Source organism: Gemmatimonadota bacterium, assembly GCA_026706845.1.
Taxonomy (GTDB): Bacteria; Latescibacterota; UBA2968; order UBA2968; family UBA2968; genus VXRD01.
The window spans coordinates 1-46707 of record JAPOXY010000241.1; the positions used below are offsets into that span (position 1 = coordinate 1).

The 46707-nt window shown below is 51.2% G+C and carries 38 protein-coding genes; 34 read left to right on the forward strand and 4 right to left on the reverse strand.

Features of this window, described 5'->3' with window-relative positions; all coding sequences use genetic code 11:
* The 6 genes from OXG87_21285 to OXG87_21310 all read left to right on the forward strand — a co-directional run.
* Positions 1–262, forward strand: a 262-nt coding sequence (locus tag OXG87_21285) for a dockerin type I domain-containing protein (GenBank protein ID MCY3872089.1), incomplete at its 5' end; no start/stop codon positions are given.
* Positions 263–274: 12 nt separating this feature from the next.
* The gene (map, locus tag OXG87_21290; protein MCY3872090.1) at positions 275–1039 is read left to right on the forward strand and encodes a type I methionyl aminopeptidase; all 765 of its coding nucleotides are present in this window, start codon (positions 275–277) and stop codon (positions 1037–1039) included.
* Positions 1032–1517 (forward strand): hypothetical protein, encoded by a 486-nt coding sequence (locus tag OXG87_21295; GenBank protein ID MCY3872091.1) that lies wholly within the window; start codon positions 1032–1034, stop codon positions 1515–1517. The genes map and OXG87_21295 overlap by 8 nt, the downstream gene beginning before the upstream one ends.
* A 3-nt stretch (positions 1518–1520) precedes the next feature.
* Complete coding sequence (locus OXG87_21300; protein ID MCY3872092.1) at positions 1521–3263, forward strand: hypothetical protein; 1743 nt, start codon at positions 1521–1523, stop codon at positions 3261–3263.
* 60 nt (positions 3264–3323) lie between these two features.
* On the forward strand, positions 3324–4496 hold the full coding sequence (locus OXG87_21305) for a hypothetical protein (GenBank protein MCY3872093.1): 1173 nt from the start codon (positions 3324–3326) through the stop codon (positions 4494–4496).
* A gap of 2 nt (positions 4497–4498) precedes the next feature.
* Positions 4499–5662: a hypothetical protein gene (locus OXG87_21310; GenBank protein MCY3872094.1), complete on the forward strand. Its 1164-nt coding sequence runs from the start codon at positions 4499–4501 to the stop codon at positions 5660–5662.
* Positions 5663–5678: 16 nt separating this feature from the next.
* Here OXG87_21310 and OXG87_21315 read toward each other — a convergent pair whose 3' ends face one another.
* Both OXG87_21315 and OXG87_21320 read right to left on the reverse strand, forming a co-directional pair.
* Positions 5679–6860 (reverse strand): hypothetical protein, encoded by a 1182-nt coding sequence (locus tag OXG87_21315; protein MCY3872095.1) that lies wholly within the window; start codon positions 6858–6860, stop codon positions 5679–5681.
* A gap of 10 nt (positions 6861–6870) precedes the next feature.
* Complete coding sequence (locus OXG87_21320) at positions 6871–8088, reverse strand: hypothetical protein (GenBank protein MCY3872096.1); 1218 nt, start codon at positions 8086–8088, stop codon at positions 6871–6873.
* Between the two features lie 245 nt (positions 8089–8333).
* Between OXG87_21320 and OXG87_21325 the strand changes: the two genes are divergently transcribed.
* The 9 genes from OXG87_21325 to OXG87_21365 all read left to right on the forward strand — a co-directional run bounded on the left by OXG87_21325 (position 8334) and on the right by OXG87_21365 (position 21536).
* Positions 8334–8780, forward strand: coding sequence for an ATP-binding protein (locus tag OXG87_21325; protein MCY3872097.1), 447 nt, complete (start codon positions 8334–8336; stop codon positions 8778–8780).
* A gap of 11 nt (positions 8781–8791) precedes the next feature.
* Positions 8792–9106 carry a ribosome-associated translation inhibitor RaiA gene (gene raiA / locus OXG87_21330; protein MCY3872098.1) on the forward strand — a complete coding sequence of 105 codons (315 nt, stop codon included), beginning with the start codon at positions 8792–8794 and terminating at the stop codon, positions 9104–9106.
* A gap of 3 nt (positions 9107–9109) precedes the next feature.
* Complete coding sequence (hprK, locus tag OXG87_21335) at positions 9110–10078, forward strand: HPr(Ser) kinase/phosphatase (GenBank protein MCY3872099.1); 969 nt, start codon at positions 9110–9112, stop codon at positions 10076–10078.
* A gap of 14 nt (positions 10079–10092) precedes the next feature.
* Positions 10093–11019: a hypothetical protein gene (locus OXG87_21340; protein MCY3872100.1), complete on the forward strand. Its 927-nt coding sequence runs from the start codon at positions 10093–10095 to the stop codon at positions 11017–11019.
* Positions 11020–11023: 4 nt separating this feature from the next.
* Positions 11024–12331, forward strand: coding sequence for an aspartate kinase (locus tag OXG87_21345; GenBank protein MCY3872101.1), 1308 nt, complete (start codon positions 11024–11026; stop codon positions 12329–12331).
* A gap of 24 nt (positions 12332–12355) precedes the next feature.
* On the forward strand, positions 12356–13405 hold the full coding sequence (locus OXG87_21350) for an NAD(P)-dependent oxidoreductase (GenBank protein ID MCY3872102.1): 1050 nt from the start codon (positions 12356–12358) through the stop codon (positions 13403–13405).
* A 24-nt stretch (positions 13406–13429) separates the two neighbouring features.
* Positions 13430–16645: a TonB-dependent receptor gene (locus OXG87_21355; protein MCY3872103.1), complete on the forward strand. Its 3216-nt coding sequence runs from the start codon at positions 13430–13432 to the stop codon at positions 16643–16645.
* A 13-nt stretch (positions 16646–16658) separates the two neighbouring features.
* The gene (locus OXG87_21360; GenBank protein ID MCY3872104.1) at positions 16659–18209 is read left to right on the forward strand and encodes a BCCT family transporter; all 1551 of its coding nucleotides are present in this window, start codon (positions 16659–16661) and stop codon (positions 18207–18209) included.
* A gap of 162 nt (positions 18210–18371) precedes the next feature.
* Positions 18372–21536 (forward strand): TonB-dependent receptor, encoded by a 3165-nt coding sequence (locus OXG87_21365; GenBank protein MCY3872105.1) that lies wholly within the window; start codon positions 18372–18374, stop codon positions 21534–21536.
* Between the two features lie 137 nt (positions 21537–21673).
* On the opposite strand, the gene OXG87_21370 is transcribed toward OXG87_21365, so the two are convergent.
* The gene (locus tag OXG87_21370; GenBank protein MCY3872106.1) at positions 21674–22927 is read right to left on the reverse strand and encodes an enolase; all 1254 of its coding nucleotides are present in this window, start codon (positions 22925–22927) and stop codon (positions 21674–21676) included.
* A gap of 153 nt (positions 22928–23080) precedes the next feature.
* Between OXG87_21370 and OXG87_21375 the strand changes: the two genes are divergently transcribed.
* From OXG87_21375 to OXG87_21450, 16 genes are all read left to right on the forward strand, one after another.
* Positions 23081–24070, forward strand: coding sequence for a Gfo/Idh/MocA family oxidoreductase (locus tag OXG87_21375; GenBank protein MCY3872107.1), 990 nt, complete (start codon positions 23081–23083; stop codon positions 24068–24070).
* Between the two features lie 33 nt (positions 24071–24103).
* Positions 24104–25174, forward strand: coding sequence for a DNA adenine methylase (locus tag OXG87_21380; protein MCY3872108.1), 1071 nt, complete (start codon positions 24104–24106; stop codon positions 25172–25174).
* Between the two features lie 15 nt (positions 25175–25189).
* On the forward strand, positions 25190–26323 hold the full coding sequence (locus OXG87_21385) for a right-handed parallel beta-helix repeat-containing protein (protein MCY3872109.1): 1134 nt from the start codon (positions 25190–25192) through the stop codon (positions 26321–26323).
* Positions 26324–26325: 2 nt separating this feature from the next.
* The gene (locus OXG87_21390) at positions 26326–26760 is read left to right on the forward strand and encodes a VOC family protein (protein ID MCY3872110.1); all 435 of its coding nucleotides are present in this window, start codon (positions 26326–26328) and stop codon (positions 26758–26760) included.
* A gap of 124 nt (positions 26761–26884) precedes the next feature.
* The gene (locus tag OXG87_21395; GenBank protein ID MCY3872111.1) at positions 26885–27781 is read left to right on the forward strand and encodes a phytanoyl-CoA dioxygenase family protein; all 897 of its coding nucleotides are present in this window, start codon (positions 26885–26887) and stop codon (positions 27779–27781) included.
* Positions 27782–27795: 14 nt separating this feature from the next.
* Positions 27796–28740 carry a D-2-hydroxyacid dehydrogenase gene (locus tag OXG87_21400; GenBank protein ID MCY3872112.1) on the forward strand — a complete coding sequence of 315 codons (945 nt, stop codon included), beginning with the start codon at positions 27796–27798 and terminating at the stop codon, positions 28738–28740.
* 251 nt (positions 28741–28991) lie between these two features.
* The gene (locus OXG87_21405) at positions 28992–30938 is read left to right on the forward strand and encodes a hypothetical protein (GenBank protein MCY3872113.1); all 1947 of its coding nucleotides are present in this window, start codon (positions 28992–28994) and stop codon (positions 30936–30938) included.
* A 28-nt stretch (positions 30939–30966) separates the two neighbouring features.
* On the forward strand, positions 30967–32058 hold the full coding sequence (locus tag OXG87_21410) for a mandelate racemase/muconate lactonizing enzyme family protein (GenBank protein MCY3872114.1): 1092 nt from the start codon (positions 30967–30969) through the stop codon (positions 32056–32058).
* Between the two features lie 37 nt (positions 32059–32095).
* Entirely contained in the window at positions 32096–32953 is an 858-nt protein-coding gene (locus OXG87_21415; protein MCY3872115.1) for a sugar phosphate isomerase/epimerase, read from the forward strand.
* 11 nt (positions 32954–32964) lie between these two features.
* Positions 32965–33519 carry an SIS domain-containing protein gene (locus tag OXG87_21420; protein MCY3872116.1) on the forward strand — a complete coding sequence of 185 codons (555 nt, stop codon included), beginning with the start codon at positions 32965–32967 and terminating at the stop codon, positions 33517–33519.
* Positions 33520–33528: 9 nt separating this feature from the next.
* Entirely contained in the window at positions 33529–34569 is a 1041-nt protein-coding gene (locus tag OXG87_21425; GenBank protein MCY3872117.1) for an aminopeptidase, read from the forward strand.
* Positions 34566–35720 carry a Gfo/Idh/MocA family oxidoreductase gene (locus tag OXG87_21430; GenBank protein ID MCY3872118.1) on the forward strand — a complete coding sequence of 385 codons (1155 nt, stop codon included), beginning with the start codon at positions 34566–34568 and terminating at the stop codon, positions 35718–35720. The genes OXG87_21425 and OXG87_21430 overlap by 4 nt, the downstream gene beginning before the upstream one ends.
* 5 nt (positions 35721–35725) lie before the next feature.
* On the forward strand, positions 35726–38128 hold the full coding sequence (locus OXG87_21435) for a fused MFS/spermidine synthase (GenBank protein MCY3872119.1): 2403 nt from the start codon (positions 35726–35728) through the stop codon (positions 38126–38128).
* Between the two features lie 31 nt (positions 38129–38159).
* Complete coding sequence (locus OXG87_21440; protein ID MCY3872120.1) at positions 38160–39278, forward strand: Gfo/Idh/MocA family oxidoreductase; 1119 nt, start codon at positions 38160–38162, stop codon at positions 39276–39278.
* 1 nt (position 39279) lies between these two features.
* Positions 39280–40431 (forward strand): mandelate racemase/muconate lactonizing enzyme family protein, encoded by a 1152-nt coding sequence (locus OXG87_21445; GenBank protein MCY3872121.1) that lies wholly within the window; start codon positions 39280–39282, stop codon positions 40429–40431.
* A 13-nt stretch (positions 40432–40444) separates the two neighbouring features.
* Positions 40445–41785 (forward strand): MFS transporter, encoded by a 1341-nt coding sequence (locus OXG87_21450; protein MCY3872122.1) that lies wholly within the window; start codon positions 40445–40447, stop codon positions 41783–41785.
* Here OXG87_21450 and OXG87_21455 read toward each other — a convergent pair.
* Complete coding sequence (locus OXG87_21455) at positions 41770–43149, reverse strand: dihydrolipoyl dehydrogenase (protein ID MCY3872123.1); 1380 nt, start codon at positions 43147–43149, stop codon at positions 41770–41772. The two genes, OXG87_21450 and OXG87_21455, sit on opposite strands and share 16 nt — an antisense overlap.
* Before the next feature lie 153 nt (positions 43150–43302).
* Here OXG87_21455 and OXG87_21460 point away from each other — a divergent pair, with 153 nt between their 5' ends.
* From OXG87_21460 to OXG87_21470, 3 genes are read left to right on the forward strand one after another with little or no spacing between them, the layout of a single operon-like run.
* On the forward strand, positions 43303–44379 hold the full coding sequence (locus OXG87_21460; protein ID MCY3872124.1) for an Ldh family oxidoreductase: 1077 nt from the start codon (positions 43303–43305) through the stop codon (positions 44377–44379).
* A complete protein-coding gene (locus tag OXG87_21465; GenBank protein MCY3872125.1) occupies positions 44379–45461 on the forward strand; it encodes a glycosyltransferase family 2 protein in 1083 nt (360 codons plus the stop codon). The genes OXG87_21460 and OXG87_21465 overlap by 1 nt, the downstream gene beginning before the upstream one ends.
* 1 nt (position 45462) lies before the next feature.
* Positions 45463–46641 carry an anhydro-N-acetylmuramic acid kinase gene (locus OXG87_21470; protein ID MCY3872126.1) on the forward strand — a complete coding sequence of 393 codons (1179 nt, stop codon included), beginning with the start codon at positions 45463–45465 and terminating at the stop codon, positions 46639–46641.
* Positions 46642–46707: the final 66 nt, after the last annotated feature.

A 46707-nucleotide genomic window follows, 5' to 3' on the forward strand; every position in this document is an offset into this window, starting at 1 on the left:
TGTGATGGAAACATCGCTTTCGGGTGAAAGGCGGCGCGTGAATTACACGTTTTCAACTGGCGGAAGTATGGCGACGGATCTCGTGTGCGATGTCGATGGCGATGGGCGCGTTGCATTTTCTGATTTCCTGCGCTTTGCAGATGGTTTTAAGCTCTTACACACGGATAATAGATATGATCCAAAATTGGATTTCAACGGGGATGGGCCTGTTGATTTTCTGGATTTTCTCATTTTTGTTTCTCATTTTGGTGAATCGCGTTAAGGGAGTGGAGCTGTGATTGTATTGCGAACAGATCGAGAACTGGATTTGATGGTTGAAGCAAACCGCATTGTGGGGCTGGTGCATCGCACACTCAAGCCGCTTATTAAAGTGGGGACGACGACAAGAGAGCTGGATAGCGTGGCTGAAGATGTGATTCGGTCGCACGGAGCAGAACCCGCATTTAAGGGCTATAAGGGGTATCCCGCAGCGAGTTGTATTTCAATTAACGAACAGGTCGTACACGGGATTCCCGGATCGCGGAAGCTGGTGGATGGCGATATTGTCAGCATTGATATCGGTGTGAAATTGCGTGGTTACTACGGCGATCAGGCGATTACACGCGTTGTAGGTAATATTTCGGAGAGAGAGAAAGAGTTACTCAAGGTGACGCGAGAATCCCTGTTTAAGGGAATTGAGCAAGCGGTTGCCGGGAAACGCCTGAGTGATATTTGTGGGGCGGTACAAAACTGGGTTGAGCAATTTGGTTTTTCAGTCGTGCGGCAATTTGTGGGGCATGGCATTGGGCGCAGATTGCACGAAGAACCCGCCGTGCCCAATTATGTGCCCCCAGAGCGCAATCCTCGTTTGCGAAAGGGGATGGTGCTCGCCATTGAGCCGATGGTCAATTTGGGAACGCACGAAGTTGTGGTGGCCGATGACGGATGGACAGCGTCGGCTGCCGATGGGTTGCCTTCGGCGCATTTTGAACATGTGGTGGCGATTACGCGTGGAGAACCCAGGATTTTGACGATGTTTGAGGAAGATATCGATGCGTAAATCTATTCTCTTATGCATTCTTATGTGGTTGATGTCTTGTAGTCAGCACTATGAAGAGGGAGCGCATCCACCGCCAAAGCCTCCATCTGATCAGGCTCCAGCAGGAGATAAAGAGGTCTCACAGACATCAGGCGCCGTGGTTTCGGGGACGATTCGACTGGCCGATGGGCTGGGCGAGCGCATTGGGAGCAATGCCGTGCTATTTGTTATTGCGCGACCTGCCCCTGTTGGCGGGCCACCACTGGCCGTGAAGCGACTCGACGTTTCCGATTTTCCCCTTTCGTACACACTGACGCGAGGGGATGCGATGATTGAGATCGACTGGTCTGAGATTGATGCGTTATACGTTTCTGCTAAAATTGATGCAGACGGACGCGTGGGTGGCTCAAAGATAGGGGATATGGAGGGGATTTATCCGCAAAATCCCGTTGCGCCCGGGGCCGTGGAAGTGAATATTTTGATCGATACGGTGCATTGAGTTATGAGCTATACGGTGATTCACGCGACACACGAAGCGGTGCGCAAGGCTGGCGGTATTGGGACTGTACTCGAAGGCTTGATGACCTCTTCTGTGTATCAGAAAGCCGTGCGGCGTTCTTTTCTCGTCGGTCCGCTTTCGCGCCCAGAGGATGAGGATCTTCTTGCGGAAAGTGGCGAGGTGCTTTTTTCGACCATTTCCGGCGTGCAAAATGCGGATTGTGCTGACGCGCTCAATCGCGTAGCAGAGCGGTACAATGTCAATATTGTTTACGGGATACGCCGATTCACTCGTGGATATGAAGCCGATGTGTTGCTCGTTGATGCCGAAGATATCAATCCGCGGCATTCTCGCAATTTTAAGTACAATCTCTACCGGTATTTTGGCCTTACGTCTGACCGATACGATACGATTGCGGATTACGCGCTTTATATCGATAGTGCGGAAGCCGTTTACGACGCTGTTGTCGCGCTGATTGGTGAGGCACCGGGACCGCATATTGTGCTGGCCCATGAATATATGGGCATGCCCGTTGCGCTCAAAACTATTGTGGATAATGATCCGCGCTTTTGGGCGGTTTTTTACGCCCATGAGGTTTCAGTGATGCGCGGGATCACAGAGGACAACCCGGGGCACGATGTGATGTTTTACAACGCGATGGCGCGATCACTTGCACAGGGCGAAGTGGTTGAGGATGTATTTGGAGATCAGTCCGATTATTATCGGCACGCGCTGGTTCAATTGGCGTCGCACTGCGATGGTATTTTTGCCGTAGGCGACCCAACGCTTGATGAGCTTCGGTTTATGGGGCTTGAAGCGCAAGCGATAGACCTGGTGTACAATGGTATTCCCGCAATGCGGATTTCCTATGCAGAGAAATTACAGTCTCGCTCGCGTTTACAGGAGTATGCGCAAAATTTACTCGGATATGAGCCGGATGTGGTGATGACACATGTCACGCGTCCGGTGATTAGCAAAGGGCTGTGGCGCGATTTGCTCGTGTTGTCGCATCTCGATAGATTGTTGGGAGACACTGGACAAACGGGCGTGTTTTTTGTGCTTACAACAGCTGCAGAACAGCGCAATGCGAGAGATATCGAGACTATGGAGTCCGAATATGGATGGCCGGTTGTACACCATACAGGACCACCCGATCTGGTTTCAAATGAGCTGGATATCTGGCGGGATATGGAAGCGTTTAACCGCGAGTCTGTTGCGATTCAAACAATTTTGGTCAACCAGTTTGGATGGGACAGGGCGAGTTGTGGGCAGCGCATGCCGCAAGATATGGCGTTTGCGGATTTGCGTCAGGGCACGGATGTCGAATTTGGACAATCAATTTACGAACCTTTTGGTATTGCCGTGCTCGAACCGCTGACTTTTGGGGGGCTTTGCGTGCCGAGTAGTGTGTGCGGATGCTGTGGTTTTTTGGCTCGCGTAACAAAAGAACAGGCCGATCCTCTCGTCGTGGTAGCCGATTATACGGCAGATGTCGCATTGGATAGTGTCGCGTCTGCTCGTGCGATAGGAGAGTATGAACGCCGTATTCAGGAGGATAGAGTGTCGAAGAAAGTCGCGTGGGATATCGCAGATGCGTTGCCATCATCGGATAGAGAACGCGAGGCGCGATTGCATTCGGGGTATAAGTTGGCCGCACAAATGAGCTGGGACCGCGTGTGCGAAGCATTTTTTTTACCGGGTATAGCGCGCGCGATTTCCCGCGGTCGAGCACAACGAAACGTTTGACGCTTTGAAGCGTGTAAAGGGTTATTGTAGGTAACTATTTTTATCTTTTGAGTGATGATTATGATGAGAAAACGATTTTTACTGATTTTTTTACTTGCAGGTCTCGCTGGTTGCAATACCGAAAAGCGCAACCCATTGGGCGAGGGCTTTGTTGGACGCGATCCCGGCGATATAGTAGCGTTGCCCGCTGTTCCGTTAAAATCGGCGCGGTCCTTTCAATCTCTGATTTTTCCCACTGTGATGGGAGAACAAGAGGAATTGCTGATTGGACAGATGAATGGGTTTTTGTTGCGCAGTCTGTTGCGTTTCAACGTGCCAGATGAGCTGTCTGGCGGTGTGCCATCGGGTTTGACGATAGATTCCCTGCGCGTCAATCTGGGCATTCGGTCGGCGCGGTTGGTCGAAAATGCATCGCTGGTCGCATTGCGGCCCGATTCGCCATGGGAAGAACTTCAGACTTATGTCGATTCAATCTCGCTGGTCGAGACCGAAGTGCTTGCGACACCAATCCCCGATGCTATGGCGCAGGTGTTTGAAGATCGCGTTCGGATCGATTTGCCTGTGTCGCTCTTGAAGGATGCGGTAGAAGCGGGGACGTCGTCTTTGGAAATCCTGTTACAACCCGATGGGGAGGCATCTTTTTTGTTGGATATTTTTGCACGCGAAGCTACCGATATTCGCGCAGATGCACCGATTCCCGAATTGGAGGCCGTATATCGGGTGGGTGATGTGACAGAGCGTGCAGCTGTTCAAGCCGATGCAGATACCTATTGGAGTGCGCGGGTCAGTGGTGGTCCTTCAGAAGATCTGGCGATTCTTTCAGAGGGCTTGTTTTACGGCAGTGTTCTGGATTTTGATCTGCCCGATATTCCGCAAGGCGCGACGATCAATTCGGCCAAATTGCAATTGGATATCGATCTGGATCGTTCCTATTTTTCATCTTTTCCCTTTGAAATATATGGCCTGAAGATTGCAGAGGGCGATACTGCGTTTACGCGGTTCAATGAGAGATTACTCCTTGAACCAGCGACAGCCACTTATACGATTAACCAGACTTTGATTCAGGCATGGATATCTGGTGTGCGAGTAAATCATGGATTGGCTCTTTCACCTGTCTCTTTTGTTTCTTTAAGAGGCTTGCCCGTGCCCTTAAATTCGCCCCCGCTCATCCGATGGATTGTGTTAAAAGATGTGCGTTTGAACCTCATTTACTCTCTTCCTCCGGAATTGTAATTATGATGCGAATAATTCTCGCTTTGGGTTTTATTTTGTCACTGGTGCTGCCAGCTTGTGCCAATACAATTTTTTCTTTTTATGGTGTTGGAGATCCAGTCAGGCGCGTTGATGCGCGATCTCGAAGTATGGGCGGTGCCGGGCGGTCACTTGCAGATGGACTAAATTTTTCATCCCAAAATCCCGCTTTGTTGGGCGCTTTCCGCAGAGCATCTGTGAGTATGCAATTTATGGCTCAGCACCGATTTTTGAATGGCGAAAGCATTGTAAATGACGGGGATATCGGGGCTTTTCAGATCGCACTGCCTATGAGACGTGGTCCTGTCATAGGTGTCGGACTTGAACCGCTTACAGATATGGATTTCGGGGCGATAGAAGATCGAGGCACAGGTGATTTGAAGTATCAACTGGAAGTGGAAGCGACTGGGGGTATCCAGGCTATTTCTCTGGGGGTGGGGCATCGAATCGGGCACAGACTTTTTGTGGGAGGGCGTATAAATTGGGTGGCTATGGGGACATTTAATGAGTCTTGGATCAAGGATTTTGACAATGAGACGGTCTTCTTTTCTCACGATGAAATCACGCGCACCCACCGCGGATGGTTGCCTTCATTCGGGATTATCTATACGCCCACTTCGCGGTGGAGTTTGGGGGCAAATGTCGATATCGGAGGCAGTATCAAGCAGCGTCAGGTTCAAAGAAATCGCTTTGTGGGACAGCGTGAAGCCGTTGAAGTCGAGACGGAAAGCGATGTGGAATTTCCCCGGGAATTTGGAGCGGGGATAACGTATCTGGCGGGTTATCGCTGGCTGGCATCGATCGATGTATCTCGAGGACTGTGGCGCGCGACAGGAGATGGACGTTTTGATACGTGGGATGTAAGTGCAGGGATGTTGTGGCGCACGGGAGACCCCGATGTGCTGGTGCGGAGCCGGCGCTTTGAGCTTGGCGCGGGTTTTCATTATCGGTCGCTTTATTTTCCGACGACCTCTAATAGCCAGATTGGCGAATTAGGCGTCAGCTTCGGCATGGCGGTGCCATTTGTGAATAATAGTGGTCGGTTTCGCTATGTGCTCGAGGTGGGAAGGCGAGGCGATCGCTCAAAACACGGCGCATCAGAGCGATTTATTCAACACTCTTTTTCCGTAGTCGGTTTTGTAAGATAGTTTGCCGTGAGACAGTTCAAACGGTCTGTGTTCGGCGCGCGAGCGCGCGGATGCGGCCGTTTTTGATTTTCTGAACGATTTGATCGGATAGAAGGTGCAGAAGGGGAAGAGCAATTCCCGTGCAAACAAAGTACAGAGGGGCGGTTTCGGGTGCAATAGATTCAAAGCTGACGATTGCAAGGAGGCCCTGCGGCAAGAGCGGCAGCCAGGCTTGAACGGGTTGTGAGGTGAAATGCCTGCATAGCAGGCCTCCCGCAATTTTGCCCAAAACCAGGGCTGTGATCAGGGCATAAAAATAAGGCGGTACAGTAGATATTTGCCAGTCTAAAACAAGGCCAGTAGCATAGTGTGCGAGGGCAAAAGCAATCAGTGCTTCCGCATTTGGTGGACGCATATTGGGTCTCAGTCCGCGTTTGGTGCGCAAGGACAATACAAGGCCCACTGTCCAGGCCAGGATAAGGGGCTGAATCCAAACGTGCCACGAAGCAAGTGCGAGCAGAAATGATAGGGCAAACCAACTCGTAAATTGGCCTGTGAGGGTGTGGATATGCTGCAGCCAGCGATATACGAGTTCAATGCCAATAATTCCGATCAAAACGGCCAGTGCGATATCGGCGGCAAGATGAAGGAAGGAATCGAACCCGTCATTCAGGATGAATTCGACGCCAAAAATAAGCCCTGTTAAAAAGAGCAAGACGAGGCCGATTGCCGTAACGCATAAAGAAAAAGGCCATGTATCTCTCAGATTGTGTTCTGTGCGGTCTAAAAACATGGGGGCTGAGATACCTGATAGGATGGCAAGTTGCAAGGTGGTGACTAAGTGGAGGTCGAAAAATATGAGTACTGAAAAGGTTGCAAGAACGGGGGCTGCATACAGGTAAATACTACCCCTGAGCAAGCGATGATTTGCGAGGATAGGATGGGAGAGCGATGTGCCCAAATAAAGGCCGACCCAGGCCATTGCGATATCTGCAAAGGGTTTTATGCTCTGATGACTATCAGCGGTTGTAATAGGTGCGAAGCCGATGGCGAGACCCGCGGCAATCATGCCCAGGACATCGGGCAATTTGGCGCGATGGGCCAGTCGCGCACCCACGATAGAGGCCGTCAGCAGAAAGCCGACCCAGACCATTTCGGGGGGGGATTGGAGTAGCCAGATCAGGATACCGATACCAAGTGTAATGCAAAGAAGGCGCATGGAAATCGTCTCAGGTGTGAGATTGTGGTGAGTTTGCGGGTGGAATGAGTATCATTTGACTCAGAAAAACAGCAATTACGAGTCCCGTAATAAGCGTGTAATGCTGAAAGTCGAGGAGGTAAATGGCTTGTATACTAACAGCGATACTCAGCGTGCCTTGAGGACGCCAGCTCATGGCGAGCAATTCGCGCCAGGTCTGCGGTATTTGCCAGAGGGTTTGGGATACTGTGAAACCGATTGTGCGACCCATTCCGCGCACGAGTATCACGGTGAGAGCAAGTGGAAAAAGAGGCGACCAGAAAAAAAATATATCACCACCAAATTCCCCTATTATTGAGCCGATCAGTGCGAAAAAGATCGGCTCGATCACGTCATTTGCGCGTGTTGTAAATTCGACGATCTCGCGTTTTGCCACGGTTGTATTAATCAGCCAGATACCCGATAGAAATCCCACAGCAAGAGATGGCAAGTCCGGTGCTTGGCACAATCCAGAAAGGGCGATTACAATGCCCAGGACGAGGCTTAGTGCGCGAGCACCTGTGCGATGGCTGCGGAATGAAAAATCGAGCGCGATGCCTCCGACCACGCCTGCGCCGAGCATGAGCAGTGCAATACCAGTTACGCCTATAAATGGCAAGTTGCCCAAATAAAAAATGGGGTTTTCTGAAAGTGGGGGAAAAGCGATGCACAATACGGCCATGGCCGCGATATTTCCAAGTGGCAAGTTTTGACCTGGAACAGGAGTTGGGATCGGGCGATTGGGCCACTGAAAAAAAGGTGTGGGAAAGCGCACTGTAAGTGCGAAACAGGTGAGCAGGACTATCGCGAGGGGTAAATTTTGGAGCAACCCGAGGTAGCGATAAAGTATCAAACCACTGGCGAAAGCCGCAAGGACAGTGAATCCGCCGGTTGCGAGTACAACGGTTGTTTGAGAGTAAATCACTGAGGTACCGTGGTCTCGCAGATTTTGGAGGTCTGTTGACAGGCCTGTTTGCAGACCAATCCACAGCAAAATAGCGCTGATGCAATTGTACCGCAGCACTTCAAACAGGTGAAACACCTCATCGGTTTCAGAAAAAAACATCCCTACGAGAACCCCGAGGAGCAGATAATGTGCTCTGCCTATTCGAAGACTGTCTATCAGCGGATATGGCGGCATCCACCGGAAAATTTTTTGGCCGAGAAAAAAAGCACCAAAACCGGCAATTAAGCTCAAAATAAAGGCCATAAAATGCCTGCACTTTAGGGATAACGGGTGTCGTCTTTACCGCGGTGGATTATACTTTTTTCCAAAGTTTGGGTCAAGGGCGAAGTTGACGACCCGCGCTTGACAGCCGATAAAATATAGTGTATAGTCAAGATTGATTGTAACAGAAGGGGTGTGAGAGAGCCCCTTCCCAGAGTTCTACGTAATGTTGTGCTGTGCACAGGGGCCGATGGCCGGGTACTGACAGCACAAGTTCTGGAGACCTCATGCCCGATTCATTACCTCAGGTGCTGATGCACAGTGCCCCAAGTTTGTACGAGCATCTCGACGCATTTGCCCAGATTGTTGAGTCGGCTGTTCGGATAGCTGGTGCTTCAGAAGATGAGCAAGTCGATCTGATGGTTGCAGTCATGGAAGCACTCAATAATGCGATTGATCATGGCAATGGTGAAGATGCTTCAAAGAAAGTACATCTCAAGATCGATATCCACCCCACTTCCATCACAGTTTGGGTACAAGACGAGGGGGGAGGTTTTGATCCCAATACCGCCCCTGACCCGCTTGCGCCAGAAAATCTAATGAATGATTCCGGGCGTGGGCTTTTGATGATGCGTGCGTTTATGGATGAAGTGGATTTTATGCCTTCTCGGAAGGGCACGCTGGTTAAGATGATCAAATATTTTTCCTCTAAGTCGTCACCATCTCACTGTTGAGGAGGACGCCCATGCAAATGGTCATTTCTGGACATCATTACCATGTCTCGGACAGCACGCGTACCCATATAAAAGCTGCTATCTCTCGGTTTGAGCGATTTTACACACCCGTGCTGGGTTGTCAGGTCACCATTACAAAAGAGGAGCCTGCATTTCGCGTTGATATTATTGTCAATGTGCATGGACAAACCCTCAAAGCTTCCAATGCTGGTAGTAAGCTCTTTCCCGTTATCGATGGTTCGGCAAAGAAGATGATCCGACAATTGAAAAAACTGCGCGACCGGCGTAGAAAACCTCGCGTTATTTCCAGTCTAAGTGAGGTATAAGCCGTGCCACAGATTTCTATTGGCAAGATGTTAGAAGATTACGGTGACCAACTCGCGCTCTCGTCCGTTGCAGGAAAAGGGGGAATTGGCAACACGCTATCTACCAGCGATGTCCATCGTCCCGGTCTCGCGCTTGCGGGGTTCCTCGGTCTTTTTACTTTTGACCGCGTTCAGGTTATGGGCAATACGGAGATGCTCTATCTGTCGAGTCTTGATCCCGATATTTGCCGTCAAACCCTTGAAACCATTTTTCAATTTGACATTCCCTGTATGGTTATCACAGATGGGAATGAAGTATTACCCGTGATGGTCGAATTGTCCAATGCGAGGCATATCCCCTTGTTGGCCACACCGTTTGCGACTACTAAGTTCGCCCACCTTTTTTCTTATTATCTCGACGATGTGTTTGCACCGCGCACAGCCATTCACGGTTCGCTGGTCGATGTGTATGGCATTGGACTGTTATTTGTTGGTGCGAGCGGGATTGGAAAAAGTGAGATTGCCGTTGACCTCGTTGAACGCGGGCATCGATTGGTCGCGGATGACGTCGTGCTCGTGTCGCGCAAGGTACAGGGAATGATTATGGGCAGTAGTGGGGAAACACTGCGAGATCATATAGAAATACGCGGTCTGGGCATTTTGAATGTTCGCAATATGTTTGGCGTGCGTGCCGTTCGCATGCAAAAGCGCGTCGAGGTTGTTGTCAAGCTCATTAAATGGGATGAGACCGCAGCGTACGATCGCATTGGACTCGATGAGGATTGGGTCTCGATTCTCGACCTCGAGGTGCCGCAGGTTACAGTGCCGATCTATCCGGGGAAAAATATTACGGTGATTGCAGAGACGATAGCCTTGAATTATCAACTCAAAATACAGGGCTATCACACGGCACAAGAATTTAATCGCCGCCTTGTTGAGCGCATGAAAAACAAAGTTCGAGACGATATGTCTATTCGCGCAGATATCGAGTAACTACGGAGGCATAAATGAAGTTAAAGTGTGTTGTCTTATTGTTGTTTGGACTCATGGGGTGTGGAGGACAGAATGCTTTGGAAAGCGATGCCCAGCGCATGCTGGCTTCTGTGCGAGATCTGGAAGAAGAATTGACCGATTTGCCACAGGCGATTGCGCGGTATGGAGAAATCTCAGCGCAATTCCCACGCACTGAGGCGGAAAAAACAGCGCGCGCGCGTCGGGCGATGCTCGAGCGGTTGCAGACGCGTCTGGCTGATCGAGAAGCTATTCAAGAAGATAGTATAGAGGCATTTTACGAGGGTGTGGTCGAGATCGCGCCCGATTATTTTGCTACGTTGAAGATGCTCGGTACAAATTACAGCAATCAGATACACTTTACCACGCGTTTTGCCGCCAATACAGGGGCGGTTCAAATAAAAGAACAGGCCATAAGAATATGGGAAAAGCAGGATCGCATGTGGTCGCGCTACACCTTTCGCCCAATCCCATCAAATCGTTTCTGGCAGGATCAGTTGTGCAAGGACGCGCTGAATATTACAGAGATGTTAATTGCTAAATCCTTTCGCGAGTACAACCGCGCACTGGATATCATCAATAAAGGATTGGATTATGCTTCGGGCGAGGATGTGATTTCACGGGCTAAAGTCTATGCCGCCTATTGCACGTTTTGGCAGGGAAAATCAGAAGAATTTCTGAAGGGTGTCGCACTGGCAAAAGAGGCTTTGAACTATGAATTTTTGTCGGCTAATAATCGCGCGCGCGCCTATCATGTTATTGGCCTGTGTTATGCGTATATCTATCAGGATACAGAAGACATGACGCATCTCGATGAGGCGATAAAAGCACTCAATGAAGCGGTGAATATCGATGGAAATATGGGCGAAGCCAAGCAATTGCTCAAAGCATTGCGACTACAGCGCGGAAGGGTAGCGTCTTAAGATTATGAAAAAAATTGTTTGTAAATTTGGTGGTTCATCGATCGCCGATGCCGCGCAGGTCGAGAAGGTAGTGTCTATTGTGCGAAGCGATGAACGCCGCTGTTTGGTCGTGCCATCCGCGCCGGGTAAGCGGTCTGAAGATGATACAAAAATTACTGATTTGCTCTATTTGTGCCACGAACTCGCGCGACAAAATGTCGATTTTTCAGAGCCGTTTAACAAAATTAGTACGCGATTTTTGGATCTCTCAAAGGCTCTTAGTGTGTCGATTGATATGGAGAGACTCCTCGCTGAGGTCGAGAGCCGGATAGCGGATGGTGCGGGGCGAGATTACGTGGCGTCGCGCGGCGAGTATTTGTGCGGACGCATCTTAGCCGATGTTTTGGGTGCAGCGTTTGTCGATCCAGCCGAGGCGATTCTATTTCGGGCTGACGGACGCCTTGACAGCGATTCATATCGGCGACTGAGGGTGCATCTTTCAGATGAACGCCTCTATGTTATTCCGGGATTTTACGGTGCGGATGCAGAGGGCGAGATAGTGACATTTTCGCGCGGTGGATCGGATATTACCGGTGCGATTGTCGCCCGCGCAGTTGGGGCAGAAGTGTACGAAAACTGGACGGATGTATCCGGATTGCTCATGGCCGATCCCCGCCTGGTGCCCAATCCATTGCCCGTAGAGGAAATTACATATCGCGAGATGCGCGAGTTGGCCTATATGGGGGCCGACGTCTTGCACGACGAGGCGATGTTTCCGGTGCGCACAGCTGAAATTCCCATTCATATTCGCAATACCAATCGACCAGAGGATGCCGGCACGCTGATTTTGCCGAGCCGAGAGCTTACAGAGCGCCTGATCGCCGGGGTTGCAGGGCGTCCCAATTTTAGTATGCTGTTTATTGAAAAAGATCTGATGAATCAGATGACGGGATTTGGGCAGCAGGTCCTGGAGGTAGTCGCACGACACGGGATCAGTTATGATCACACGCCGTCGGGCATCGATACAATGTCGGTGATCATACAGGATGAGCAATTGGATGGCAAGGGCGAACTTCTCGTCGAAGACATTCAGCGCATTATCGAGCCTGATCGCGTCGAACTGATCCACGGACTTGCGCTGATTGCGACGGTTGGCGAGGGGATGTCGCACAGGGTTGGCATTGCCGCGCGTCTGTTTACTGCGCTGGCAAATGCAGGTGTGAATGTGCGGGTAATTGATCAGGGGGCTTCAGAGATCAATATTATTGTGGGGGTCGAAGAAGCCGATCTCGAGACAGCACTGGTCGCTATTTATCGCGCTTTTGTTAATTAGAGAAGAGAAAGTGGGGAGGGATTTATGAAAGTTCTCGTGACGGGATCACACGGTAGGGTAGGGGGCAATCTGGTCAGACGTTTGCTCGATAAAGGCCACGATATACGCGGCTTTGTCTATCCCGGGGACGCCAGCCGGGCGGGCAAATGGGATGGCATTGATGCAGTCGAGGTCGTAGAAGGCGACTTGCGCGATTACGAGGCTGTATCTCGTGCGGTTGAGGGTGTGGATGCCGTATATCACCTGGCTGCGGCTTTTGCAAGTCCGCATAGCCATATTGAATATTTGCAGATCAATGGGCTGGGCACACTGCATTTACTCGAAGCGGTGCGCGAGAAAATCCCCAATTTACAGCGTTTTGTCTATGCATGTACAGAAGCGATATACTGGAAGGTTGAAGAAGCTGGACGTTTGTTTGAGAAGCCAGTTTCCGAAGATATGGTCAGTGCGACTCATGCAATGCCGTATTTTTTGACCAAGTGGATCGGCGAAGAATTGGTGATGAATTACCATGTTCAATACGGCGTTCCGAGCGTTGTGTGTCGGTTTGCAACTATTTTTGAGCCGAGTGAATTTTTGACCGAAGATGGTGTCCCCAAATTTTGTACCCTCAGACCTCCGCTCGAAAGATTGCGACGTGTGAAAAACCCCACAGATGAACAGAGGGCGCAACTCGCATTGATGGAAGAAGCCTGGGCAGATGGTGCGCGGGTTCTGGTTAGCAGGTGCCCCGATGGCAGGAGTTTTAAGCAGGAGTGGGCAGATGTGCGGGATATTGCCCTCGGCCTTTCTCTGAGTTTGGAGCGCGATGAAGCCGTGGGCGAGGCATTTACACTTGGCGGAATGCTCATCGTGTGGGAAGACGATGTTCCAAAAGTTGCCGATTATCTCGGCGTAGGCTACACAGAAGCGACCATGCCTGCGCCGAATTTTTTTGAATTTGATCGGACAAAAACGCAAAATTTGCTCGGGTATCACGCTGAGCACGACCTGTGGAGCACGCTGAATACAGCTCTTGCGATGCAAGAGGGTAAAGAGACAGATGTTGTTCCCACGGGGGTGCGATACGGATAAAATTCCACGTAATGGGGAGGTCCTATGGTTTTTTGGCAGAGATCTATTCCTATTCTGGTATGCGCGGCATTGCTTTTTGGCGTGAGTGAGGCGCAATCTGTTGGAACTATTACCGGCACAGTGACCGATGCTGAAAGTGGAGAGAAGTTGGAAGCGGTACAGGTCTATATTCCGGCGCTGACACTGGGCGCAGTGTCGGATGAGCAAGGTCGCTTTATTATCGACAATGTGCCGGGTGGCACGTATGAACTGAAGGCCGATTTGATCGGCTATGCGAGCGCGACAGTAGCGATTACTGTGAGGGCTGGACAGACAACGACGGTTGCTTTGCAGATGGCGTTGTCCGCACTTTATCTGGACGAAGTGGTGGTAACGGGCACGGCATTTAAGGAGTCACCCATCAACTTGCCCTATGCGGTCACTGTCGTTGGGCGAGAAAAGATGGCAGAACAGGGGTCTCCACAGGCGGTTGATTTCTTCAAGAATCTGGGTGCGAGTCACGGCGTGATCGGCGAGGCGAATAGCTGGTACAACGACCAATCTGTTTCGGTTCCAGAGACCGTTGCGAATGTGAACCTGCGCGGACTCGGGGCTTCGAGGACGCTGGTGCTGATCAACAGCCGCAGGCAGGTGTACATCCCCGCGCGTTTATTCGGCGGTCGCTTTGTGGATGTAAATGCGATGCCTTCGATAGCCATTGACCGGATTGAGGTGCTCAAAGAGGGAGCCTCGGCCATCTACGGATCGGATGCGGTAGCCGGAGTCGCCAATTTCTTGACGCGCAACGACTTCACGGGTTTTGAAGTTTCGGCGGCTCACGACTATTTTTCCGGTGCGGGCGATACGAATTTCGGTGCAATATGGGGAAGGAGCCTCGGTAAAGCCCATGCGGTTATTTCTGCGGAATGGATGGGACGACAGGAATTGAACGCACGCGAGCGGAGCTGGACATTGCGTGGGTTCCCATTTTGGGGATGGTCGGGTACTGGCAATCCCGGTGCATTTCTCAGGCCGTCGCTATCGGGCGCGGAGAACAAGGATGAATTTGTTCAGGCACTTGTCAATGCGCCCCGCTTTATTGACCCCAATTGTGAGGCCCTCGGAGGCCATGCCGAAAGCTGGACGTGTCGTTTCCGATACCAGCCCTGGGATATTCTGATCGAGAAACAGCGCCATCTTCGAACTTTTGCCGAGATCAATGGACCTTTGGGCGATGACGCGAAGTATCATATAGAGGCCATGTGGGCCGACACCTATATGCCTCATTACACGACGACACCTTCTTTTCCGCCGATCACGCTGTTCAACGGGAATCAACTCGTTGAGAGCAATCATCCGGGTCGGCAGGCGTATTGCCGTTCGCTGATAGGTTCTAAACTTCAAGAAAACTGTCTCGAAGGCGACTGGTACTTTTTCGGTCGGCTCGTTGGCAACGAGGGACCTGGACGCTCACTGAGCCGTCAATCGCAGACTGAGCGCATCTCGGGGTCTATTACGCGCGATTTTCAGATTGCTGATCGAGACGCCCGGTTTGATTTTGGCATCAGTTATTCCCGTAGCAGTGGGAATATGAACCAGCCAGCGGAATACGCCTACCGCAAGTTCCTCGCCTTTCGCGGCTTTGGGGGACCAGATTGTGGCGTTGAGGTTATCGCAGATCCAACTGCTCCCGAAGGGATGCGCTTGGGTCCTCTCAATGGCAAAGTGGCTGGGCAGGGGGATTGCATGTACTACAACCCGCTCAGCAACGCGATTCAATTTTCCACGCAAGCTCCTGACGGATTGGACCCCTTTGCGTTTGTATTTGCGGATAAGCAAAACCCCGATTATGTCCCCGGTCTTGAGAATAGCGCGTCGTTGATTGATTGGATTAACGAGGAAGTCGATTTGGAAAACGACGCTGCGCTACTGGTCGCAGACGCGACGCTGACGGGAACATGGACGGAAAATGTCTGGCTCAACGCGAGTTATGCCGCCGGATATCAGTTCCGCCGCCTCGATGTGTCTGCGCAGCCAAATGATCCGGGCAATCTGACTACCAATCCCTGTCTGGTTCCCGGCGATAGATCGTGTATCGACGCGACCGGGCGTCAGATTGGTTTCGGCTCTGGTCTTTTTACGCTTACCAACGGACATTATCCCTACGAAGACAATCAGATCGTGCATCGGATTTTTGGCGAACTTCCCCTTAGTATGGGCGAGAATCTTGACGCGCAATTTGTTGCTAACTACGAGTTCCACAAGGAAGCAAGCAGTTTTAATCCCAAGGTGGCGGCAAGCTGGCGTTTCTCGGATTCTGATGCACACTCATTGGATTTGCGCGGATCGGTGCAGACGACTTTTCGCACGCCTTCGGTAGATGATCTGAACACAGATGTTCGCACGACTCTCGAATATCTCGATCCCGTAGGGGTTTACAAAGCTATAGACGCTTATGGGAGTACTGATCTCAAACCCGAAGAGGCATTTACCTATAATGTAGGGGTTGTTCTGCTTGCAAATCCAGATATAGAAATGACCTTTGATTACTGGCGTTATGACTTCAAAAACGTGATCGCTACCCTGCCGCAAAACGATGTAGTGCGGCTCTACGGCGAAGGTTATAATGGCGACGAAAGAAAATTAAACGCCGTAAAGGATCGCATTTCATGCCCTGGCAATGTCACGGACGGTTCTTGTGTCCCTGGAGATATTGAGCGCGTGCGGATTGATTTGATCAATTGGCCCGGTGTCCAGACTTCGGGATTCGACTGGCATATAGGAATGCGTTTCAATGCCGGGACGGGTCAGCTTTCTGGCGGTCTGGATGGCACGTACACGCGCGAGTATTACATGAAGGAACTTCGCATAGATGGCGTGGAATACCGCGCTGCGCTGGATGGCGCGGGATATTACAATAGAACCCATCCGCTGGCATCACCGATTCCACAGTGGAAATGGCGAGGCTCTGCTGGCTACCACTGGGGCAACTACAGTCTGGTCAATTACGTCAACTACATATCCGCGTATGAGGATAGGGACGTGTGGACGCTGGATGGTCGCATTGATTCATTTCTCACCTATGATGTCAATTTTGTGTGGTACTTGCCCAAGCGCGGTATGAATATCACGTTCTCCGCGTTGAATCTGGCCGGGCAAGTGCCGCCTCTCGTCGATTTTGAACTGGGGTTCGACGGCTTGACGCATAATCCCAAAGGCCGACGGTTCAAATTGGCGGCTACATATCAACTCGGGCGTTGACGGAAGGAATATTTTGAAAACGCATTTAGAAGGAATACATGATCGAGAGTATCGCAAGCTATTCGGTTTAGATATTTATCTGACGCCAGTGTTTGTGATTTCCGGTATTACCATTGTCGCATTTGTGACTGGCGCTCTTGTCTTTCAGGAAGCCGCGACTGAAGGGTTTAAAAATATCCGCGAGTGGCTCACTGCGAATCTCGATTGGTTTTTTATTATTGCGGCCAATCTCGTCGTGCTCTTTTGTTTTTATGTGGCGCTATCGCCTCTTGGAAAGGTGCGCCTGGGCGGCGCAGATGCAAAACCCGAATACACCTATTTAACCTATCTTGCCATGCTTTTTGCTGCTGGCGTGGGCATAGGTTTGCTGTTTTTTGGGGTGGCGGAACCGGTGTACTACTTTAAAGCACCACCACTCGGCATTACGCCAGGAACTGAGGATGCCGTATCCGTAGGGATAGCGGCGACGGTTTTTCATTGGGGGCTACACGGCTGGGCAATCTATGGCGTCGTTGGACTCGCTCTGGGTTACTTCTCGTACAACCGGGGGTTGCCCCTCACCATTCGCTCGGCGTTCTATCCCTTATTTGGCGACCGCGTCTGGGGCTGGCCCGGACATATTATTGATACTTTCGCCATATTCGCGGGATTGTTTGGGCTTGCAACCTCTCTCGGTCTGGGGGTTCAGCAGGTTACTTCCGGATTAAATTATCTGTTTGATATTCCCGCGAACAACACCACTATGGTGGTGCTGATTGTGGCGATTACTTCCATCGCGCTCATATCGGTGCTGACGGGTATTAATGTTGGTATTAAGCGTTTGAGCCAGTTCAATATCATTATCGCGTTTTTGTTGTTATTGACTGTTATCTCGCTGGGTCCGACGCTCTACATTTTTCGCAGTATCTTCGCTGGTCTCGGCAGTTATTTCGCGCAGGTTGTACCGCTCAGCAATTGGATTGGGCGGGAGGATGTCGCCTTTGTGCGAGACTGGACGACTTTCTACTGGGCGTGGTGGTTTGCCTGGGCGCCGTTTGTCGGTACGTTCATCGCTCGCATTTCAAAGGGGCGCACAGTGCGCGAATTTGTCGTCTCTGTGCTTCTGCTGCCAACGCTTTTATGCCTGCTGTGGTTCGGCACTTTTAGCGGTACGGCGTTTTATCAACACCTCGTTGAGGGCTATACCGGTGTAACTGAGAATGTCGAGGCGTGGAAGCTCGAAATCGCATTGTTCAAAATGTTTGACAAATTGCCTATGGCGACACTGCTTTCATCTGTGGCGATGCTTCTGACCGTCGTGTTTTTCGTTACTTCGTCAGATTCTGGATCGTTGATTCTCGACACCATTGCAGCCGGGGGCAAGGTTGATGCGCCAGTCGCACAACGCGTTTTCTGGTGTACTATTGAGGGGTTAGTCGCCATAGCGCTTCTGCTGGGCGGAGGTTTGAGTGCGTTGCAGGCTGCCTCGCTCACTACTGGTTTTCCGTTCGCCATTGTGCTATTGGGAATGGCCGTCTGCGTGTGGATGGGGCTTCGCAGCGAAGTGCGGGAATCGCGTGGATGAGAGTGTTGAGTCTCTCAAAATTTCCAGACGGAAATTTGACATTGAGAAAATTACAACGTATTTTTTATGAATGTAAACCTTAGAATTAAAGGTACGGTTGAAACAACAAATAGGGGAAATCCAACTGTTGAAACAATAAAAAAGGGAGGACCAATGGTGTTCTTGAGCAGATTTATTCCGATTCTGGTATGTGTGGGATTGCTTTCTGGCGTGGTCCAGGCGCAATCTGTTGGAACAGTCACAGGTACTGTGGTCGATGCGTCAAGCGGAGAGAAATTGGAAGCGGTACAGGTCCATATTCCGACTCTGAAACTGGGAGTAGTGTCGGATGAACAAGGTCGCTTTACCATTCCAAATGTGCCTTCTGGGGCACACGAACTGAGAGCTGATCTGATCGGCTATGCGACCGCGACAGCAGTGATTACCGTGATTGCAGGAGAAACCGTGACGGTTGCGTTGCAGATGAATCCCTCCGCGCTTTATTTGGACGAAGTGGTGGTGACGGGTACGGCGTTTAAGGAAGCGCCCATCAGTATGACGTATGCGGTCGCGGTGGTTGGGCGAGAGAAGATGGCAGAACAAGGTTCTCCACAGGCGGTTGATTTCTTCAAGAATCTGGGTGCGAGCCACGGCGTGATCGGCGAGCGGAGCAGTTGGTACAATGCGAGCCAGGCTGGCACTCTGACGGAGAGCATTGCCAATGTGAACTTGCGCGGGCTGGGGGCTTCAAGGACGCTGGTGTTGATCAATAGCCGCCGACAGACTTATGTTCCCGCGCGCTTGATCGGTGGACGCTTTGTCGATGTCAATGTTATTCCCTCTATCGCCCTTGACCGGATTGAGGTGCTCAAGGAAGGGGCCTCGGCTATCTATGGATCGGATGCAGTGGCCGGCGTTGCCAATTTTTTGACCCGATCCGATTTTGAGGGTTTTGAAGTCTCGGGAGCGCACGAGTATTTCGAAGGCGCTGGTGATACAAATATAGGCGCGATATGGGGTAAAAAACTCGCTGAAGGAACCCATGCGGTTATTTCTGTGGAATGGATGGGGCGCCAGGAGCTACCTTCTACAGAGAGAGACTACCTGTTGCAGCCGTGGCACGGTGGCGGGCAACGCCTCGGATGGTCGAGTTTGGGGAATCCCGGCACCTTTGCCATTGGTGCTCCCGCTCCGTGGACCGCTGCCATCCACGCTCCTCGATGTGAGGAATTTGGCGGTTTCCGGGAATCCTGGACATGCCGCTTCCGCTATCAGCAGTATGAGAATCTGGTCGAAAAAATGAGCCATATCCGTGCTTTTGCCGAGATCAATGGTACTCTGGACAATGGTACAGATTATCATGTGGAGTACCTGTGGGCCGAGGCAGAGATTCCCAATTGGTACACGACGCCTTCGTATCCGCCGTTCCCACTGACAGACACGAGTATTATGGAAGTAGCGCCCAATCACCCGGGGCGGCAGGCATTTTGCGAGGATTACGGTGCAAATCCCGGCGATCTGTATTACGACGCCTGCCATGGCGGCGAGAACTGGTATTTCAATGGGCGGCCATTCGGGAACTCGGGGCCAGGGCGCACGTTGAGTCGTCAATCGAATACTTTGCGCATGGCGGCTTCCGCAAATGGCGATTTTAAGGCGTTCGGCGGTCGAGATGCCCATTTTGATGTGGGGCTTGCTTATTCGCGCACTGCGGGAAATTACAATTTGCCGGGGGTGTATATTGAGCGTTTATTCCTCGGTTTCCGCGGTTTTGGAGGACCAAATTGCGGTGTTGGTGTGGAGGCAGATCCAACGTCTCTGGCAGGGATGCGACTCGGACGGATCTACGACCAGGTGGCAGGTCAGGGCAACTGCGAGTACTACAACCCCTTCGGCAATGCCATCGAGTTCACGGATCAACATGGCTCGAATTTTGAGAACTCGCCGAATCCTGGTTACCGCCCCGATCTTGCGAATAGCCCCGAATTGCGGGAGTGGCTCGCCAATCAGGAGGTCAATCTACAGAGCACCTCGGATATGCTGGTTGCCGATGCGACGCTGACGGGAACATGGACAGAGAACGTCTGGCTCAACGCGAGTTATGCCGCTGGATATCAGTTCCGAAAGCTCAGTGCTACTGGCGATCCGAACGACCCGGGTGATGTGACCATCAACCCATGTCCGGTTCCGGGCGATAAGGGGTGCTCAGAGGAAGATAAGTTCGGTCCCTATGCGTTCACGAATGTGAATCGACCGTACTCCGAAGACCAGACGGTACACCGCTTTTTTGGCGAAATTCCCCTGAGTCTGGGAGAGCGCGTTGATGTGCAACTCGCCGCGAATTACGAGTTCCACGATGTGGCGAGCAGTTTTGATCCCAAGTTCGGCTGGCGCGTGCAACTCTCAGAGTCTCCAACCCATTCAGCGTTTTTGCGCGGCTCGGTGCAGACGACATTTCGCACGCCATCGCTGGACGATGTAAATGAAAGCCCGTTATCGACGCTTGAGTGGATCAACCAGACAGGTGCGTACCAAACAGTGGATCGAATCGGGAGCAAGGACCTCAAACCGGAACAGGCATTTACCTATAATGCGGGTCTCGCGCTGGTCACAGAGGCAGGCTCTGAAGCGACTTTTGACTATTGGAGCTACGATTTCAGCGATGTCATCGGGAGAATTACCGACTTATATGCCGAAGAAGCCAATAAGAATGCCCTGAAGCAATTCATTGTCTGTCCAGATGGGGTAGGCACTGGTACCTGCGCGGCCTCAGAACTCGAGCGGGTGCGGGTTGATATTGTCAACTGGCCGGGGGTCAAGACTTCGGGAATCGATGTACATCTGGGCACGCGGATACCAGCGGGTACAGGGCAATTCGCGGCCAGTCTGGATGGCACTTACACGCTGTCGTATGAGACAAAGGCACTAATGCATGGCAATTTGGTACTCCAGGACGCGGCGGACGCGGCGGGTTATTTGAATTTTGGCAATCCCATTGCGACTTCGCTTCCCAAGTTGAAGGGGCGGGCATCGGCGGGCTATCACTGGAAGACCTATAGCCTCGTGAGTTATCTGAACTATATTTCGTCTTATGAGGACCGGGGATCAATGAGTTCCGATAATGATAATATTAGAAATCTATTCGGTACTATTGATTCGTTTGTCACATGGGATGTGAGTTTCCTCTGGAATGTGTCCAGGGGTGTGAATATCGCGTTCTCCGGAATAAATCTGCTCGGCACCAGGCCACCTCTGGTGAATATCGAGCAAGCCTACGATGGCTTCACGCACGATCCCAAAGAGCGGCGGTTGAAGCTGGGGTTAACGTATCAATTCGGGAGTCCATAATATTTGAGTGTGTCGATTGGGAATCCGTAGAAGCGTATTACGAGGGTCTCGGTATCTAAGCGTACCCTCAGGTACAATACAAAAGCCCGTCAAGTCGTGATGACGGGCTTTTTTGTTTAAATATGTACAGCAATTCATTATACCTCACATTTTTTTCGCACGGCCGACTTTTGCGATTCGCTGTACAATTTGTCAAATGCTTGTGTGCCGTCGTCTTCGATGACATCGAGCGATGAGTCGGGTTCTGATATGGGCTGGGAATCTTCGGGATAGACATGGTGCATGTCCTGTTTGGTGCAGGCATAATAGGTGACTTCACCGCTTTTGCGACGGTACGCGTAAAGGTGGCGAGGGGGATCGACCCAGGTGTAGTCTGCGGCGTATTGTTCTATTGCTGCAGGGTCAATTTCTACGCCGAGGCCAGGCGTTTCAGTGACGCGGTAAAAGCCGCCCCGAACTTCAATCGCGGGTTTTACGAGCTGATGCTCCCAGATGTTCATACACGTAATGGCTGGCCATTTGGCCTGGGGGAGGATCGCACCCAGATGCGCTGCCCAGGCTGTTGTGATGCCAGAGCCGACGAGTTGCAGCCAGAAGGGTTTGTTCCATTGCTCGCATACGGATGCTTGTTTGAGGAGGCGCAAGGCACCTGCACAGATGACAAAACCATCGGTGACATCTTCTTTCATGGTCGTTTCAATGGGCGGGTTGTTGTAGTGCATGGCAATGGGCCGCGCGATCAAATTTCTGATTTGCTTGTTGCCCGCTACGTCGTTTTGTGGAATCGGCGTTTCGATCATCGCCACTTCGGGATAGGCTTCCAATTCTCGAAGATGCGGGATTGCATTGGCGGAATTGGCGAGGGTGCCGTTATAGTCGAGGTCGAGGTGAAAGCCGGGTGGAACTACTTTTTGAACGGCCTGAATGGCTGCGTGCAGGTCGAACCAGGGGCGGGCTTTGAGTTTTGAACTGGTATATCCCGCCTGGGCGGCTTGCCGGCATTCTTCTGCCCATCCTTCGGGTGGCATGTCCATATTCCACCAGGATATGGGGCACCAGTCGCGCACTTTTGCGCCCAGCAGGCGGTATATCGGAACATCTTGCGCTTTTGCTATGGCATCAAACAGAGCCATCTGTACGCCAGCGCCAAGGCTGTCATCCCACATCAATTCAGCGGCGGGTCTGCCGACGATTCTGTCTTCGATATCGCCGGGTACTTTGGCCCAGGTGTAGTTGGGTATGGTTTCGCCCCATCCTTCAATGCCATTTTCGAGTGTGATATGACAAATCTGGTGTATCCGCCAGTGGGGAAGCCAGTAGCCGAGGTGTTTCTGGCTGTGTGGCGTGAAGGGGACGTCGAGATTGATGAGTTCAATGGCTTTGATTTTCATATTTGCCTCCGCGAAAAGTTGATGTGTATAGCGCACGATATGACACGGATTACACGATGTCAAGTACAACGGGAGAAAGAAAACGTGCATGGGCTAAAAAGTTGATTTATATTGGTCGCGATCTTATCTATCAACAATTCAAGGAGGTGATGTATGGCAGTGCAGTGTATTCATCTGGGTGTTGGCGGCAGGGGAAAGTGGCCGGTTGCTATGTTTGCCGATCGAGATGATGTGGAAAGTGTGGCTTTTGTCGATGTTGACGAAGGCAATATGAATGCGGCTATGGAAGTGTCGGGTTTGCCCGAGTCGCGGTGTTTTAGGACGCTTGAGCAAGCCCTGAACAATGTGGAATCGGATTGCGTGATTGTTATCACCCCTCCAGATTCCCATGTGGAGATGATTTTAGAAGCGGTTCGAGCGGGTAAGCACGTTCTGGTCGAAAAGCCATTTACGAAAACTCTGGCGTCGGCAAAGCATGTTGTGGAGGAGGCCGACCGCATGGGGGTCAAAGTGGGGGTGAGTCAAAATGCCAAATACAATCCGGCGACGATGACCCTATCGCGCCACTTGCGAGAAGAGACATATGGCAAGGCGAGTTTTGGGCTTTTTACCAAGATAGGTTGGCGCAGCAAGGGAGTCCACCATTCGGGTCACGACGATCATTCCTATTTGTGGGAGCGAGGCATTCACGATTTGGATACCATGCGATATATTTTGGGCGCGTTGCCCGTGCGGATGTGGGCACATAGCTTTAATCCGCCCTGGAGTCCGTATAAGGACGGGGCAGGAGTTTCGGGCTGGGTGGAATTTGATGGTGGGGCGACTGCGACCTATTTTGCGACTTTTGAGCCGCATAAATCGGGCGGCGAAACCCGGGTGGATGTGGATGAAGGCACGCTTTCCCTTGAGGGTGGCAATCTCGTTTTGACGCGCCGCAAGGCCGATCCAGAAATATTGCCTCTGGACGAGGGACCCACTTCGACAGACCTGATTGTCAATCAATTTGTCGCGTGGATAAATGGCGGTGAAGAACCCGAGTTTTCAGGGCGCAATAATCTGGTGACTGTGGCAATGGTCGAGGGGATGGGCATTTCCTCAGAGTCCGGACGGATTGTGTCGCTCAAGGAGTTTGTGAATGTGTGAGCAGGGCGTTGCCATCATCCGAATGAGAGATACATGAACTATATCGGAAGCAAGTATTCTCTGCGTGACTTTCTCGAAGCGGGTGTCCTGAAAAATGTAGATGCAGATTGTAAGGTGTTCTGTGATGTTTTTGCTGGCACTGGTGTTGTGGGGACGCATTTTAAGCAGAAGGGCTTTAAGATTATCGCTAATGATATCCAATACTACTCCTTTTGTCTCAATCGCGCACTTGTAGGCATTAGTCAAGTACCCGCATTTGATGGCGTTCTGGATGATGGAAAAATAGTTCCGACAACACTAATTTGCGACGCAACCGACATTGTATTGGAATATCTCAATACTTTGGATGGAAGGTCCGGATTTATCTATCGAAATTATTGCCCAGGAGGGACAGAGGGGACAGAGTTTAAGAGACAGTATTTCTCTGATGAGAATGGCAGGCGGTGTGATGCGATTCGGATGCAGATTGAAGACTGGTGGCAAGCGGGCAAATTGACGGAGGATGAGTACTTTTATCTTTTGGCGAGTTTGATCGATGGGGCAGATCGGGTTGCAAATACGGCGTCGATCTATGGTGCGTTTTTGAAGCATATCAAGAAGAGTGCACTGAAACCCCTGCAATTAAAGCGGCTCGGTATTGTCGAGAGCGATGAGGACCATGAAGTACACAATGTAAATGGGCAGGCGTTGGTTGAGCATCTGTCTTGCGATGTGTTGTATATGGATCCGCCCTATAATCATCGCCAGTATTGTGCGAATTACCATGTGCTTGAGACGATTGCGCGTTACGATGATCCGGTCTTGAAAGGTGTGACGGGTCTGCGTCCTCATGACGAGCAAAAATCTGATTTTTGTATGAAGAGACGGGCTTTACCCGCATTTGAGGAGATGGTTAGAAAGACATCGGCGCAGTATGTATTCCTCAGCTATAATAGCGAGGGAATTATGGGTAAGAATGAGATTTTGCAGACAATGGGACAATATGGGCAAGTGGATTTGATGACGCGAGATTACCAGCGTTTTCGGGCGGATGTAGATCGGGAGAACCGGGTTTATAAAGCAGATCAGGTGGAAGAGTATCTGTTCTGTTTGAGCAAGCAGTGAGGTGCGGGACGTTTTATGGAGCGGGTTACATATATTGCGTTGTTTTTGGTGCTGGTTTTTGCAGTTCATCAACCATCTCAAATACAGGGTAGAACGATGATTGTTGCAACGCAGAGTTCATCGGAAAAGTCAAAAGCTGCAGCCGATTTTGTGGGCGATGGAGTGGGCGATCAGGAGGAGATTTACGCGGCGATTCACGCGTTGCCAGCATCCGGTGGGACGGTGACGCTGATGGAAGGGACGTATGATATTCGCAAGGTGAAAGATAAGCTCGGGGGATTGATTATTGACCGCAGCAATGTGACGCTAATAGGGCGGGGTGCAGCCACGCGGTTGATTCTGGCGCCGGATCAGAATACCAATGTGATCCGAATTATCGGGAATGGCGTGGGAAATATTGTGATTCGAGATCTTTGGGTGGATCAGAACCGGGATCAGAACCCGTATAATGGAGCGGAGTTTGTGAATATTTCGCACGGGCGGTTCGAGTATAATGGCATTAAAGCGTTTTGTGCAGAGCCGGGTGGGTCCTGTCCGGAGCCGACACACAATATTACGATTGAGAATTGTACGGTGCTGAACGCGCAGAGGCTGGGTATTATGCTGGATGGTCCCAATATGCGGGTGGTGAATAACCGCCTGGGCAATGCCCATTCCGATGCGGTGGAGCTTCTGGAGGGTCCGGGCTTTGTGATGGGAAATTTTGTAGAGATTACCGGGCGCACGCATGTGGCGGTGGGTTCTGATCGTGGAAATTCGATCATTATGGCAAATAATGTCGTGCATGTGCGAGAGGGAGGAGATCTGGATATCGCTTTTCGATCCTGGGCAGATTCCGAGCGGCATGTGATTTCCAATAATATTGTTATGGTGGATAAAGGCGGAAAGCTGGGGCTGGCGATGGATGTGCGTGGGTTTGATACGTCTATTACGGGAAATGTGATTCGAGGCCGGGGCGAGGCGGAGCGCCTGCCGCTGTGGCTTACTGGTGCAGGTATGGCGGTTACTGGCAATCATTTTCAGAATGTAGAACTGATTGTAAATGACCAGACCGGTACGAATCGTCCGATTTTGATTCAGGGTAATGTGATGGAAAATTCCAGAGTTTCGCATGAGGTGGGAAATTTGATTCGCTCGGAGGGAGATTGAGTATGGGAGAAAACAAGCTGTTGTTTGACCACATCCATATTATCAGCGAGGATCCGCGAGCTTCGGCAGCGTGGTACGTCGATAAATTAGGCGCGACGATTAATAGTGAGTACGAACTTCGCAGCGCGCCGCAGATCAACGTGAGTCTGGGAGAATTGACGCTTCTGATCCGAGGAAGACGCTCCGGTGAAGATCCGTCCAGGCCCGCGCCTATGCGCGATTTTGAGGATTATTCGAGCCATAACGAATACGGTACCGATCATTTTGGTTTTACATATCGAGGCGACTTGCAGGCGTATTGCGAGGTGTTGCGCGATAAAGGGGTAGAGTTCGTAGTCGAGCCGTGGGAATTTATCCCCGGTAGCGGCGGTGTGATATGTTATATCGCTGCACCCGATGGTGTCAGTATTGAGCTTGTTCAGGCGAGGCAGCATTGATTGGTAGGGCGATATCGATGTAGATAAGAATAGCTTCTTGCCTCTTGAAGCCATCTGCATTATGTTAGATAGATAATGAAACTCTATATTGATTATTTGTGTCGGATAATAGAGGAGATTTGGCATGTCAGAACAGAAATATCGCGTGGCACCGCCGGGGTTTACGCGGGATCAGTGGGACGAATTTCAAGAGGATGGCATGCTCGTTGTGGAAGACGCACTGACAGACGAGGAATGCGATCGCTATATCGAGATGATGGATGCTGCAGCTACCCGCAGTGAAAAATACGATTCAGCGAAATTTTTTGGTCCAAACAATATCGTAGAACGGTATCCCGAATTTGCCGAGTTGATTGATCATCCCCGGCATATCGGTTTTATGCACGATGTGTATGGCGAATTGTTAAAGCTCCATATTTCTCAATTTTTTTTGCGTCCCCGCGATACGAGCCGCAACAAGTGGCATCCCGATGGCGCACGCGCAGTGCCCTATGGCGTTTTTTCACCGGTTTTGCCCATACAAATCAAAGTGGCGTATTGGCTGACTGATCTTCCCGATCCGGATATGGGAAATTTTGTCTATATGCCCGGCAGCCACAAGGGGCAGTATTTTGATTTTTACGATACCCATGATGAAGTTCCCGGCGAAAAAGTAATTTGTCCAAAGCGCGGCACGATGACGTTTATGCACTGCAATACCTGGCATCGCGTGGCGCCCAATAATACGGATACCGTGAGAAAGAACATCTTTTTGGCTTATTGTCCGTCGTGGATTTGCGAAGCGGACAGGCACCAATGCGATCCCGATTGGCTCGCCACGCTCAACCGCGAGCAGCGCATTATTATGCGAAGCTATAATGGCGGATATGCGAGGACCAAGCCCGCAGCCAGTGAATTTCCGCTCTTTCTGGATCGGGAAACGGGTTCTGATCGAGACTATGGCGTTTGGCCCGATCACGTTGCGTTGCATCGGCGCAAACGCATGACCACCGTTGAAAAATTTGAGTTGGCATCCGCTTGATGCAGGAGGCTGCTGTGAAAGTATTGATTAACGATCGCCTGGACGATCACCACCTGGTACAGATTCAATCGTCGGTTGATGATATCGACCTGATTATCCCCGAGTCAAGTGATGATGCGCTGGAAATTATGCCCGAAATTGACATCATTTTTGGGGGTATGAGCCGCGATATGTTCAAACGTGCCGAACGCTTGAAGTGGGTGCAGACCTGGGGCGCGGGCGTCGATGGCATGATGTATGCCGAATTTATCCATAGTGAGGTGATTCTGACGAGTGCAAAGGGCACTGTGGGCGTTCATTTGTCGGAACACGCGATGGCTCTTTTGCTCGGATTGACGCGAGGAATTGCGCGCGCGGTCCGAACGGCTGATTGGAATGAGCGTATGCCCATTCGCCACGCATCGTGGGAATTGATCGATAAAACAATGGGTATTGTGGGGTTGGGGGGCACTGGATGCGATGTGGCAATTCGGGCGCATGCGTTTGGCATGAAAATTATAGCTGTTGATCCAGAAGACGTCGAGGTGCCAGACTGTGTAGAGGCATGCTGGAAGATGGATCGTTTTTACGATCTTTTATCCGCGTCTGACATCGTGGTGGTCTGCTGTCCATTGACAGAGGAAACGCGCGGGCTTTTTGACCACCTGGCATTTGAGAAGATGCAGAATCACGCGCTTTTGATCAATGTCACGCGGGGTAAAATTATGGATGACGCCTCTCTGGTTGCGGCATTGGAAACCGGACAGATTGCCGGGGCGGGGTTAGATGTGACGCCACAAGAGCCATTGCCGGACGATCATCCGCTGTGGCATATGCCCAATGTTATTATCACACCGCATACTGCAGGGGGGTCTCCCAATAGACAGGATCGCATTGTGAATCTGTTTTGCGAAAACTTGCGGCGTTTTCTGAATGGGGAAGATATGCTGAGTGTGATCGATAACAATAAGGGGTATTGAATACGTTTTCTCTTGACACAATGTTACATATATATTGATATTTACAACGAAGCAGGTGCTGGCGTGTATTACTCAGTATAATTCTAAATATAATGGTCTCGGGCAAGGGTGACTCGAGGTCATGTGCCCTTCTCTCAAGTAGGAATCCCTGTGTTGGGATCACCGAATCGGGAGAAGGGCGTTTTTTGTGTGGCAGCACCCTTGTAAGGCGTTATATTAGGCGGTCAGAAAGGTAAGAAGGAGGTTTTTGAGTGGCTTTAGCAAGAGAAGTAAGCATTTCCGAATCTGTCAGGCCTGCCGTGACACTCCGCGCACTCGTTTTGGGCACTTTTCTCACGGTGATGGCGACGGTTGCCGGGTCTTACGCGAGATTTATTCTTCACACTACGAGGTTGGACCAAAACCATCTTTCAGTCGCTGCTGTTTTTCCCATTGTTGTGATCGCGCTCGTGCTTTTGCGCCCGCTCAAGCTGAGTCGGGGCGAGCTTATTGTCATGTTTACTATGGCATTGATTGGCGCGACTATGCCCACGTATTTTGTCGGGAAATTGATCGCCAATTTTACGGTGCCGTACTATCTGGCAACACCTGAGAATCAGTGGGCTACCTATTACGAACCCTATTTGCAAGAGTGGTCTATTCTGCCCGCGGGCGAACCCCTGCGGTGGTTTTTTGAAGGGCTGCCGCGCGGGGTTTCTGTGCCGTGGGATGCGTGGATTGTGCCGGTGTTCTGGTGGATGACTGTGATTGCGGCTTTTTATGGCTGCTGCCTTTTTTTAATGGTTATTCTGCGAAAGCAGTGGATTGAGCACGAGCGCATTGATTACCCGTTGATGGAAATGCCCTTGGCCGTGATGGAGGAGGACAACAGGCGGGGCTTTTTTCCAATTCCCATTATGAATAACCCGTTGTTCTGGGCGGGCTTCAGTCTTACGTTGTGTATTATTCTGTGGAATGTCATTTCATATTTTAGCCCGACCTTTCCGACGATTCCCTGGCGCTTTGGGGGTATTCAGTTTGGGCGCGAATTTCCCCCCATTCCCGTGCGGCTATATCTGATGGTTGTGGGCTTTGGGTATTTTATCAATCTGGATATTTCGCTGAGCCTGTGGGTTTTCAATGTTCTGACCAATCTGGAAAATGGCTTTTTTAACCGCTTTGGACTAAAAGCCGGTACAGATGAGGAGTATTCCACGGGACCCCTGGCGATGGGCGCGCAGTCCATGGGAGCGTTTATCGTGGTGGTACTGGTTGGCTTCTGGATGGCGCGCGGGCATTTGCGCAGGGTTTTTCGCAAGGCATTTTATCGCGATGATTCGGTTGATGATTCCGATGAGATTGTTTCGTATCGCACAGCGGTTTTTGGCATTATAGCCTGTTCTGCCTATCTGGTCGTCTGGCATTTGGCAACGGGCATGGCGTTTAAGTATATCCCGATTTTTCTTTTTGGCGCTCTGGTCATGTATCTGGGAATTACGCGGGTTATTGCAGAGACCGGTCTGATTTCTATTCGCGCCCCTCTGATGCCGCAACCTTTTGCCATGTTTGTGATGGGGTCGGATGTACTTTCGCAACAGACGCAGGTTTCCATCGCGCTTTCGTATTCATGGTGCAGCGATACCAAAACCACGATTATGCCCGCGCTTGCCCATTCTGTAAAGCTTTACGATACTATTCGGGTCAATCAGCGGCGGTTGATTATTCCCATTGTTCTGGCGATGGCCGCAGGGGTGGTGGCTACATTTATCTATACAATTTATATGGGCTATTTGAATGGCGCTGCAAATTACGGGGGTATTTTTCATGGGGGGCTCGCGCGGTTTCCCTGGGATAATCTGGTCAAAAAGTCGAAAGATCCCTTTTCGGTACAGTGGCTGCCCATTATGTATATGAGTATTGGTGCTGCAGTAACACTGCTCTTGATGATCTTGCGCTATCGGGTTTCGTGGTGGCCGCTGCATCCGATTGGGTTTGCTGCCGGGCCGGTTTATCCTGTGAATAATGTCATTTTTGCAATTTTTCTCGCCTGGGCGATCAAGTCTATTGTTTTGCGGCTTGGCGGCATTCGCGCCTATCGCGCTGGTCGGCCGTTTTTTATTGGGCTTATTATGGGGCATTTTGTAGGGGCTGGTATTTCGTTTGTCGTCGATATGATCTGGTTTCCGGGGCAGGGGCATAGCATTCCGTTTTCGGATTAGAATTAACCTTTTTCGAGGAGTTGTGGGAATGAAAATTACAGGTATTGAACTCGACGCCGTGCGTGTCAATCACCGGGGGGATTGGGTGTTTGTACATGTGCTTACAGATGAGGGTATCCGGGGAATAGGGGAGATGCGCTCGGGAAGCAATTATGCGGCGCAACTATCGGCTTTGCGCGCTCTGGGTGAAACGGCCAAAGGATGCGATCCGAGAAGGATTGAAGCTTTTGTTTCGCGCTATACAAGCACAGAGCGCACAAAGGTGGAATTGTTCGCCTTGAGTGCATTTGAACAGGCATTGTGGGACATTTTGGGCAAATCGCTCAATGTGCCCGTTCACGCGCTTTTGGGGGGCGCGTGTCGAGACGAGATCCGGCTGTATGCCAATATCAATCGGGCGACGACGGACCGTTCGCCTGAGGGATTTGCCAAGAATGCCGCTGCTGCGGTGGCAGAGGGGTTTGATGCGGTCAAGTTGGACCCTTTTGACGGGGTGCGCGGTGCCGACAATGCCAGAGACGCTGCAAGGGGTATTGCGTGTATGCAAGCAGTTCGTGAAGCTATCGGGACAGAGGTCGATTTGCTCGTGGATTGTCACAGTAAGTTCACGGTTCGCGGCGCGATTGAGGTCGCGGATGCGTTGCGCGATGTCAATCTGTTCTGGTTTGAGCAACCCACACCCGAAGCGAGTCTCGATAATTGTCTTGCAGTTAAAGAAAGGTGTGGATTGACCATTGCGGGAGGCGAACAGCGGGGCTTGCGACGGGATTGGGTTGAGGTGGTGGAGAATCTCAGCATGCATATTCCCATGCCCGATGTGACGGTTGTGGGCGGTATCGGCGAGTTAAAAAAAATAGGGGATATGCTCCACGCCTGGGGGCTGCCCACCGCGCCACACGGTCCCTTTGGTCCGGTGGTGATCGCGGCTGGCGTGCATGCGATGGCTTCTTTACCCGGATTTCTCATTCTGGAATACGGATGGGGAGAGATTCCCTGGCGAAAAGATCTGACTATTCCCGGCGAGGAGATTGTGAATGGACGCATTCGCATCAATGATCGCCCGGGCCTCGGCGTTGAATTAAATCCCGAGATGGTAGAGAAGCATAGAGTTCAGGTATAGATAGGATAAGGTTGACTAAAATACAAAGGAGTATTCGATGTTTAAAAGTCTCAATGCGGGTGCTATTGGTGTAAGAGGTAGCGTTGATGAGTTGATCGGCTATGCAAAACGCGCTGGATTTCAGGGGGTTGATCCCAGTATTCAGGAGATTACTTCTCTGGTCAATGCGCATGGTGCAGAACATGTAAAAGGGCTGTTTGCCGATGCTGGTTTGAGAATAGGTGCGTGGGGTTTGTCTGTGAATTGGCGAGGCAATGAAGCTGAGTACAAAGCCGGTCTATCAAAACTGAAAGAGTTTGCTGCTGCCGCTGCCGCTGTGGGGGCTACGCGGGCTGCTCAATGGGTGCCTTCTGCTTCTGAAGACCGCAAATTTGGCGATAATTTAAGGTGGCATATTGATCGCTTTAAGCCGATTGCCGAAATTCTGGGTGAGCATGGATGTAGCCTGGGGCTGGAATTTATTGGGCCGCGCACTCTACGGATTGATAAATCTTATGGATTTATTCATTCGATGGATGGCATGCTCGCACTTGCCCATGCGATTGGCACCGGCAATGTGGGGCTGCTTCTCGATTGCTGGCACTGGTACACGGGATTGGGGACTATATCAGACCTGATGGCTATGACCGCTGAAGATGTGGTGCATGTCCACGTCAATGACGCACCCGATGGCGTTGATGTGAGCGATCAGATTGACAATAAGCGGGCATTGCCGGGTGAGACTGGCGTAATTGACCTGGTTGGCTTTTTGAGCGTGCTGCAAAAAATTGGCTATGACGGCCCGGTGTCGCCCGAGCCTTTTAGCCAGTCGGTGCGGGAAATGGCGGCGCAAGATGCTGTGCAAACAACACACGACGCGCTGGATAAGAGTTGGCAAGCCGCTCAGTTATCCTGAGGAGAATTGCGATGGAGGCTTTTGTCGAGAATTATATCGCACAAAATTTGACCTTGCTCAAGTCGCTGGATGCTGGGGCGATAGCCCGTATTATTGCCGAGTTTGGCAAGGCGAGAGATGCGCGCAAGAGAATTTACGCCATCGGGAATGGAGGCAGCGCGAGTACGGCGTCGCATTTTGTGAACGATATGGGCAAGGGGGCTTCAATTGGGCGCGAAACGCGTTTTAAGACGATTCCGCTGACGGATAATGTGGAATGGATGACGGCGTTGAGCAATGATTTGTGTTACGAAGATGTATATGTCGAGCAATTGAAAAATTTTGCAGAGCCAGACGATGTTTTGCTGGCGATAAGTGGGAGTGGAAATTCAGAAAATGTGTTGCAGGCGGTGCGGTATGCCAACGATGTGGGCTGTGTTACTATTGGGTTTACGGGATTTGAAGGAGGAAAGCTGAGAGAACTCGTTCAACATTGCGTGGTGATCCCCTCTGACCACATGGGGCGTATCGAAGATATGCATCTTATTTTGCAACACATGATTTGTTATTATTTTATCGAACAGTGAGCATTATGCATGGTTCGACTATTTGGGTTTCTGCTCATTCTCGCGCTCGGATCCGAGATCGGGTATCTCTATCAGTTGCTCAAAGGGCAGGTCGCGCTTCTGTGGCGAGCAGAATCCATTGAAAAAGTGCTGGAGGCGGGAAAGCTTTCGCCCGATCAGCGCGCAAAATTGGAACTCGTACAGGCTATTCGCACATTTGCCCAACGCGAAATTGGTCTGAACACCTCGAAAAATTACACTAAGTATGTCGATATCGGGCGCGGGCCAGTGTCGTGGAATCTCGTTGTTTGTCCCAAAGATCGCCTCGAACCGCTGGAGTGGTCTTACCCGGTTGTGGGCGCGGTTCCCTACCGGGGATATTTTGATCGATCAAAAGCCGAGGAAGCGCGCGATCAATATGTGGCTGAGGGGTATGACACATATTTGCGACCGGTGAGCGCGTATAGTACGCTGGGGTGGTTTTCCGATCCGGTATTGAGCTCTATGTTGCGTTATTCCGAAGGCGATCTGGCCGATCTCATCATTCACGAGTTGACGCATGCAACTGTGTGGATTGAAGGAGATGTTACCTTTAATGAGAGTCTGGCGAGTTTTGTCGGTGAAACCGGGGCGTTGATGTGGTTGCAGCGCAAATACGGTACAGATTCCGAAGTAGTGCATCGGGTGCTTGACGAGCGTGCAGATGGTGTTGTTTTTCGGAAATTTATGCGCGATATTGCTTCTCGCCTCGATTCACTTTACCAGTCCGATTCTCCCCAGAAAATAACGCTCCGCCAGCAGATTTTCGATTTCGCACGCACAGAGTTTCGCACTCTCCCTCTTAAGACTGAGCTATATGCCCGATTTCCTTCGTGGAAACTCAACAATGCGCGGATGGCGCTTTACCGGATTTACCGGGAGCGTACGGATGTTTTTGCGCGCGTGTATCTGATGTGTGATAGTGATTTAAAAGCTACGGTTGAGGTTTTGTACCAGTGCGCGAGCGCAGAGGATCCGGGATTGTGGCTGGAGGAATGGTTGCGTAAAAATCAGGATAAGGATTCGCTATGACTTACAGAGTCGGTATTATTGGATGCGGTTCAATTGCGCGCAGTCACGCCGATGGGTATTTGCGCGTGGCCAATGCAGAGATGGTGGCGGTTGCCGATCCCCATCCGGTTGCGCGAGAGCAATTTTGCGAGGAGTTTGGGATTCCCAAAGCGTACCCTTCACTTGAGGAGATGGTAGCAAACGAAGGACTCGATATCGTCAGCGTTTGTACATGGCATCTTCTCCATCCGGATTGTACGATTGGCGCGGCGAATGGCGGTGTGCCTGGTGTTATTTGCGAAAAGCCTATGGCGATTGGCCTTGGCGAGGCAGATCGTATGCTGGATGCGTGTGAAAAAAATGGGACAAGGCTGGTGGTCAGTCATCAGCGGCGTTTTACGCCCGGTTGGGAAAAGGCGCGGGCGTTGATGCGCGAGGAGGTCATTGGCGATGCTATAATGGTGCATGGACAGGTCGCGCAGGGATTGATCAACTGGGCGACGCATACTATCGACGGCATTCGGTTTGTATTGGACGATCCAGAGGGCGAATGGGTGATGGGTGCTGTCGAGCGGCAGACCGATCGCTTTGAGCGCGATACGCCGATTGAAGATGCGTGTATGGGGCTGGTCGCGTTTGCCAATGGGGCTCAGGCTTTGATCCAGGCGGATTTGAATCGCCCGGGTGAACAGGCAGGGCATTTTCAGATTCGCGGCTCAGAGGGATTGATGGAGGTGACCGAAAACTCGGTTCGCGTATTCAATGCAACGACCAATGGGTGGAAAGATGTGGAAATTGTAGCTGATGAGGGGGCTCGCGCAATTGGTGGCGAGACCAACGCCGCTTCTGTGCGCGAGTTGATCGCGTGGTTAGAAGGAGGGGAGGAACATCGCGCTTCAGGGCGCAAAGCGCGTGCAACTGTCGAGATTATGATGGCGCTTTTTGAATCGGCACGGCAACATCGGGTTGTGCATCTACCACTTGAGGAAATGGGCTATCCGCTGCAATTGATGATCGAAGAGGGCAAGTTGCCCGTTGCAGTGCCCGGACGATACGATATTCGCGCATTTCTCAATCCCGAAGGGATGGATGAAGCAGCTTACAGGCGGCTACGGGCTGAAGGTGTGACCCATTCTGCGGCGATGCGTCAGCTTGCGGACGAAAATGAGTGATGGCTATGGACGCAAATCGAAAGTTTTTGCCTTTTCTAATTATCCTCTTTGTAGGAAGTGGATGCGCCGCGCTCATTTATGAAATTGTCTGGTTTCAGATGTTGCAACTGATTATCGGGTCTTCGGCAATTTCTCTCGGCATATTGCTGGGTACGTTTATGGGCGGGATGTGCGCTGGTAGTGTGATGCTTTCGCGCATTATTTCAACGCGCTACCATCCGTTAAAGGTCTATGCGCTTTTGGAATTGGGCATTGGTGTCATAGGCCTGATTTTGCTTTTCGTTCTGCCCATGATTGGCACGATTTATATCGGTGTGGCAACCTATGGATTGTGGGGACATTTCCTGCGGGGGATTGTCTGTGCAATCTGTCTTTTTTTTCCTACGGTGTTGATGGGTGCGACCCTGCCTGCGATGGCGCGGTGGACAGAATCAACGCCTCGCGGTGTTTCGTGGCTCGGTTTTTTTTACGGGGGAAATATTGCCGGTGCTGTTTGCGGGTGTTTGTTCGCGGGTTTTTATCTGCTGCGCCTGTACGATGTGGTTACGGCGACTTATGTGGCGGTCGCGCTCAATTTAGCCGTGGCATTTGTCGGGTATGGGTTGGCAAAATGGGCTGAATACGATGCGTCAATGGGAAAGACGACCACGCGCAGTTTGTGGATGATAGAGGCCTGGCGAGTTTATGTGACGATTGCAATTTCCGGCGCGTGCGCGCTGGGTGCTCAGGTAATTTGGACGCGGTTGCTGTCGCTTATGATGGGGGCGACTGTTTACGCTTTTTCGATTATTCTCGGGGTTTTTCTAATCGGGTTGGGAGTGGGTAGCAGTGTGGGGGCGTATTTTGCACGCACAAAAGTAAATCCCAAAATTGCTCTTGGATGGTGCCAGCTTCTTCTGGTTGGCGCGGTTGCCTGGGCGGCTTACGCGCTTTCTCAGTTGCTTCCCTACTGGACATCGGGAGGAATAACCACAGTGCGTTTTCAACTGGATTTGTTGCGTTGCTTTGTGGCTATTTTTCCCGCGACTGTGTTGTGGGGGGGGAGTTTTCCGCTTGCTCTCGCTGCGGCGCGTTCGCAGGGTGGCGACCCTGGCGCATTGGCCGGTAGTGTGTATGCGGCCAATACGGCAGGTGCAATTGTGGGGGCGCTGGGTTTTAGTGTGGTTTTGATCGCGCTTTTGGGGACGCAGATAGCGCAACAGGTGTTACTCATCCTTTCTGCATTTGGGGCCGTTTTGATGTTCGGGCGCAGTTTGTGGCAGGTGAGAGATGGGGATAGAACGGTCAGGTCAGATCGGTGGGTCGGCGTTGTGGTGGGGGTTATTTTTCTGGTGTGGAGTATACAGGGACCGCCGCCGTCGCTGATTGCTTATGGTCGTTCGCTCCTCGATTGGGGAGAGGACGCGACATATATTTACGCGGATGAAGGGATGAATGCATCGGTTGCAGTGTCGGAACTGGATAATGGCGTGCGGAATTTTCACGTTAGTGGAAAAATCGTGGCTTCCAGCGAGCCACAGGATATGCGTTTGCAGCGCATGTTGGGGCATCTTTCAGCATTGATGCACAGGGAACCGCGTTCTGTGCTCGTGGTTGGGTGTGGTGCGGGGGTGACGGCCGGGATTTATGTTTTATATCCGAGTATTGAACGCATTGTGATCTGCGAAATTGAGCCGCTGATTCCACCTGCGGCTGAGGTGTATTTTGGCCCAGAGAACTACGGTGTATTAAAAGATCCCCGCGTGGAAGTTGTGATTGACGATGCGCGACATTATCTGCTGGCAACAGATGAGAAATTCGATATCATTACTTCTGATCCGATTCACCCCTGGGTTAAGGGTGCTGGCGCGCTGTATTCGAAAGAGTATTTTGAGTTGTGCAAAGAGCGTTTGAATCCCGGAGGTGTTATTACGCAATGGGTTCCACTTTACGAGTCGCGGTTAGATGCGGTGAAGAGCGAGATAGCGACTTTTTTTGAGGTGTTTCCGCACGGGACAATTTGGGGCAATCAAGATGATGGCGAAGGGTATGATGTTGTGCTGTTGGGACAAGAGGGAGCACTATCCGTCGATGTCGATGCTTTGCAGACGCGTTTGGACCGCGAGGATTACACGGAGGTGTGGTACTCGCTGAATGATGTGTCTTTGGGATCAGCTGTCGCACTGCTTTCTACGTATGCCGGGCGCGCACGCGATCTCGACGAATGGCTCGCAGATGCGCAGATCAATCTGGATCGCAATATGCGGCTCCAGTATTTGGCCGGGTTGGGTTTGAATAACTATGAGGCAGATGCGATTTATACGGCACTTTTGGAACATGCGCGTTATCCCGATAATTTTTTTATTGCGACCGAAGCGATGGAAAACGCATTGAAGGCGCAACTTGATCGGCAGCATACGGGTAGATGATGGTAGGTTTAAAAGAGGAGGTGTTTACAGTATGGTAAAGGTGAGAGTTGGCATTATTGGCATTGGCGGCAGAGGGGGAGGTCACGCGAAGTATTTTGCGGAGGGGGATATTCCGCATGGTGAATTGACAGCGGTGTGCGATGTCGATCCGAATAGGATTCAGTGGGCACGCGACAACCTCGGAGAAAACGTGCGGACATTCGACAATGGCGATGAGCTGATCACGTCGGGAGCTGTTGATGCGATTATTGTGGCGACGCCGCATTACGATCATCCGACATTTGCGATAAAGGGATTTGAGAACGATTTACATGTTCTGATAGAGAAACCCGCAGGCGTATATACCAGACAAGTCTATGAGATGAATGAGGCGGCTGAAAAAAGTGGCAAAGTGTTTGCCCTGATGTTCAATCAGCGAACCCGCCCACACCATCAAAAATTGCGAGAATTGGTGGCTTCTGGCGAATTGGGAGATATTCAGCGCACGAATTATATCGTCACAAACTGGTTTCGCGCTCAAAGTTATTACGATAAGGGCGAATGGCGCGCGACCTGGTCGGGCGAGGGGGGCGGTGTGTTGATGAATCAGTGCCCGCATAATTTGGATCTGTGGCAGTGGATCTGCGGGATGCCTTCGCGCGTGCGCGCTTTTATCAGCTATGGCAAATATCACGATATTGAGGTGGATGACGATGTCACTGCGTATGTGGAATACGACAGCGGTGCGACGGGCGTGTTCATCACCACGACCGGGGAGTTTCCCGGAAGCAATCGCCTGGAGATAGCGACGGATCGCGGCAAGGTGGTTATGGAAAACAACAACATTGTGTGGTGGCGGTCAAATGTTTCTCTGAGTGAATTCTCTCGGGGATATACGGGCGGCTTTGGCAAACCCAGGTCGGAAAAACTCGATATACCTCTCGGCGAAGACGGGGGGGCGCACCGCGGCATAATTAACAACTGGTGTGACGCCATATTGAACGGCAGTCCACTGCTCGCGCCCGGGGTTGAAGGCATTCACGGGGTTGAATTGTCGAATGCGATGCTTTTGTCTTCATGGCTGAATGATTGGGTCGATATTCCCGTTGATCGAGATCTGTATTTTGAAAAATTGCAAGAGAAAATTCAAAATTCGCAGCAGGAGACTTGAAATGACACCGAGTATTGCGGCACTGGATGAGGCGGCTGAAAAACCCGTTCTGGTTCTGGATGGGCTGGATGAGCCGGTTGTGATCGAATCTATTCAGTTGCTCAAAGATGCGCGAGAGTATTACGTGCATGTGCGTTCGAGAGATGGTGCGGAGGGTCTGGCATTTACAAATGGGCGGGCACAATACGTGTATCCGATTCTCAACGAGTTGGTAATTCCCTATTTTATCGGGAAAGATGCCCGCGATCTCGAAAACCATCTGTGGGGCGTGTACCGCCACAGCAGCAATTACAAATTGCAGGGGTTGGCTTTCTGGTGCTGCGTGGCGTGGGTTGAGATGGCGCTGTTGGATTTGCTCGGTCGAATTGCACAAAAATCCATTCCCGAACTCCTGGGCGGCGTTGTGCGCGAGTGGGTTCCCTTTTATGTTGCGAGCGGACGCAGGGATAGCACACCGGAAGAAGAGGTGGTTTATTTGCAGAATCTGATCGACGAGACGGGTGCGCCAGCCGTGAAGTTTAGAATTGGTGGACGCATGAGCAAAAACGCAGATGCCATGCTCGGGCGAACACCAAATTTGATCGCGTTATCTCGCAAGGTGCTCGGTGATGCGATTGATATTCACGCGGATTCCAATAGTTCTTACGATCCGCCGCAGGCTATTGAAGTGGGACGTATGCTCGAAGATATTGGAGCGGTTTATTTTGAAGAACCCTGTCCGTTTGATCACCTCGAAGATACGAAGGTCGTTGCCGATGCGCTGGACATTCCCGTTTCTGGAGGCGAACAGGAGTTCAGCGACAGGCGGTTTCGATGGATGATTGCCAATCGCGGTGTGGATATTGTACAGCCCGACCTGCATTATTACGGGGGACTTATTCGCTCGACGCGCGTTGCGCGAATGGCCGCTCTGGCCAGGATGCCGACGACCGTACATATTTCCGGTGGTTTTGGGTTTATCTATATGCTTCACTTTGCCGCCTGTACACCGGATATTGGTCGATATCAGGAATACAAAAGGGGGATTGAGAAATACTGCGAGTGGTTTGATCCTGCGCTCGAGATCCGAGATGGGCAGATGAGTGTACCCAGGGGACCAGGGTGTGGGATTGTGGATATTCAGGGAATTATTGACGGTGCGGATCGCTTATAGGACGTAACAAATCATGGAAATGGCACAGCATGGGGGACCGCCGCTACGCGATGTGGTAGCGGCGAGGCGCTCGCAAAGGGAGACGCGCCGAAATAGCTGGTTGCTGGTGATCAATGGCGGCATGGTGATGATGGCGTACACGTTTATTAGCTCAGACCTGGTGATGCCGGCTTTTGTACAAACGCTGACCACATCCAGCATTCTGGTTGGGATGGCCGGCGCGCTCATGAGAATGGGGTGGGCCTGGCCGCAGGTTTTTATTTCCCGGGTTATCGAACCCAAACCCCGAAAGATGCCCTTGTTGATCTGGGCGGGTATGGCTCGAAGTGTGATGTGGATTTTGGTGGGTGTGATGACCATTTTTTTGGGCGAGTCGGATCCCGCAATTTTTTTGTCTTTGTTTATGGTGTTTTACGCGATGGGAACGTCGCTGATGGGTGTGATGAGTGTGCCGTGGATGGATTTGATGGGCAAGGCAATTCCCGCGTCGGATCGGGCAAAGGTTTTTGCTCTGCGCCGATTTTCAGGTGGTGTGATGTCGATGGTTGCGGGCATTTTGATTTCGTATATCCTGAGCGTGCAAAGCGGTCTCGCGTTTCCGAATAATTACGCGGTATTGTTTATGCTCTCTGGTTTGGGCACTACGCTGGCAGTGCTGACATTCGGCAGGATCCGCGAACCCATTGAAAAGCGCACGCGCGCGCAGCTTTCCCTGAAAAATTATTTGCTCAGTGGCCTGAGTCTGATGAAAGAGGATGTGAATTTCAGGCGTTTGTGCATGGTGCAATTTTTGTGGGGCTTTAGCATGATGGGTGGGCCGTTTTACATGCCTTACGCGATTTCTGGTCTGGGCATTGGAGCGGTTTATATTGGATTTTATGTGACTGCTATGCAATTTAGTTCGGTTTTTTCAAATGTCGCGTGGGCCTGGGTTGGGCGTTACAAGGGCAATCAGGCGTTGTTTTTGTATGGCACCTTCTTGCTCGCGCTGTCCAGTCTGATTCCAATATGTATTGTGTATGTACCCAATCATCCCATCTGGATCTGGGGTAAAGAGGTGGATTTTAGGGTCGTGGTATATGCGTTTACATTCATTTTTGCTGGCGCAGCCCAAAGCGGCATGTATTCGGGACGCATGACGTATGTCCTCGATATTGCGCCTGCTGACCGGCGGCCTACTTATACCAGCTTTATGAATATGTTTATGTTTCCACAGGGGTTATTGCCCATGCTGGCCGGATTGCTGGTCGCGTGGATTTCCTATCAGAATTTGTTTCGCATTTCCCTGTTATTTATCCCATTTGCTGCAATAACCGCCTATCGGTTAAAACCCGTTATTCACCGCGAGGAGTGAATTTCCTCAACGAGGTCTTCTGCCGGATAGGTGAGAATTTCCGATAGTGTGGGATGGTAATGCGGAATGCTCATGAGGTCGTGTACTGTGCCGCGAAAGTGCATGATGGCGATGAGTTCGTGAAAGAGTTCGCCCGCTTCTGGACCGACGATATGCCCACCGATGATTTCGCCTGTTTCGGGATGGCAGAGGATTTTGACAAATCCATGAAGTTCCCCCATGACCATGGATTTGCCGTGGTCGTCAAAGGGATAGGACGCAACGCGATAGGGGATGTTTTGCTCGCGGCATTCTTTTTCGGTGAGGCCCACAGACGCAAATTGCGGATCGGTGAAGACCACTTCGGCTTTGAGCCTGTAGTCGATGCATTGCTGTTGGGTTCCTTCAACGGCGTTGTGACCGGCTATCTCGCCTTGTTGAACGGCGATGTGTACGATTTCGTAGAGTCCCGTACAATCGCCCGCTGCATAAATATTGGGCGCGTTGGTACACATGTGATGATCCACGAGAATGCGTCCGCGCTCGACGTGTACGCCGGCATTTTCAAGTGCGAGCGATTGGATGTCGGGCACGCGCCCCAGAGCATGGAGGATTATGTCTGCTGACGCGCGGCGGAGTTTGCCACTGTGGTGAAAGTGGGCGATTTTGGCATTGTTTTTGGTCGTAAATTTTTGCAATTGCGTGTCGGTAAAGACTTCCATGCCTTCTTCTCTGAAGCGGGCTTCTACCGGACGTGCGAGGTCTTCGTCTGTGTTGCTGAAAATGTGATGGCTGCGCTGTATAAGTGTGGTGCGCGTTCCCAAGCGGCAGAAAAATTGTGCAAATTCCGTTGCGACAGGTCCGCCACCCAGGACGATCATCGATTCTGGCAATTCCCGCAGTTCAAGTGCTTCATCGCTGGTGATATAGCCCACTTCTTTCAAGCCGGGAATGGCGATGTCGGCAACGGTTGATCCCGTGCTGATGATAAAACTTCGCGCAGTGATATTTTGTTTTCCTACTGTGATGGTATTGCGATTGACAAACTGCGCTGTGCCGTCGATGAGGGTGAACCGCGGATTGCGCAGTTGCTCGATGCGATAATCTGCAAATTCGCTGACGAGTGCGCGTTTGCGGTCGTTGATTTCGGCGAGGTTTGCGCGCAAATTAGAAGCACGCAGGCCAAATTCTCTGGCGCGACGCATTAAGGACATGACGTCTGATGAGCGCAGAATGGTTTTGGTGGGCATGCAACCGCGCAAGATGCACAGGCCACCGAGAGGTCCCTTGTCGATAATGGCAACTTTTGCGCCGAGTTCTTGTGCCGTGCGTGCAGCGGCGTATCCCGCACTCCCGCCGCCTATGACGATGACATCGTAATCCATGATGATTTCCTTACAGATAAGAGGTGAAACGTAAAATTAAGACGACCCAATCTCTCCTGTGTTTCCCCTTTCATGTCTTATCTCGGAGAACGATTGGGTGTGCTGACAACTTAAAATGTCTTTTTGATTTGGGCAAGGAGTTTGGAGGTTTTTATGCATGAACTCGTGAATGGTATTGTGCCGATAGAGGCAGGCGAACAGGAGCGATTGATTCAGGTTCGCGATTTGAGAGAGACGACACAGCGGCTTTATGAAGCGGTTGGTGTGCCGAGGGCAGATGCGCGGCTGATGGCTGATTTGCAAGTTGAGACAGATGTGCGCGGCGTTCACTCACACGGTACGCGGGCTGTGCCGGGTTACTTAAAGCGCATTCAAACTGGTCACACAAATCCCAAACCCGAAATTCGCGTTGTCCGCGAAGGACCCGCGTCGGCAACGGTAGATGGCGATGGGTGTTTGGGACATCTGGCATCTTATCGGGCGATGCAAATGGCAATTGCAAAAGCAGATAAACTGGGGATTGCGGCGACAACAGTTATAAACAGCCGTCACTACGGCGCAGCGGCCTGTTATGCGACGATGGCATTGGACCGGGATATGATCGGCTTTTGCGTGTCGAGCAGCAGTCGGGGCGTGGCGCCTTATGGAGGGATAGACAGGTTGTTGGGCAATCACGCGCTGGCTTATGCGATTCCGGCGAATCGGGAATATCCCATTGTTCTGGATATGGCGACGGGGCGGTCCGCCTGGGGGCGAGTGGGCACTATGCGTTTGTACGGTAGAAAATTAGACGGCGAATGGGTGTTAGATGAGGATGGACAGGTGACTGATGATCCCCATCGCGCGCACGCGCTGGTAGCGCCTGGTGGTGCAAAAGGATCGGGGCTAAATGTGGTGATGGATGTTTTGAGCGGTATTCTGCCTTTTTGCCTGGCAACGGTAAATCGGGAAGATGAATATCAAGGACAGCGGCGGGCCAGTCACTTTTTTCAGGCGATCAAGATTGAGACATTTTGCGATGTGTCTGATTTCAAACGAGAAGTTGACCGGATGATTCAAACGATTCGGGCTTCTCGCCCAAAAGAAGGTGTGGATCGCATTTACGCGCCCGGTGAGATTGAGTCGTTAAAAAAGGCGGCCTGGGAAAAGACGGGGATTCCGATGCATAAAACCCATGTGGAAAGTTTGGAAAAAGCGGCTGAAGAATTGGGTGTAGAGGTGGTGTTTTGATGGAGGAAGTCCGAGATTTTCAGATGGCAGAGAATAATAAACCATTAGTCTCAATTATCATCCCCCATTATTTGGGGGATATTCTTTCCGAATGCCTGGCATTTGTCTATGCGCGGACATTGGATATTCCTTTTGAAGTTATTGTAGCAGATGATCAGCCTTATCCCGACGGCAGTCTGGATCGGGCATTGGAAAAATTTCCGGATATTCGCATTGTGAAGACGGGTGGGGGAAATGGGAAGCCGAGCAAGGGGATGGGCGCCGGGTGCAACCGGGGGTTAGAGATTGCAAAGGGCGCGTATGCGATGTTGTTAAATTCGGACGTGGAGGTGGGCGAAGGGTGGTTGCCGCCGCTGATTGATGCCCTGAAATCCGATCCTGAAATTGGGGCGTGTCAGTCCAGGGTTAGGTCATTGCAGAATCGCAAAATGTTTGATTATGGCGGGGCTGCAGGCGGGCTGATGGATAAGTGGGGATTTACGTTTTGTCAGGGTAGGATATTTGAGTTTGTCGAAGAAGATGTGGGGCAATACAATCACCCTCGCGATATTTTTTGGGCTATTGGGGGGGCTATGTTTTTGCGTATGGATTGTCTCGAAAAAACGGGATTGATCGATGAGGGTTTTGTAATGCATATGGAAGAGATCGATTTGTCCTGGCGGTTTCACCTTGCCGGGTATCGCATCGTCTATGTGCCCGATTCTCTCGTATATCACTACGGTGGGTTTACGCTGGGTGCAGAGAGTTATAGAAAAGCGTATTTGAATCACCGCAATCAACTCGTGATGTTGTTGAAAAATTTCTCCCTTTTGCGGCTGTTGTATAAATTCCCGGTTCGCGTCGCTATGGAACTGGCAAATTTGGGTTTGTTGCTAAAGGGCCATTGGAAACATCCCGTTGCGGCAATAGCTGGCCTTTTATGGGTATTGCTGCATCCGTTCAATATCTTGCGGCGACGACGAGAAGCCCAGCGGTTCAGAAGCGTGGGAGATAGTGAGATTGAACGGCGTCTTTTCAAGGGGTCAGTCGTTTATCACTATTTTATTCGCGGTGTCAAAACCGTTCGCGAGATAGGAGCGTGAAGTGAAAGCAATCGGTCTCATGTCTGGAACTTCTGCCGATGGAGTGGATGCCGCGCTTGTGGAGATCGGCGAATCTGATCTGTCTCTGCTCGGGTATATTGAGGTTCCTTTTCCCCAGGATGTCAGAAGGGAGATTTTGTCACTTTGCGAAAATGGGCGGGTCGATGCAATCTGCCGCATGGATGCCGCGCTTGGGGAATGGTTTGCAGAGGCTGCGCTGCGCGTGTGCGAGGAAGCTAATGTCAGCGCGGGAGAAGTCGATGTGATTGGATCGCATGGGCAGACGATTCACCATTTGCCCGCGCTTGCCGTGGTTGCCGGCAAGAGGGTGAGAGCAACGCTGCAGATTGGCAATCCCTCGGTGATTGCGGAACGCACGGGAATCACGACGGTATCGGATTTTCGATCGCGGGATATGGCTGTGGGTGGCCAGGGAGCACCGCTTGTTCCGCTGGTGGATTATCTGTTGTTTCGGTCTGAATACGTGGGACGCGTGATGCTCAATATTGGTGGTATCGCCAATGTAAATATATTGCCTGCAAACTGTGGCGTGTCAGATATTTTCGCATTTGATACAGGCCCCGGCAATATGGTCATTGATGGGGTTGTGCAGGTGATTACTCACGGTAAACAGAGCTTCGATAAGGATGGTGCACTTGCGGACAAAGGCCAGGTGTGTGAGGATCTGTTGGCGGTGCTTATGGCGCATCCTTTTTTGGATCTGGAGCTACCCAGGACAACGGGACGCGAGGATTTTGGAGCCGATATGGTCCAAAAAATTTTCGATTGGGAGATAAAAGAGGAAGACCTCGTGCGTACGGCAACGCAGTTCACGGTGGAAAGCATTGTGCATGGGCTAAAGCGATTTGTTTTGCCCAGGTGTGAAATCCATGAGGTGATTGCAAGTGGGGGCGGTACCAAGAATCCGGTTATGATGGATCTTTTGGATCGGGCACTGGGAAATATCGCATTCAAGCGATTGGATGATCTTGGAATGGCGTCAGAGGCAAAAGAAGCTATTGCATTTGCGATCCTTGCATGTCAGAGCATGAATGGGCAACCGGGCAATGTGCCGGGTGTAACCGGTGCAGATAAACAGGTGGTATTAGGCTCTGTTACGCCGGGTGAGAGGATAGCCCAACCATACGATCCCAAGTTGTTGGGCGCATCATTGCATTGATGATACTGGCGCAGTTGTACAGGTATAAGAAAGTCAAGTAAAAGTGTGCCAAATTCGAGCGCGAGC

Bases quoted from the DNA above. Each gene is read 5' to 3' on its own strand.
- OXG87_21295 (MCY3872091.1), top strand. From the start codon at position 1,032: ATGCGTAAATCTATTCTCTTATGCATTCTTATGTGGTTGATGTCTTGT.
- OXG87_21300 (MCY3872092.1), top strand. From the start codon at position 1,521: ATGAGCTATACGGTGATTCACGCGACACACGAAGCGGTGCGCAAGGCT.
- OXG87_21305 (MCY3872093.1), top strand. From the start codon at position 3,324: ATGATGAGAAAACGATTTTTACTGATTTTTTTACTTGCAGGTCTCGCT.
- OXG87_21310 (MCY3872094.1), top strand. From the start codon at position 4,499: ATGATGCGAATAATTCTCGCTTTGGGTTTTATTTTGTCACTGGTGCTG.
- OXG87_21315 (MCY3872095.1), bottom strand. From the start codon at position 6,860: ATGCGCCTTCTTTGCATTACACTTGGTATCGGTATCCTGATCTGGCTA.
- OXG87_21320 (MCY3872096.1), bottom strand. From the start codon at position 8,088: ATGGCCTTTATTTTGAGCTTAATTGCCGGTTTTGGTGCTTTTTTTCTC.
- OXG87_21325 (MCY3872097.1), top strand. From the start codon at position 8,334: ATGCCCGATTCATTACCTCAGGTGCTGATGCACAGTGCCCCAAGTTTG.
- raiA (MCY3872098.1), top strand. From the start codon at position 8,792: ATGCAAATGGTCATTTCTGGACATCATTACCATGTCTCGGACAGCACG.
- OXG87_21340 (MCY3872100.1), top strand. From the start codon at position 10,093: ATGAAGTTAAAGTGTGTTGTCTTATTGTTGTTTGGACTCATGGGGTGT.
- OXG87_21345 (MCY3872101.1), top strand. From the start codon at position 11,024: ATGAAAAAAATTGTTTGTAAATTTGGTGGTTCATCGATCGCCGATGCC.
- OXG87_21350 (MCY3872102.1), top strand. From the start codon at position 12,356: ATGAAAGTTCTCGTGACGGGATCACACGGTAGGGTAGGGGGCAATCTG.
- OXG87_21355 (MCY3872103.1), top strand. From the start codon at position 13,430: ATGGTTTTTTGGCAGAGATCTATTCCTATTCTGGTATGCGCGGCATTG.
- OXG87_21370 (MCY3872106.1), bottom strand. From the start codon at position 22,927: ATGAAAATCAAAGCCATTGAACTCATCAATCTCGACGTCCCCTTCACG.
- OXG87_21375 (MCY3872107.1), top strand. From the start codon at position 23,081: ATGGCAGTGCAGTGTATTCATCTGGGTGTTGGCGGCAGGGGAAAGTGG.
- OXG87_21380 (MCY3872108.1), top strand. From the start codon at position 24,104: ATGAACTATATCGGAAGCAAGTATTCTCTGCGTGACTTTCTCGAAGCG.
- OXG87_21385 (MCY3872109.1), top strand. From the start codon at position 25,190: ATGGAGCGGGTTACATATATTGCGTTGTTTTTGGTGCTGGTTTTTGCA.
- OXG87_21390 (MCY3872110.1), top strand. From the start codon at position 26,326: ATGGGAGAAAACAAGCTGTTGTTTGACCACATCCATATTATCAGCGAG.
- OXG87_21395 (MCY3872111.1), top strand. From the start codon at position 26,885: ATGTCAGAACAGAAATATCGCGTGGCACCGCCGGGGTTTACGCGGGAT.
- OXG87_21410 (MCY3872114.1), top strand. From the start codon at position 30,967: ATGAAAATTACAGGTATTGAACTCGACGCCGTGCGTGTCAATCACCGG.
- OXG87_21415 (MCY3872115.1), top strand. From the start codon at position 32,096: ATGTTTAAAAGTCTCAATGCGGGTGCTATTGGTGTAAGAGGTAGCGTT.
- OXG87_21420 (MCY3872116.1), top strand. From the start codon at position 32,965: ATGGAGGCTTTTGTCGAGAATTATATCGCACAAAATTTGACCTTGCTC.
- OXG87_21425 (MCY3872117.1), top strand. From the start codon at position 33,529: ATGGTTCGACTATTTGGGTTTCTGCTCATTCTCGCGCTCGGATCCGAG.
- OXG87_21430 (MCY3872118.1), top strand. From the start codon at position 34,566: ATGACTTACAGAGTCGGTATTATTGGATGCGGTTCAATTGCGCGCAGT.
- OXG87_21435 (MCY3872119.1), top strand. From the start codon at position 35,726: ATGGACGCAAATCGAAAGTTTTTGCCTTTTCTAATTATCCTCTTTGTA.
- OXG87_21440 (MCY3872120.1), top strand. From the start codon at position 38,160: ATGGTAAAGGTGAGAGTTGGCATTATTGGCATTGGCGGCAGAGGGGGA.
- OXG87_21445 (MCY3872121.1), top strand. From the start codon at position 39,280: ATGACACCGAGTATTGCGGCACTGGATGAGGCGGCTGAAAAACCCGTT.
- OXG87_21450 (MCY3872122.1), top strand. From the start codon at position 40,445: ATGGAAATGGCACAGCATGGGGGACCGCCGCTACGCGATGTGGTAGCG.
- OXG87_21455 (MCY3872123.1), bottom strand. From the start codon at position 43,149: ATGGATTACGATGTCATCGTCATAGGCGGCGGGAGTGCGGGATACGCC.
- OXG87_21460 (MCY3872124.1), top strand. From the start codon at position 43,303: ATGCATGAACTCGTGAATGGTATTGTGCCGATAGAGGCAGGCGAACAG.
- OXG87_21465 (MCY3872125.1), top strand. From the start codon at position 44,379: ATGGAGGAAGTCCGAGATTTTCAGATGGCAGAGAATAATAAACCATTA.